The organism is Pleionea sp. WD8-19, from assembly GCF_055326765.1.
Window position 1 is genome coordinate 302,569 of the sequence record NZ_JBUZOU010000004.1, and the last position, 57,671, is coordinate 360,239.

Consider the following 57,671-nt stretch of genomic DNA (forward strand, 5'->3'; position numbering starts at 1 on the left):
GCCGTTTCTTCCGCCGTTTCTTCCGCCGTTTCTTCCGCCGTTTCTTCCGCCGTTTCTTCCGCCGTTTCTTCCGCCGTTTCTTCCGCCGTTTCTTCCGCCGTTTCTTCCGCCGTTTCTTCCGCCAATTTCTCGGCAGAATCAGTTGCTGCATCTACTGAGTGACTTTCATTTGCTTCGATTGGTGTAGCTGAAAATTTTGCTTGGACATGTTCATTGCTCGAAGCATAATCGCTTGTTTCTGTTTCTGTTTCTGTTTCTGTTTCTGTTTTTGCTTCTCCGATCTCTAGTGCGGCAGGTGCGTTGTTAGTTTCGGGAGCATCATAGTCTGTTTGCTCTGGTTCTATTGGAAGCGCTTCGGGTGGTTCATCAGGCAGTTCCGGTGGTGCCTGTTCCGGTATTTCTTCGGGTGTTTGCTGAGGAGTCTCTTCGGGAGCGGTTTCCGGTATTTCTTCAGGAGTGTGTGCTTCTAAATCGTTAATGAATGAATCATTTAGGTCTTCAGCTTCGAGAGGCGCTTTATCGAGTTCTATGTCATTGAATTCTTTATCGTCATGCTCATCGACTTCGGAAAGTGATTCTGATTTTGAATCTTGCTGCGACTCAGTCACTAGTGTTTCATTGTCTTCTACGTCTTCTACGTCTTCTACGTCTTCTACGTCTTCTACGTCTTCTACGTCTTCTACGTCTTCTACGTCTTCTACGTCTTCTACGTCTTCTGCGTCTTCTGCGTCTTCTGCGTCTTCAACCGATTCTTCTATCACATTTTCAGTTGCAACAGATTCTTCTTCTACAGGCTGCTCCGTAGGAGTCGGTTGTTCCGTTTTAATCGTTGGTGAAATCTGCTGTGGTTCCTCAAATCCGGCTCTGGTTGCTTCTAAAATCAGGCTGGTTTTTAACGACGGAGTCGCACTTTCTGTGGCTGTGTTTTCAGGTATAGGCTCAATGAAATCCTCGGACTCAATTGGATCGTCAAGCTCGGCCTGATTGTTGACTTCGACGGTTGTATTTATTGGTTGATCGTCTTCTGGCTTCGATGGTACTTCTTCAAGCGCGATCACTGCCTCATGCGAGCTCTCGTTAAGCTTTTGCTGAGCCGAAGGTTTGGGTTGAGGTTTTTTCAGGCTTCGTTTGCCTGTTTTAATAATGCGCATAATATCCAGCTTTGTTATCTACACTATGATTCTTAGGGAAAAAATCTACTATTGTCAAGTAGTTACGGATAAATGGCTTGCTAATTAGAGTATTTGCGACCGAGAGCAAACCGGGTGTGAGATTAAGTGAGATAGTTACCGATTTTTACCGTGGCAACCGGTCGTACATCTTTAAAATGCATTACAATGATGTTTTTTGCAACACGACTACCTTCATCTTTTTTCGGAGGCTGATGCCTATGCCCAACCCAGAATTAATCAAACAACTGGCGGATACTTTTGGTGAGAAAATTCCTTTCAATAAACTGTTGGGGTTGAAGTTTACCGAGCTGAATCGTGACTGTTGTAAAGTGTCGTTTAATAATAAGCCGGAACTGGTAGGCAATTATATTCAAGGTATTTTGCATGGCGGTGTGATTGCCAGTGCTATTGATGTTGCCGGTGGGACGATGGCTGCCATCGGGTTAATGGCAAAAAATCCTGAGTCTCATCCTCAAGAGTTATTGGACAAACTTTCCAGACTGGGCACTATTGATATTCGTATCGATTATGTACGACCTGGTCGAGGCGAAGCTTTTGAAGCATCTGCGCGAATTTTACGCACGGGCAATAAGGTTGCCGTAGTTCGGATGGAGTTGCATAACGAGCAGAAAACCTTGATTGCGCTGGGTACGGGTACCTATTTGATCGGGTAGTATTTTTCATTTTAAACGGTTTCAAAAATCTCTTTTAATTATGACACAACAACGTGAAGGTTATAGTGCAGCGATCGCTGCCTATATTTTGTGGGGTTTAATCCCAATATATTTCAAACTTTTATCACATGTTGGTGCGATGGAAATTTTGATGCACCGGATTGCTTGGTGTGTTCCCACCGTATTATTAATCATGTGGTTTATGAAGCAGCCTGTAGCAATAAATGCGATTTGGCAAAACCAGCGATTACGCTGGGCGCTGGTTGGCAGTACGCTTTTGGTTTCGAACAACTGGTTTCTTTTTACTTGGGCGGTAGTTAATGATCGTGTGTTGGATACCAGCCTCGGTTACTTTATCAATCCATTGTTGTCGGTGTTACTCGGTGTGTTGATTTTGAAAGAGCGTATGTCGGCGATGCAATGGATTGCCATTGGTATCACAGCGCTGGGAGTGTTTAATCAAATACTTTTGTTGGGTGAGGTACCCTGGTTAAGTTTGGCATTGGCGTTGACTTTTGGGCTTTATGGATTGATCCGTAAGCAAACACCTGTGGATTCTATGAACGGTATGTTGATGGAAACTTTGATTGCTTTTCCCGTTGCTTTCGGATTTATTGTTTACTGGATATGGGTAGGGCAGGCTTCATTTTTGAATGACGGTTTAGCGACGGATCTTACTTTAGCGGCCGGAGGTTTAGTAACTTCGGTTCCGCTGATCTTGTTTGCTATCGGTGCACGTCGCTTACCTTTATATGCGATTGGTTTTTTGCAATTCATTGCACCGACGTTGACGTTTTTGTTGGCCGTGCTGGTGTATCACGAGCCTTTTGGTTGGCAAAAAGCCATAACTTTTGGGTTAATTTGGTTAGCGTTGGCGATTTACTTATTGGATTCGATGTTGCGGCGTTTTCGTAAACAAATGGGTTTATCAGGTTAAAGAGTGTAAACCGGGATTCCATTGGGATGAATCCCGGCTTTTATGATCGCGTTTACTGTTCGTGTTTGTACTAAAAGCTGTAGCGCACTCCCACCATAAAACTTTTGCCTGCGCGCGGTGCTAGATCTTTCAGGAAGGATGCATGATCGCGTGCTTCTTCATCCAGTAAGTTTTTCCCGCGCAGAAATATCAAGGCGTCACTGTGTTCGCTGTTTAAGCGGTAAGCCAACTCAAGATTTAGCATATCAAATCCTTCCGTGGGCAATTCACCCTGACCAATATGTGTTTGTTCATTGTAATGTGTCCAGCTTAAATCAGCGCTGATTTCCGAGCGGTCAAAACGCAGACTCAGGCCGTACTTTAACGGCGGAATTCGAGGAACGTAGGAGCCGTTTGACAGTTCGGCTTCGATAAAATCGGCCAACACGCCCAGTTCCAAATCGTAATCCTGGCTATCAAGCAAAGGCCAATGCAGTTGGATCTCAATACCGCGAATATCGGCATTGTCTTGTCGATAAGTGATTACTGGTATCGCTTCTTCAATCACTTGAAGTTGCCCTTGCAGATCGATCAGAGTTCCTGTGTTTTCGGTAACCGCACCATAAATAAAGTCGTGGAAGCGATTCCAGTAGCCATTGATTTCTCCACGCAGATGACCGTTGCCAAAACGAAATGAAACATCCAGGTTATGAGAGACTTCTTTATCCAGATTAGGGTTGCCGACTTCGAAGGTTTGCGTCGCGGCGTGTTCACCAAAAGAATAAAGTTCTTCTACGCTGGGCATGCGCTCAGCGTGTGAAAAGTTGATAGCAAATTTTTCGGTTTCAGTGAGATCTATGACTGAGCCAATCGATAAACTTAAGAGGCTTTCGCTACGCTTACCAAAACCTTCGACGCGCATAGTGTGGTGTTCCAATCGAGTTCCGAGTTCCAGTTTAAGTTGGTTAAAGCGTTTTTCTTCAACCATGAACAAGGCCGCACTATCAACATCGGACTGAGGTACGAAAGCTTCCTCTCCAATGGCTGAAAAGTCGCGTTGATTGTATTGTAAGCCGATGATCCCGTTCCACTGGTCAAAGCTTTCGTGTTTCAAATAACTGCGTACTTCTATTGCCTGATTATCAAACAGGGTACCCACTTCATCACCTTCCAACTCGCGATGCTGATAGTCGGTATTGGACAAGCCAATAAACCATTCGTCGATATTACGAAAAGGCTGAGTTAGGCCCGCCTGTAAATCGAATCGAGTCTGCTCAAGATCGATAAAAACACCAGCGTCGTGGTGCTCATCTTGTTCCTCTTCATGCGCTTCTTCTTCGTGATGGTGACCAGGGACTCCATACCGTTTTTCGACTCGATTGGCGGCGAGGCCGAAATAACCCCAGTCTCCATTCCAGGTTGCTCCCAGAGTGCCGCCCTGACTTTCCGAGTGACTGTTCTCTAGCAGGCCAGTGACTTCTTCATCTTCTTCATGTTCATCGTGCTCTTCTGCTTCGTGTAGGAAGTGGGATTCGGCCGCTCCGGGAATTTCGAGATCATCGGTTTGGCTATCAAATACGTTGAGATGCCAGGCGAAATTAGCAGTACCGCCATCGAGTACCCCTACCCAGGATTGCTCTCCTGTTGCTGCGTCGCCCAACCGAAGTTCTAAACCGCCGCTGGTTTCCAGTGCGCCATTTGGATTGAATCGTTTATCGGTGACGTTGACCACACCTCCGATGGCACCACTGCCATAAAGTAAGGTGGCCGGGCCTTTCAAAACTTCTATTTGCTCAGCCAGTAAGGGTTCAATCGATACATCGTGATCGACGCTGGTGGTGGAAGCATCCTGAACGGTCATCTGGTTGTTGGTCATTAATACTCGACCACCAGATAACCCTCGTATAACTGGCCTGGCAACGGCAGGACCAAATGAAGACATACTCATGCCCGGCTCAAGTTCCAAAATATCGCCAAGCGTTGATGCGCGTTTTAGTGTCAGCTCTTCACCGGATAAGACGATTGCTGGTGCCGCCATATCCAGTTTGGTGTGCTCTAATGGATTCGCTGTGATGACGATTTTTCTTTCGTGGTTGACATCAAGATGGATGATATTCAGTGAGCCGTCATTGGTAACTTCTATGCGTTGATGAAAGTGGCCCGAGTTACCGGCTTCGATATCCAGTGTGTAAGCACCCTGATCGAGTTGTAGCTGAAAACGCCCAGAGCTATCGGTACGAGCGGTTGTATTCGTTTCGCGAACTTTGATCAGTGTGTTGGTTAGTGGTTGATTATCGTGCCCGACCAGTTTCGCTGAGTATTGCGCGGCCCAGCCTTGGCCGATAAGTAAAGTGCCGATAACGGCCGCCATATGTTTTGCTTTCATGGTAAATCCTGCTTATTGAACGAGTCGGATGCCGCTTGCAATGCGGTTCCGAAGTTAAATCGGCATGACAATCGTTACTCTTGTCATACAAGTCGTTGGTGAAGTAAGGGTTTTACGCAGAAAGAACCGGTGGACCTCGACTGAGAGGTCGAGCAAATCGCTGAGTTGAAAGAATGGATGAGACAGCGACAAAGCGATGGGGAATGAGCTGTGTTGCACAAGGAAACTTGGATGCTGGGGCAGTTGCAATGGGATCGGTTGTATTACTGTGACTGCTACACCACTCACAAACGGTATCTATCGTATGGTCCGTTGAGTAGACATGATCAATCACCGCAAGTTGAGCGATGGCCCAACTAGCAATGAATAACCCTGTAAACAAGGACTTACGATTAAGTTTCATAGAAATTAATCAATGATTATCAGTCGACGCATATTTTGTCATCGCAAAGGCAATAGTTCAATCAAAGTTAATTGCGAAAGTGTGAGCAGATTTTGCTAACGCAATTTTTATGAAAAGTGACTATTATTGAAACAAGGGTTCTGTTAAAAGTAAGGCACGAACTCTGAAAAATAATGAATCAGCAGTAATAAAAACACCAAAGCGTTGGGGTTTCTTGATGTTAGCGATTCCTGTGATTGAAGTGCAATCCGGGCGCTGTGTTCATACCCAAACTGAAGCGGCCAAACACAAAGTGGTAATGGATGATCCTGTGGATGTCTTTGCTCAGTTGGTCGAACAAGGCGCCAGTCAAATCCAGCTGGTTGATGTTGATGCAATTCGCAATCGACAACCTGAGCATTTGTCTTTGGTTAGTAACTTGAAAAAGCAATTTAGTAACATAAAAATCCAAATTTCAGGCGGTGTGTGTTGTTCGGAAGATATACAGATATGGCTCGACACTGGGGCTGACTGGGTTACGGTTGGTGGACGTATGCTACGCCAACAGGACAAAGTCGAGTTAATTCTGGTGGAAATGGGCGAAAATATTATAGTTGGCATGGATGTACGAGCTACGTTGTGGCAAAACGGTTATTGCCCTGCACCGGAAATGAATTTTGAACAGTGGATAGAAGCTCTGGAAGATGAAGGTGTTGCCGCATTGATGTTTACGGAAATTCCAGAAACCGGTCACGTTAATGGGCATAACCTGATGGCAGCGGCAGAGCTGGCGGCGAAAATTAATTTACCGGTGATCGCTCACGGTGGCGTGATTTCACGGCATGATTTGTTGAGTTTATCGGCCCCTAACTTTAATCGGTTGTACGGTGTGACAATGGGAAAACCATTGTTTGATGGTGCTTTCAGTTATACCGAAGCCATGTCCATGTTGAACTAACGTTCTCTGATTTGGAATAAGAAGTTTTGGACGCTATAGCGGATGAAACATTCATCCGCTTTATTTAACCAACGGTTTATATCTCGAGTTGGCGTTTAATCAACCGAATTAAAATATTTACCAAGAATGCGGCAGTGACTTATTGATTACAATATAGCCATCGTCCATGGTGATGTAATTACCTGTACGCAAGTCTTTTAAAATTCGAGCCACCATTTCGCGTGACGCACCCACTCGGCTGGCAATATTTTGTTGTGTCAGTTTTTCCGGAATCATCCACTTGCCATCCACTTCTTCTGCCATATTCAAAAAAGTGACGACAATTCGACGATACACGTCCATTAGACCCAGCCGACGAATGGTTTCGGTAGCTTCACGCAGTCGTGTTACCAGGTTGTGCATCATTTTCATGGAAAATTGAGGGTACTTCATCATTAACGCTTGAAAGTCCTGTTCGTTAAGGATTCCAAGGCGCGTATCATCCATGGTAATGACGGATGCTGTACGTGGTATGCCTTCAATTAAGCCTAATTCACCAAAAAATTGACCTTTTTCGTGAATATTTACCACTATCTCTTTGCCAGAATCATCATCAAGGTATACTTTGACGCGTCCTTCCAAGATAAAATACATACTGTGAGACGGATCGCCTTCGACCACTATCTGTGTTTTCTTGGGAAACTGTCGATAGTGCAGTTTTTGGCTGATGTCGCGTACGATATCAGGGTCCAAGTCGTTGAAGATTGGAAATTCGATTAATTCCATAAAATATCTGCTCTGATTTCGACTGGCTATTAACATGCTCACACTTGCGACCTTTTGCTCAACAACGAATGACTATAGGAGACTATCAGTCAGTCTTCAGCGCAAGTGTGAATAGTACCAATTGTTACAGATCCAAAATTATTAGTATAGATTGATTATTGTATTATCAACTTGGTTCCAGGGCATACACTTAAACCTGAGAACAGTTTTGACTTGTTGCGCTCACTCTCGCATTATTGCGAGGAAATCTGTGTAGTGATTACACGACAAACCTATCCCTGACTGGATGTTTGAATAGAAGTATAGCCTTTTTATGGCGATTAGATTATTTATTATACTGATTTTTTTATATTGCGGAATCGCACTTGCCGGTAGCAGCAGCTATCGACAAGGTGGTACTTCAATATACTTTACTCAGCTTGGGCATTTAAAACACCAAGCGGAGTTGGGTGATCCTAATGCCCAATTTTTATTAGGTAATCTCTATCTTGCCCCTCCAGAAGACACTTCCATTCGGCAAAACCTGGCTAAAGCCGTGGATTATTATTTCCAAGCTGCGGTTCGCAATCATGCTGGGGCTCAATACAATCTTGGTGTGCTTTATTATCGTGGTAGCGGTGTCGAAGAAAGCAAGATGATGGCTTCTGTTTGGTTTACCATCGCTGCAGAAAATACCAGTCCGGTTGCAAAAAGTGTCAAACGAAATGCGCAAAATTCATTGCAGAATTTACAAGCATTACTTAGTGAGCAGGATGTTCAACAGGCGAAAGACTGGATCGTCGAATATCGCAAAATTATTAAAGATAAAAATTATCGACTGGCTAAACTTCCTGAGTTGGGTTGAAAGCACTAAGCACTAAGCACTAAGTGATAAGTGATAAGTGATAAGTGATAAGAAAATTAGAAATAAAGTTGCCTCGCAGGTTCGCTGAAAACATCCTTTGTTAGAACTTAGAACTTAGAACTTAGAACTTAGAACTTAGAACTTAGAACTTAGAACTTAGAACTTAGAACTTAGAACTTAGAACTTAGAACTTAGAACATCACAAAAGCCGATAAATTTTATGGCTGTGGTTAAATCCTTTAAATTGCACGTCATCAAATTCTTTAAAATCGTATTCTACTTCTGTTTGTGCAAAGATGGGGTAACTGACCATGACTTCTCCAGGGCTACATAAAGACTGAATACGTGCTGCAAGATTGACACCACTACCAACCGCACGAAACACAATCATTTCCTGTGAACCGAAGTTGCCCAATGTAACATAAGATTGATGAATACCTATTCGCAAACTCAAGTTTTGTTCTAACCCTGTAGCACGCCATTTTTCAGACAGTTTTACAATGATCTGCTGCATTTCTTTCGCCAGATGTACGGCGCGTAACGCTTGCGATTCTTTATCGAGATGTTCCAGCGCGCCAAATAAAATCACCAAACCATCGCCAAGCACTTCGTTTAACAGTCCGTGATGCTCGGCAACAATTCGACTCATTTGAGACAAAAATTCATTGAGTACGTCGGTAACGGCTTCTGGTTCGAAACGATCAGAGAACTCCGTAAAGCCGACTAAGTCAGCAAACAGTACGGTAATGCAGCGACGTTCCGGTTGAATATCGTTTACTTCTTCTCCCTCGAGAATTTTTTCCACTAATGGACGGGGGAAGTATCGGCTCAAATGATCACACGTTTGTTCCATAGCGCGCAATTGTGCGCGTTCCTGTTGTGAACGGTAAACTTCGCGAAGCATCAATAAATTGGAAACTCGGGCCATCAGTACTTTGCGATCAACAGGCTTGCTGACATAGTCGTTGGCGCCAACGGCAAGCCCTGTATCAATGTCTTCGGGTTGATTTTTGGCTGAAAGCAGTAAAATGGGCAGTTCTAATAGACTGTACTTTTCTCGAATTTTTTCAGACACCTCAAAGCCCGACATTTTGGGCATCATTATGTCAAGAATGATTAAGTCGAAGCTTTGTTCTGCAAGAATATCCAGTGCTTGAATACCGTCTACTGCTTCGCTGACGCGATAATTGCGCATTAATAAAAAGTCGTTTAACACTTGGCGGTTTAAGGCGTCGTCATCAACAACGAGTATATGGGGACGATCGTGTGCCAATGAGAGTTTTTGCTTTTCTGGTTTCTTGTTTACGGCCAACTTTGGAGCAACCGGTTTCGGCTCGTCCAGGATCACTTGCTCATTGAGCAGTTGGCCATCGCCTGCAACCGGTAAGGTAAAGTAAAAGCAGGAACCGCTACCGGGTGACGAATCCAACCAGATGGATCCACCGTGTAACTCGATCAATTGTCGTGTAACAGCAAGACCTAGTCCGGTTCCACTTTTCAGATTTTTGCCGCTGGCTTCGAGTTGTTCGAAGGGTTGAAAAATAACTTTTTGTTTGTTTTGTGGGATCCCTACCCCGCTGTCTTTAACACAAATTTCGATATGATTTTCGACGACTCGTGCGGTTAACTCGACGAATCCTTGTTCGGTGTATTTAATCGCATTACCGAGTAGGTTATACAAAATTTGGCGCAGTCGATTTTCGTCGGCAAGAAGGGGCGGCAAAAATTGTGGCAGTGAATTAGTGATTTGTAATTGTTTTTCTTCTGCCAATGGCTTCAACAAGTTAATTACTACTTTAGCGGCGACTCGTAAGTCTACGGTGCCCTTATTCAACAGTAAACCGTGATGACGTAACTTTTTAAAGTCGAGAATTTCATTGACTTGATGCGCCAGTCGTTTACCGCTGTCGATGATTAAATTTAAATGATTTTGTGCTTTGTCGTTTAAGGGGCCGGCAATTCCTTCGCGCAATGATTCTGCGATTCCGATAATGCCATTCAGCGGTGTACGCAGTTCGTGCGAAGTGTTCGCTAGAAATTCATCTTTTAATTTATCGATGCGGCGCAGGTGTTCGTTCAATTCCTGTTGTTCGCGAAGTTTTTTAGCGTGGTTGTGAATATACCATCCAAAAATGGAAAGCACGGCCAATAGGTAAAGCGTATAAGCCCACCAGGTTGCCCATACTGGAGGGTGAATGGTGAGCAAGAGTTCTTGTTGTTGATCGAACCAAATACCGTCACTGTTGGTCGATTTTAATTGGAATCGATAATCACCTGAACTCAAGTTCCCGTATTGCACTTCATTTTTACCGGTGATGGTTCGCCATTCTTTATCATAAGGTAGTAAGCGATAAGCGTAAGAAACGCGCTGTGGAATTTGCAAGTCGAGCGCACTGAACTTGATACTGAAATTATTCTGATAATGTGCGAGTTCCAGTTTTTTTAAGGGGTGCCAGTTGTGATTGTTAAAGTAGGGCTCACCATTAATTTGCAATTGCGTCACTACTGGTTTGGGTTGATATTGACTGGCCGTAATGCCTTTAGGGTTGATTACGGCAACGCCTGATACGCTACCAAAATAGAGTAAACCATTAACGGCCTTTAAAACCGCGTTGCCATTAAATTCATCGGCAGGTAAGCCATCAACGCTGGTAAAGTTTCGAAACTCACTATTGGCTGGATCAAACCGACTCAAGCCACGGTTAGTGCTGAGCCAAAGATGACCGGAATCGTCGCTGGTAATTCCGTAAATGGAGTTATTTGGCAAACCATCGGATTCATAAAACGAGTGAAATTTAAATTCGCCTTTGATGCGGTTTTGTTGTTTAAGCAAATTGAGACCGTTGTAAGTCCCTATCCACAAATTGCCTTGATCGTCCTGATAAATGGAACGCACCGTGTTATCACTCAGCGAAAGCGACTGCTCCGGATTATTCTTAAAATTAATGGTTTGACGAAATTCAGGATCGTAACGTTGCAAACCGCTGTCCCAAGTACCAAACCACATGATGCCTTGATCGTCTTGGAACATCGTATAAACGGCAGAGGTGCCTAGTTGACCAACGTTGGCATTACGAAAGTCTTCAATGATGTTGCCACTCAGATGATCGATTCGTACCAATCCTTCATCGGTAGCGACCCAAATATTATTCATGCGATCGCGTTTCAGTAATCGTATTCGACTGTTGCTGAAGTTGCCGTGTGAAAATCGATCGCGGTTAATGGTTTTGACATGCATGGGTGATTTTTCAGGATTAAATCGAGCCACCTGCCCTTGTTGATTACCAAACCATACATTGCCCTGCTCATCCAGCGTTAACGTGGTGATCCGATTGCTGACTTGACGCCCTTCTTGATCAAAAAAATGGGTAAAATGTTGATAACGACGTGTTTGTGGATCGTAGCGATCAATACCGTTCAATGTGGCAAACCAGATAAAACCTTGTTTGTCTTGTTCTATATTCCAGACGAAATTATGCGACAATGAATCGGAATTGAACGGTGAATGTTGAAGCCGAGAAAAATTTTGAAAATAAGGACTGGTTTTATTTAAACCTCCACCAGCGGTTCCTATCCAGATCTGGCCACTGTCGTCTTCCAGTAGCGTCCAGATATCGTTAATGGACAAGCTATGGATGTCCGCTGAATTTTTCTGGAAGTTTATAAAGTCGTTACTGGCGCGTGGTTTTAAATTCAACCCTCCGAGTTCTGTACCAATCCATAAATTACCAAGCGAGTCACGTAGTATGGCTTTGACGTTATTTGAGCTCAGTGATCGAATATCCGATGTGTTGTGTGAAAACTGACTGAAGTTTCGGCCGTCTTTGGGGAGATGATATAAGCCATCGAGTTGTGTGCCTACCCAAAGCGAATGATCTTCATCCAGATAAAGCGCGTTAATGCGTCCGGGTGCGTCGACAGAGTCGTAGCGAAAAAATATTTGTTGCTCGGTATCAAACCAGCTCAACATATTGGTGGTAGCCACGTATAAGTTGGCTTTGCCATCGCTGACGATTGACGTGACATTGCCTTCTGGAATCGACTGCTGATCGAGTGGATTATTAAAAAAGTGAAAAAACTCGTTGCGTTCAGGAATATAAAGATTAAGTCCGTTGTAAGTACCGATCCACAAATGTTGATTGTTATCCAGATAAAGCGCAGTGATGTGGTTGTGGCTGATGCTATTGAAATTGTTAGGTGAAGCTATGAATCGTGTGAAGTGACCACTTTCCGGGTTTAACTTATTCAGTCCATTTTGCGCCGTTCCAACCCAGATATTACCCGCGTTATCTTCCAATAGTGCGGTGATCACATTGCTGGAAATGGAGTTGGGATCTCGTGAATCATTTTTAAACGATGTAAATTCATAACCGTCGTAGCGGTGCAGTCCATCGTGAGTACCTATCCACAAAAAGCCATGTTGATCTTGCAGCATCGCTGATATTGTATTTTGCGGTAATCCTTCGGCGCTGGTGATGTGGTTAAAACTGAGTTGTTCTGTGCCGCTGTTGGCTGCGCTGTTCTGCACAATCAAGCCGCAAACCAGTACGAGTCCAAACAGTGTTCGGATCAGTGGTTTGTTGAACGGATTGGTGAGGAAAAATCTGTAATTCATGCACAGAGGTTACGTTATTCTATTTTGGTTGATTGGTGAATGGTTAAAGTTATGACTAAAATTATGCTATTACGAGTGAATTAGGTTTATTAATTGCCTAGTCAACCAACAGTTAATAAATACGCTCTAACCAAATCATCATTGTGATCATAGTTTAACTGATTCTATTCACAATGAAACGGCAATTTTACTGCACCGGAGAATGTTATGGCGCAAATGCCACAGGCATCAATGGATGAACGATCGTTAGATGATGTTCCCAATGTTCCTGACCGACACCAACCTGTCGGTTTTTTATTAAGACTGGCAAAAGCGTTACATACTTATGGTGTACCTGCGTATGAGTTAGAAACCACATTGACCGCCTGTGCAGCTAAGCTGGGTTTTGGTTTGCAATGTTTGTCGCAGCCTACCAGCATTATGCTGACATTAATGCGTGAAAAAGATATTCAAACCTTTGTTATCCGGGTAGCACCTGGAGAAATTCACTTGGAAAAGCTAAGACGGGTCAGTGAAATTGCACATCAAGTCATGCGTGGTGAAATGACAACAGCCCGAGGCGCTGATGCACTAAAGCAGGTCAATAATGCGAAACCCCAATACGCAAAGTGGCTGGTGGTGTTGGGTTTTGCGTTGGTATCTGCAGCCGTTTGTCGATTATTTGGTGGCGGCGTGAATGAGCTCATTGGCTCGTTAACCGCTGGTACGGCACTGGGATTATTAACTTTGGTTTCACTGCACCATTCTTTGTTAGCGCATTTATTACCGGCTACGGCTGCCATGGTGTCAACTCTGGTTGCTTACGCGACAGCGCACTTTCTGCCCGGCACAGAAGTTTATATTTCCATTGTTTCTGGTTTGATTATTTTGCTGCCCGGATTAACGCTTACGATTGCTATGGCTGAGCTGGCAACTCAAAACCTGATGTCGGGCACGGCTCGCTTGTTTGGAGCCGGTACGGTATTTATTCTGATGGCGTTTGGCATGGTGATTGGTAATCATTTGGCGGGTATCCTTTCGCTCACGTCTGGTATCGAGCACAAGTTGATTCACCCTTTACCCGTATGGAGTGACTGGGTAGCTGTGATTATTGGTTCTTCGGCCTTGGTGATCTTATTTCAAGCGCGTGTGAAAGATACCGGTTGGGTGATATTGGGTGGCTTGGTCGCTTATGCTTCTGTGAAATACGCGTCGCTCTATTTCAATAATGCAATGACTGCATTTTCCGGTGCCATTGCGGTAGGCGTTTGCGCGAATCTGGTGTCGCGCTTTACCGGTGTTCCCGGTGCGACTTTAGTGGTGCCTGGCTTTATTATTCTGGTTCCTGGCTCAGTCGGTTTTAAAAGCTTAACGGCTTTGGTGGAGCACGATGTTGTAAGAGGTCTTGATACCGCATTTAATATGAGCTTGGTCGGTATTTCGTTGGTGGCAGGCTTATTAATTTCGTCTTTAGTGACTTTGCCGAAAGCAAAAACCTTGCATGAACTGGAAACGGATTTATAAGGGGTGAATATTGAAGCTCTATCTTGTGTTTTTGATATTGGTGACTGTGCTGCTGGGCACATGGCTCTATCTTGATCATCAAAATGAAGAACGAGTGTATCGTTTTTGCGATCGATGGAGTCGAAGCAATCTTATAGAGCCTATAGAAAAAGCGGTAAGTGATGCCGGCTTAACGTTATTAGCATCGGATCACGATGGTGTGCTTTTCATTGCGTATCAACCAACTATTCCACTGTTAAATCAATACATTTGTCGGATTGAGCATTCCGATGGTCGAGTCTTGGAACTTGGTGTTGAAAAACGTTGAACTGTTTTTATTCAAGATAAAATAAGTCGGAGATTAAAACCGATAAATGTATGATTTTTTGGCTCTCATTGAAGCGCCTTCTAGGCATGATGACTAAAAAATTCGTGTTCGAACTCAAAATTATACATTCACCGGCTTTTTAGCTATTAAGCACTTATTTGGAATTCGGATAATGTATTTAAGTATTAACGACTCGATTCGCTGGAAAAGAAAGTTGTTGATACAAATATGCTTTAAAATCTGGCTCATAATTCTGATCGTCAATAGCCAGTTTCATACACTTTAACCAAGCATCACGTTCCTTTTCGCTGATGGATAAGTGTGCATGAGCCCTCGGTATGCTTATAGGACCGTACTTTTCTCTATAAAGAGCTGGACCGCCCATCCAACCACATAAAAAGCGAAACAATTTATCGCGTGAAGTGTTCAATTCTTTCGGATGCATGTCTAAAATTTTTTTTGCTTCGGAACGTTGCTCCATGTAATCGTAAAAATCGTTAACAAGCTTTTTAACGCCGCTTTCTCCACCGGCGGCTTTGTAGGAAGCGTCAAGTGTGCCGTAAGGATGTTGTGAGGTCATAGTTCATATTTTTTATGTGAAGTTCTGCGATCTTGGCATATTGGAAGTGAATAATCGAACGGATTTTTTAAAGAAAGGACTTGCAACATTCAATTTTCGAGCGTGGGAAGATTGAAATTTATACGATTTATTTTAGGCAATAAAAAAAGCCCGAGCGTTAACTCAGGCTTTTCAAATAATTCAATGGTGGCCCGGGGCAGAATTGAACTGCCGACACAAGGATTTTCAGTCCTCTGCTCTACCAACTGAGCTACCAGGCCAGACTGTAAACAGTCGCTTTAACGCACGCCAGCGGGGCCGTTCGTCAAAGAGCGCGTATTAAACCGATTTAGCGCTTTGAAGTCAAGCCTTCTATTCACTATTTTTTGGTGGCACGTAACCTTCGGGCATTTCGTAATCACCACCGAACAAAAACTTCTCCATTTCACCTGCAAGGTATTGTCGTGTTTCTGGCTCAATAACATTCAATCGCTTTTCATTAATTAACATGGTTTGATGTTTTAGCCACATTTGCCAGGCTTCAACGGAAATTTCGTTGTATATTTTTTGTCCTAGTTCACCAGGGTACGTGGGGGCATTGAGCCCTGGTAACTCTTTGTTCAGTTTTTGGCAAAACACGGTTCGTGTCATGGTTGCTCCTGCAGTTGTAATAACAGTTTTAATACCGGGCTGGGTAAACCCAGTTGATCCAGTTGATGGAGATCCTGCCACTTTAACCGATCCGAGTCCATGGCTTGAGTCGGTAGGCGTTTCAAGTCCAATAAGATGGGCTCAATTTGCAAATGAAAATGGCTAAAGGTATGACGAAAAGCGGGCAGTTCGTCTGCACCTTCTAATGAAATGGCGCTGGGTAGTAAAATGTCCAGCTCCGCTTGAGTTTTTGCATTGGGCAAACACCAGAGTCCACCCCAGATCCCTTTAGCGGGTCGCTTTTCAAGTAACACTTTGTTGCGGTGGCGAATAATGGCGAATCGCGCGTTGCGTTCCGGTTTGGTGGTTTTTGGCTTAGGGTTGGGGTATTGGTGTTGTGTGCCCGCAGCAAAAGCCTGGCAGTGATTCATCACTGGGCATAGCTGACAATCTGGATTGCGACGACTGCACAAAGTGGCACCAAGATCCATCATTGCCTGATTATACTGATCAGCGTTTTTTTGGGGAGTTAACCGATCGGCCAATTGCCATAGTTTTTTATGAACTTTGCTTTGCCCTGGCCAGCCTTTAAGGGCGTAAAAACGGCACAAAACACGTTTTACATTACCATCGAGAATGGTGGCTGGCCTTCCAGTTGAAAGGGAAATAATAGCGCCTGCTGTGGAACGGCCTATGCCCGGCAGCTCTTCTAATTCATCGACAGTGTTCGGCCACCTACCCTGATGGGTATTGATGAGCGTTTGCGCGCATTTATGGAGATTTCGAGCGCGTGAATAGTAACCCAGACCTGTCCAGAGTGAGAGCACTTCATCTATCGAAGCTTTGGCCAACGCTTTAAGGTCGGGAAATCGTTGCATGAACCTCTGGTAGTAAGGGATCACTGTAGCAACCTGTGTTTGTTGCAGCATAACTTCCGATACCCACACCCGATAGTGGTTTTTGTTTTCTTGCCAAGGCAGATCTTTGCGACCACGCTCACGATAAAACTTCAGAATGGCTTTCTGAAAAGCTTTGGGATCCAATCGACCGTTCCACTGATTAATTTGAAGCGCAGTGTACAGAAATTTGAATGAGTAATTAACCCTGAATCGTGTTTTAGCCAGGTAGTAGTGGGTGCATCATGGGAACCACAAATGAAAGCACTAACCACATCAGCAATACCAGTGGCCCACCAATGCGCATAAAGTCGGAGAACTGGTATCCGCCGGCGTTCATTACTAACAGGTTGGTTTTATAGGCGACGGGCGTGGCATAACTCATGTTGGCGCCAAAAAGGACTGCAATGACAAAGGGTTCGGGTGACAGCTGCAGCTGGTTGGCAATGGAAATTGCGATAGGGGTGCCGATGACAGCAGCAGCGTTGTTGGAAACAACATTGGTCAAGATCGCAAGCATCAGCATTAATCCGGACAAAATCACAACCGGTGGCGCACCCGACATAATGGCTACAAATGACTCTGCCAAATAATCTGCGCCGCCCGTTTTCAGTAAAGCCTCTCCGAGTGCCAGTGAAGCCACAACGATCAGTACCACTTGGGTTGAAAGTGCCAATGAAGCATCGCGCCAGTCCATGCAACGAGTGATCAACATTAAGCTGACGCCACACAAAGCGCTGACCGCAATAGGCAATATGCCAACACCTGCCAAAATAATAATGCTCGCCATAATGGCCAGCGCAATAGGCGCCTTTTCGGAGTGCGGTAAATCTGTTGTGGCATCCAGCACCAACAGGTCGCCTCGTTTTTTCATTTGTGCGATGTTTTCTCGCGGCCCCTGAACCAGCAATACATCACCCACAAACAAGGAAACATTCCCCAGCTTTCGATACAGATCAATGGCCTTTCCGCCTCGGTGTAAGGCAATAGCCACGAGTTTGTATTGATCAATAAAGCGAACGTTTTTTAACGTTGAACCAGCTAAGGGGGAGCCGGGAACGACAACCACTTCTGCCAACTGTTGATCTTCAGCCGTGAGCGGATGTTCTTCATCAACGGCTTGCTTTCCAATAAACAGGCGTGCTCCGATGGCTTTTTCATAATCTTTTAGATTTTCCGGAGTGTCGGAAACTCGAAGTCGATCACCGGCTTTAAGGACCACATCGGGCATTGGCATGATGCGCGAGTCGTTCTCTTCACCTCGTTGAATGCGTTCGACTTTCAGGCCTCCGCCAGTGTGAGCAATCACTTCTGACAGCGTTTTACCAGCAGCGTAGCCATCTTCCCGAATGGTTAGGTGCGCGGTGAACAAACGAGGGGAGCTGTCTGACATGGACGACTTGCGTTCCGGCATGATACGTGGCGCAATCAGCCATAAATAGGCAATGGCAACAGCACCGGCAATGGCCGCGGTTGGTAAAAAGTCGAACATTTCCAACCGTCGCATACCCATGTCTGCGGCTACCGATACCACCAATAGGTTGGTTGAGGTACCAATAGTGGTCGACATACCACCAACCAGGGTTGCAAGACCCATGGGCATTAACACTGCCGACGCAGAAGTATTGGTTCGTAGCGAAACGCTGATTAAAATCGGCAACAGTAAAACAACAATTGGTGTATTGTTCATAAACGCACTTAAAATGGCACCAATCACTAGGGTCAATAGCAGAGATATTGCGGGAGAGCTTTTCCATAACTTTGCTAATATGCGGCCAATAGGCTCCAGTGCACCAGTACGCACCAATCCTTGCCCCGCCATCATTAATGCACATACCGAGACCAAAGCCTCGTGACCGAAACCAGAGAAAAAAGCGGTAGCGTGTAATGTTTTTCCACTTTCGAGATCTATCACATAGGGAAACACTTCAAAGCCAACGATCAACACCAGCAATACCGCTAAACAACTGGTTTCCAGCGGTATATCATCGCGCCGAAACAAATAAAGAGCGAATACAGTTAAAAGTAAAACGCTCAGCGCATGGTTATTTGGAATAGGGGGAAGATCTAACATGAAGTGTTTTTTCGAATTGTTCGCAATTGTGCACTTGAAGTCAGAGTACCTTCAATTGCACGATTTGAAAATGCCATTTTTGTAAGAATAACGGGGATTGACTGATTCGCAAGTGAAGAGAGCATATAACTTTTGTGATTTGAGATGCCGAGCAGTTAACACGCACTAAAATATCCCTAAATAAGATGGCTTTTGCTAAAATTGCGGCGCTAATGTTTTGTAAGGTCTGAAATTATGTCCGAATCGCAACCGCCTAAATTTATGCGTCGTATTCGTAGCTTTGTACTGCGTGAAGGAAGAATGACCAAAGGTCAACAACGCGCAATGGATGAGTTATTCCCTCAACTGGGTATCGAGTATTCGCAACAGACGATAGATTTTCAGCAAGTGTTTGGTAATGACCAGCCAGTGATTCTTGAAATTGGCTTTGGTATGGGGCGTTCTCTGGCGGAACAGGCCAGTAAACATCCAGAGCGAAATTATCTGGGGATAGAAGTGCATCGTCCCGGTGTCGGTGCTTGTCTGTTATTGGCTGAAGAGCACAACTTAAAAAATTTGCGTGTTATTAACCATGATGCGATTGAAATCATCGAGCATATGATCGCTAATGACTCATTAAGTGGTGTGCAAATTTATTTCCCTGATCCTTGGCACAAAACGCGTCATCATAAACGGCGCATTGTGCAAACACACTTTGTTGATCGACTGCAACAAAAGTTAATGCCAAGTGGCTTTTTGCATATGGCTACTGACTGGGAAAATTATGCGGAATACATGTTAAACGTGATGAATCAGGTCGATGGTTGGAAAAACCTATCGGAAACAAACGATTTTATTCCAAGGCCGGACGATCGACCTTTAACTAAATTTGAAAATCGAGGCCATAAGCTTGGTCACGGTGTTTGGGATTTAATGTTTATTAAACAATAAATAAGGGAAATTTGGATTCATGAGTGAGCCACGTTATATCGCCGGTAATGATACATTAAAATTACGGTTTGCTACATTTGATGACGCGGAGTTTATTTTTCGTTTAGTCAATGATCCCGACTGGATCCGTTTTATTGGTGACAAACAAATTCATAATGTAGACGATGCACAACAGTATATTCAAAGCCGCCTGTTAGACAGTTACCAGAACAACGGTTTTGGACTTTATGTGATCGAATCTATGCAAGGTAATGCCGTTGGATTGTGTGGTTTGGTCAAGCGCGATGGATTGGAAGCCGTTGATGTGGGGTATGCTCTATCGGCGGATGCTCGCGGTTTAGGTTATGCGCGCCAGGCGGTGCAGTTGACGTTGCAACATGCGGTTAATGATTTGGGTATTGATTTGGTATTGGCGATCACCAATCCTGAAAATGCAGCTTCTATTCGACTCTTGGAAAAAGTGGGGTTTGAGTTTATTGAATCAAGGGTAATGCCTGGTGAGGATTTTGAGGTTTGTGTTTTTCGTTGTGTTTTAAATTAAGCTTTTTATTTATTAAAAGCTTTTCGCACCGCTATGCTGTGTGCGAGTTACTTTTGCCAAACGTTGCAAAAGTAACCAAAAGAGCTTTACACTAGCCGCTGTGGCACTTGCTCCGAATATTCTGACATTTTAATATATTCCTGAAATATTTGTTTTTGCTGTTGAATGCTGTCGCAAGTGATCAAACTGGGTATCGTGGACTTTTCAAACTCAGAGTCTTCTGGATGCTTAGGTTTAACAAACAATAAAAATGGAGTCTTAGCCAGTAGCGATAGCAATCTTCAAGCAATTCTAAGGCCTCAGGATTTTTAATGTATTTCGATCGACTTAGATCTCTTGCCACAGCGGCTAGCGTCTGGGCATTTTTGCCTACTTTTTTTGCTCTTGAAAAAAGTGGGTCGCCGGGCAGGGCGAAACCAGAGCTATCCGACAATTAAATATTCAAACTGGGTTTGGATACCTATTAATAGTTTAAAAAATCACTCAATCTCCCGAACCGGAATAACCTCCCCCACGTCAATATTCTCCGGCATAAAAATCTCCAACAAATCATTCAAAAAACGATGCCCGGTTTGAGTAACACGAATACGATTATCCGACAAATCGAGCAATTCTTTTTGATGCGCTTCTTGCAATTGCGGAGTAATTACCGAAAGCGCCAAACCGGTCCGTTCAAAAAAAAGTCGCTGTGGAATAGCAGAGGTTAACCGCAATGTATTCATCATAAATTCAAGTGGCAATTCTTTAAGTGATATAGCTTTCGAGTTTTGCGTGAAAGGTTTGTTGTTATCCAAATAATCTTTCGGACTACGAAATTGGCTGTAACGAAGTATGCGGTTTTCAGCAGGAAGAGTGAGTTTGCCGTGTGCCCCGGCGCCTATCGCCAGGTAATCACCAAACGTCCAGTAGTTTAAGTTGTGCTGGCTCTGCACATGGCTGGATTTAGCAAAAGCAGACACTTCGTATTTGTTAAAACCGTTGGTCGTTAACAGTGCTTCACCGTGTTCCTGAATATCCACCAGAATTTCTTCTTCCGGTAATCTCGGCGGATGCTGATAAAATAGCGTATTTGGTTCCAGAGTTAGTTGGTACCAGGATAAATGACTTACACCACTGTCGATGCCTTGTTTTAGATCATCTGCTGCGTTTTGCAAAGATTGATTTGGCAACCCGTGCATTAAGTCAATATTAATTTTTTCAAAGCCGGCCTCTTGAGCGAACCGAATGGCTTTATTGGCTTCGCGGCTATTATGAATACGACCCAATGCATGCAGGTGTTGATCATTAAAGCTTTGCACACCGATCGACAAACGATTGACACCAGCGGTGAAAAAGCCGTTGAATTTATTCGCTTCTGCTGTGCCAGGGTTGGCTTCTAATGTAATTTCTATTTCACCTTGAAAAGGGATTAATGCTCGAATTTGACTGAGCAGGTTTTCGATTGCTGCAGCTGAAAACAAACTTGGCGTTCCACCTCCAATAAATATACTGGTCAGTCGGCGACCCCAAATCATAGGCAACTGCTGCGTTAAATCGGCGATTAGGGCATCGACATAAAGTTGCTCCGGCAACTCTTGGGATGCGGTGTGAGAATTGAAGTCGCAGTAAGGGCACTTACGTACACACCAAGGGATATGGACGTAGAGCGACAATGGAGGCAAGGTTGTCAATGATTGCATGGTTGCCTCATCGAGTCGAAATAGGTCTTAAGCTGAGCTAAAGCTTTACCTCGGTGACTGATCGCGTGTTTTTGCTCGGTACTCAAGCGGGCGGCGCTGGTTTGGTACTCGGGACACCAGAACAAGGGATCGTATCCGAAGCCTCCTTCACCATCGGGCTCCGTTAAGATTTTTCCTTCCCAGCTGCCCTGGCAGATCACAGGGGTGGGATCGAGGTGATGACGCATAAATACGATCACACATTGGTAGCGCGCACTACGAGCGTTTGCTGCTACTTTCTCCATTTGTTGCAGCAACTTTTCATTATTGGATTGATCAGTTGCTGCTTCACCGGAAAAGCGAGCTGAAAAAATTCCCGGTTTGCCATTTAACGCGTCTACTTCGATACCTGAGTCGTCCGATATAGCAGGTAAACCGCTTTTTTGAGCGGCATGCCTTGCTTTCTTGATCGCATTTTCGACAAAGCTCAAACCATCTTCTACGGCATCTTCAATGCCCAGTTCTTTTTGTGGCACGATTTCACAATGAAAGGACGCTAGAATTTCCTGGAGCTCGGCAACTTTTTTACGATTACCACTGGCGAGAACAATTTTCGACATGAGATTTTCAACGATTAAGCGGGGAGTTGTTTAAATGGATATTGTAAAGGATTACGGGTAAAAACCGGAACTGCGATTATTACCCGATTCGGAAGCAGTCGATTACTTTGTGTTTATTGCGGACTGTAAACGGTTTGGCGAAATTCCAGATCGTAGCTTTTGGGCTGCCCAGAAGGTTTCACTTTCAGTTTAAACGTGAGTTTTTCTTCGTTATAGAAGCGAAAATTTGCCAGATAATAAACCGCGTGTTCTTCTTTTATTTCTTTAAAAGCGAGATCTTTATTTTGTCCCGCAAGGTTGTATGCATTACCACTGACATTAGCTGTAACAGCGTGGCCGAGTTTGTTATCCATCACAGTAATGTTCAACAATGCCAGTGATTTGGAGCGGCTCAGGCCATAAGCCCGAGCGGTTTCTGGCTTTAAAAAGTCGCTATTAAAAACACTGTAGTGGATCGTGTAATGATCAACGTTTTTTAAATTATCTTCGGCGCGGGTAACCAGACAGAAAATAAGCGCCAGAAGCAGCACAAGATATCCAGGCCTCACGATCATGTTTGTCTCCCTGATAGTAAAGTGAGGTGCTGTGGTAAACAGCACCGTAAGAACGAGTATTGGAAAGTATAGATCTGGATCGAATAATTAGCGACGAACGCTGGCTAAACTGACAACATTGTTTGTTTCACGCTTTGGAGCGACTTTATGCAGCTTTTCCAGCGTCTGGGTGGCATTGTGCAGTTCGGTATCCAACTCAAACACTAGGGTTTTAAGTGCTTTCAAGCGACCTTCTACGGTCGCTTCGTTATGTTGCACCGCCAATAATTGTTGATGATTTTCATCCAGCACGTGGCGTAATGAGTTGACTTGTTGAACCAGCGGCAAAATGACTTCGCGAGACCATTGCCGTAGTTCGCCGCGTAAGTATTTAAAGAACATGGCGATCTGATTGACCGTGGTGGTGAAAAAGCGTTTTACTGCAACGCTCTGCTCCGTCAGGGTTAAAGCCAGGTTACGATTAAGCTGACTTGACTCATCAATTAACTGTTGTAACTGACGACGGTAGATTTTACCTTTCAAGTAGCGAGGTTCGAGCAATTCGATGCCAAAGTCGTGCGAAAACTTGGTGTACATGGACTCGGCCATTTTGTTGCTAAGCTCTGCTTCGCGACAAAACTCGTTCATCAAAGCTTCAATGGCCTGGAAAAAGCGCTTGGTTGTACGCATCATGCCAACGCTGGTACGGCTTTCGACCATTTCGTGCAAAGTACGTTGGATCACATCGTCCAGTGCTTCTCGACTGATGCTATGCATTAACACTTCGGTTTGACGCTCCAGCAATCGCTGACTGGGCTTCAAAGCAATATGACGCTTTTTAAACTCAGCTTGTGCTTGGCGGCTTTGTTCAACCAAGCGGTGCAGCTCAGTTTCGGTATTACCGCGCATACCCTCGATTTCAACCGTTTGCTTTTCCAGCTGCTCTTTGCGTGAACGCAAAATTTGTTGCGAGTCTTCAATCATGCGTGTGGATTGTGCAATCACGTTGTCCCACATCACACTTTCTTTGTTGCCAAGTATGGTTTCTGACAAGACCGACTCGATGTCGGTAATTTGACTTTTTAAGATCAGCGCTTTGTCGTCTTTTACACGGCCAAGTAATGCTTTTTGTGCCGATACAGGCAAAATATCTGACTCAGGGATTTTGAGGTGACGCGCGGTCTGACGGATCACGCGATTGATGGCTTTTTCGGTTTTTTTGCGGCCACTGAGTTCGTCCCAGAGCACGTCAATTTTATTCAACACCGCATAAAGCCCCAGGTTTGGCCGGTTTTTCAGTTGTTCGATGTGCTCTTCCCAAATCTGTAAGTCACTGGCCGTAACGCCGGCATCCGCAGCTAACACGAATACCACGGCTTGTGCTTGCGGTAACAGGTGATAAGTCAGTTCGGGTTCGCTACCCAATGCATTGAGCCCAGGCGTATCGATAATGCGTAAACCCTGTTGTAGCAACGGATGAGGAAAACTGACCATGGCATGTCGCCAGGCCGGAATTTCAACTTTTTCTGGATTGCTTTCGTCTTCGTCAAGCATGGTGGCATCAAAGCCAAGCTCCAGTGCTTCCAAACGGGAAACGGATTTGGTTTGGGTGATGCTTTGCATCGCTTGAGCCATTTCTTCCGGAGCGTCTGTGATTAATGGAATTTCTACCCAATGATTGGACAAATTGCGGTATTCCGACATAGGCGTGTCTTGCAACCGTGTTTCAATGGGTAGTAGGCGTAAATAAGACGTTTGATTGTTTTGGTCGAAAAATAACTCGGTCGGACACATGGTCGTGCGACCCGCTTGAGACGGTAAAATGCGTTGACCGTATTCGGAAAAGAAAATGGCATTAATCAGCTCGGTTTTACCGCGAGAAAACTCACCAGCAAAGGCAATGGTTAGGTATTCGCTGTTCAATGTATCCAGCATGTGCTTGATGCGAGTGTCGTTATCATCGTCGCATAACTGGTTGCGGCGTAACCACAAACGAAAACTTTTGAGTTCTTTTGCAATGGATTTTTTCCAATGCTCGAACTTGCCGATTGACTCAGTAAACTGACTTGACCCCATAAAAAAACCGCCTAAAGCAATGCATCTGCTGAACAAATATTGAACAGCTATTCTAGCAGATAAAATGAGTGAAAACGTGACTTTGCATACATTTTGTCAGATTCTGCGCGAATATAAAGTGCAAATTACCGTTAGCCGAGTGCGAACACCAAAGGATAGACGTAATAGCTGATCAGACTCTTGGTGAAATACAATGCTAAGAACATCAATATCGGCGATAAATCCAAGCCACCCATGGGCGGTAACAGTCGTTGAAACGGACGAAATAAAGGGTCGGTAAGTTGTGCAATGACCATCACCATGGGGTTATAACCACCAGGACTGATCCAGCTCATGATCACACGAATAAACGCCAGAAAAATGTACAAACCCAGAGTTAGAGAAATAAGTTCGACACCCGCGAAGACCACCAAGGTGATCATTTTGGCTGAGCCTACCAGCCCGAGTGAAGAGAGCGTTAGCCATTTTCCCAGGTTAATAATGTAAGCGAGCAGTAACGAGGCAACATCCAGACCGGCGAACCCAGGTATGAGTTTACGCAGTGGGATCAGCGGAGGATTCGTTGCTTTGACCACAAATTGAGAAATCGGGTTGTAAAAGTCAGCTCGAACAGCCTGTAGGAAAAAGCGCAGTAATACAACGTACAGGTAAAGCTCAAACAGTTGAGTCAGTAAAAAGGCGAAAGGGTTATTCATAATTTTGATTTTTGTCGGTTAATGGTTTGAATTATATGGGTTTATTGTAAAGTCTAAAGGAATTCTTTGGAAAAAACTGTTAAATCTCAAGTCAGCGGTGTTTTGCCAATTCTTTGCCGCGCACAATGGCAGCTTTGACCGCACGTTCAATCACATCGCCAATAGCGTCGTTTTCGAAACTTTGCAAAGCCGCGGCCGTCGTACCGTTTGGTGAAGTGACTTGTTGGCGTCTGTCACTGATCGCGACTTCCGGATGCTTTGCAATTAATGTCGCCGCTCCTAATGCGCTTTGTACCACTAAAGCTCTTGCCGTTTCGGTTGGCATACCTTGCTTACACCCAGCATCAATCAAAGCTTCCATAAAGCGAAAAAAATAAGCTGGCGAGCTACCAGCCAATGCGGTGACGACATCCATGAGCGCCTCGTCTTCTAGCCACTGATATTGACCGATGGCGCCGAAAATATAATCCACCTCAGCTAAAAAGTTTTGCCGCACGTGTAGCTCGGCATAGACACCCGTCGCCGCACAGAGCTCGATGGCCGGTGTGTTGGGCATGGTGCGGATCACCGGTAATTGATTTCCACACAGTTCTTCTAGGTTTGCAACGGTTAACCCTGCAGCGACTGAAATGGCGCATCTGGGATGGGTTAACACTAAATTTTGCAATGCTTCTCCCATTTTTTGAGGTTTAACTGCTAGAACCAGCAAGTCGGATGCATCGGCAACTTCTTGATTGAGCTGTGTGATCCTGATTTGTGTTTCTTGTGATAGTGCTTTCAGTTTGCCCAAATTTGGGTTAGAAACCATGATGTTTTGCGCAGGGTGTCCTCGCTTCAATAACCCGCGAATAATGGCGGAAGCCATATTTCCAGCACCAATAAAACCAATGACCGCGTTTTGTATAGAAGGTGATGAGGTATTGGATGACATAGTCGTTAATCCTTAATCATTTGTTTCCAGTTGGCTGGACGTTCACCGAACAGCGCCGTACCAATTCGAACCATGGTGCTGCCAGCGGTAATAGCTGACCGCATATCGCCGGACATCCCCATTGATAAGGTATCGAGATGAGGAAAGCTCGCTTTAGCTTGAGTAAAAAGGTCGGCTATTTGCTCAAATTGTTGGCGTTGTTTATTGGTATCTGTTTGTGGTGGTGGAATGCTCATCAGGCCCCGTAATGCTAAGCGGGGTAGCTCATCAACCAATGCCAATAGATCCATTAGCTGGTCACTGTGTATACCTTGCTTGCTCGACTCGCCAAACACGTTAAGTTGCAGAGTCACATTTAAAGGTGGCAAATGTTCGGGTCGTTGCTCGTTTAAACGTCGCGCAACCTTTTCACGATCAATGCTTTGCACCCATTGAAAGTTCGCTGCAATGTCGCGTGTTTTGTTGCTCTGAATAGGGCCGATAAAATGCCACTCGATATCCAGCGCTGCTAAAGCACTGATTTTGGGTAAGGCTTCGGTCAGATAGTTTTCACCGAACAGTTTTTGACCGGCATTAAAAGCTTGCTCTATGTGATTGATTTTCTGAGCTTTACTCACAGCTAACAATGTGACAGAGTTAATAGCTCGATGGGCGTTATGCGTGGCATCGTCTATTTGCTGTTTTATGCGGTACAGGTTTTGTTGAATCGACATAAACTCCTAACTTTTTCAGTGGTAAATGAGAGGTAGAAACCGGCTCAGCAGTCTAAACTGTAAAAGTACTTATTATCTACTCGAATAAACTGGAACTGAACACTTCCGGGGTCAATAACAATGGATATCACAGAATTACTGGCGTTTAGCGTTAAAAATAAAGCATCGGATCTCCATCTTTCGGCCGGGTTACCACCGATGATCCGGGTTGATGGTGACGTACGACGTATTAACGTACCACCGTTGGATCACAAAACCGTACACAGTTTGGTGTACGACATTATGAACGACAAGCAGCGAAAAGATTTCGAAGAATTTCTGGAGACAGACTTCTCTTTTGAGTTGCCGGGTATTGCTCGTTTTCGTGTGAACGCTTTTAATCATAATCGCGGTGCTGGAGCAGTGTTCCGGACCATTCCTTCGCAGGTGTTAACCTTAGAAGAACTGGGCGCACCATCGGTTTTTAAAGATATTTGTATGCATCCGCGCGGGCTGGTATTGGTCACGGGGCCGACCGGCTCCGGTAAAAGTACTACGCTGGCGGCTATGATTGATTACATTAACGACAATGATTACGGTCATATTTTAACGGTGGAAGATCCCATCGAGTTTGTGCACGAAAGTAAACGTTGTTTGATCAACCAACGTGAAGTGCACAGAGATACCTTGGGATTCAACGAAGCTTTACGCTCGGCGCTGCGGGAAGACCCCGATATTATACTGGTGGGTGAGATGCGTGATTTGGAAACCATTCGCTTGGCACTCACCGCCGCTGAAACCGGTCACTTGGTGTTTGGTACTTTGCATACCTCTTCCGCTGCAAAAACCATCGACCGTATTGTTGATGTTTTCCCTGCTGCTGAAAAAGACATGGTACGTTCGATGCTCTCGGAATCGTTAATGGCGGTTATCTCACAAACACTGTTGAAAAAAGTAGGCGGTGGTCGAGTGGCGGCGCATGAAATTATGGTCGGTACACCGGCGATTCGTAATCTGATCCGGGAAGATAAAATTGCCCAGATGTATTCAGCGATCCAGACCGGAGCGCAGCATGGTATGCAAACACTCGATCAATGTTTGAAAGATCTTTTGGCGAAAGGGTTGATAACTCGACAAGATGCTCGTGAAAAAGCCAAAACCAAAGAAGATTTTTAGTTAGGAATTAACGGATGGATTTTGAAGCGTTATTAAAATTGATGGTACAGAAAAAGGCATCGGACCTTTTTATCACCGCGGGCGTTCCACCTTCAATTAAGATCAACGGTAAGATCATGCCGGTGACACAGCGATCGCTTAACGGCGAAAAAGCGCGTGAGGTGGTGCTGTCGGTGATGAACGAAGAGCAGCGACGTGAGTTTGCGCGTGGACACGAGTGCAACTTTGCCATCAGTGCGTCTGGCATAGGTCGTTTTCGTGTCAGTGCGTTTCAGCAACGCAATGAAGTGGGTATGGTGTTGCGGCGTATCGAAACGACTATTCCGACATTGGACGAATTACGCCTGCCAACGGTATTGAAAAAGCTGTCGCTTACAAAACGTGGCCTGATCATTTTTGTGGGTGCGACAGGCACTGGTAAATCCACTTCATTGGCCGCAATGATTGGTTATCGCAATCACACGACAACGGGCCACATCATTACCATCGAAGATCCTATCGAATTTGTTCACCAACACGGTAAATGCATTATCACTCAACGCGAAGTGGGCTTGGATACCGACTCTTTTGAAACCGCGTTGAAAAACACTTTGCGACAGGCTCCTGATGTGATCCTCATTGGTGAAGTGCGGACTTCAGAAACGATGGATTATGCGGTTGCTTTTGCGGAAACAGGACACTTGTGTATGTGTACCTTGCATGCCAACAACGCAAACCAGGCTTTGGATCGTATCATTCACTTTTTTCCAGAAGAGAAACGGCATCAGTTATTGCTCGATTTATCGCTCAATCTGCGAGCTGTAGTTGCTCAACAGTTGATTCCAACACCAGATGGTAAAGGGCGACGCGCTGCAGTGGAAATTCTGATCAACACACCACTGGTGGCCGATCACATTCGTAAAGGTGAAATGCACTTGATTAAGGATTTGATGGCCAAATCGACCGAACACGGTATGCAAACGTTTGATCAGGCGTTGTTTCGACTGTATAAATCGGGTGAAATTACCTATGAAGATGCATTGCATCATGCCGACTCACCTAACGATCTGCGTTTGATGATTAAACTCGACAGCTCTGAAAAAGATCCTGAGTTGCAGTTGGGTGCTAATGCCGGTGGTATGACACTTGAAGATGCTGAGGATAATCCTTTTTGATTAAAGCACTAAGCACTAAGCACTAAGCACTAAGAACTTAGAACTTAGAACTTAGAACTTACCCTTGCTGCGCAAACCAAGACTCCAATATCAAAACGGCCGACAGGTTATCGACAGCACTTTTCTGTAGAGCCCGATAGCCTCCTTCTTCAAAGAGTTGAGAGCGCGCTTCAACGGTCGTTAAACGCTCATCCATCATTTCAACGGGAAGTGCAAATCGTCCTTGCAGCCGTTTAGCAAATTTTCGAGCACGTAGAGTAAGTTGCTGCTCGCTACCGTCCATGTTAAGCGGGCAACCAACAATCAGAGCGTCCGGTCGCCACTCTTGTAGCATACGCTCAACCTGTTGCCAGTCGGGTTGACCATTTTTTGCTTTGAGTGCTTTCAGTGGGCTGGCGGTTTGAGTCACTGCTTGGCCATAGGCAACACCAATGGACTTGTCACCAAAATCAAACGCCAGCAATCGTTGGTAAGCAATTCGCGACATGACGTTTTAAAATTAGGCGTGGCCAGAGAGCGATGAGATCTGAGAGATATCAACACCAAGTAACAGTGCTGCTTTATGCCAACGCTCGCCGACTTCGGTTTGGAAGAGTATTTCTGCCGAAGCTGGTGTGCTGAGCCAAGCATTTTCAGCGAGTTCCATTTCCAACTGTCCTGGTCCCCACCCAGCATAGCCTAATGCGACAACGGCATCGTTCAGCTGTTTCTGCTTCGGTAAAGCGCGAAGAATATCTTGCGACGTCGTAATGGTAATTTGATCACTGACTTCGAGGCTCGATTGCCAGCGAGTAGAGCTGCGATGGATGACAAACCCACGGTCGGTTTGTACTGGGCCTCCCGCCAATACTGGTCTTTCCACAAAATCGGGATCGACAGCAATTTCCAGATGATCAAGCAGTTCCGAGGTTTTTACTTCAGTAGGATGATTAATGACGATGCCCATTGCGCCTTCTTCATTGTGCTCGCACAGCAAAGTCACACTTCGAAAAAAGTTGGGATCCGCCAAGCTGGGCATGGCGATAAGAAAATGATTCTTCAGACTGGTAAATTCTTTCATACCCTAATTGTTGGGCTGAAAGTCGAAAAAAACAAGCAATTCATTTTTTATTGTGTAGAAACACGATCACCAGGTTGAAATTGCCATAAGCGAACAATTTCAAGTACATCGGTATCTTTACGCAATATCTCATCGAAAGGCGCAAAAGGCGCAGCCTGACGCACGATGCGCAACGCAGCATCATCAAGTATTTTATGGCCGGAGCTGCTCATGATGCTTAAGTCACGAATGGTTCCATCCGCATTGACCGCAACCTTTACAATTAATTCGCCATAAAGTTTTTTTTGTTTTGCCAATGTTGGGTAGTTGCGATTACCCACTTCTTCGATACGCCGTCGCCAAGTATCCAGATAGAGAGCATCGCTGGCGCGATGGATCGCAGCCGACACTTGTCGTTTCCGTAAGTTTTTCGAAGCCAGCTGTTGTTGGTCGGACAGCTGCGCGTTGAGTCCGGCCAGCTGGTAGCTTTTTTGCAGGAGCGTTGCTGTATCCAACAAGGGTTGCTGTTGCTGTTCTGGGGCTTCGATTTGATCCTGCAAAAAGACTTTGTTCTGGCTATTACCTGTCAGCAAATCGGGGTTGGGTTGTGGTTGTTTCACCACGGCAGATTGGACCGAAGACAGTGAAGCTTGTTTTGCCGGATCCGGAATTTGTGCCAGCTCAGTCGTAGTGGGCGTTTGCAATAACTCCTTATCGCCACCACCTTGCTGATTGTCCTGGCCAATAAAGTCTGCTTTTTCTGGTTTTTCGAGTGCATGATACTGTGCCAGTACCACTTGCATTACTGGAGAAACTGGTTGGCTCTTTTTCTCCGGCAAGGTAAACGCAATGCCGAGAAACAGCAATGCGTGAAAAGCGATGGCCAGAATTGCTGCGAAGGTCAGTCGATCCGACTCTCGAATGGTTGGGGCCTGCTCATTTAAAACGCCGTTTTCTATCATAATGTTGGTTTATTGCTGTGGGCTGATTTTTTGTTCCAATGCATCCCATAGTTTACCAGCAATTCCCGTATTAAAAGCAGCATCTATTTCACGAATACAGGTTGGACTGGTGACATTGATTTCTGTCAGGTAGCCGCCAATGATATCCAAACCCACGAAATAAAGTCCGCGCTTTACCAGCTCTGGTCCTACTTTTTGCGCTATTTCGAGCTCGCGCTCGGTTAACGGTTGTGCAACACCGCGACCCCCAGCGGCGAGATTTCCGCGTGTTTCTCCGGCTGTAGGGATACGAGCTAAGGCGTAGGGAATAGCGTCACCATTAACCATGAGTACGCGTTTATCACCCTCTCTGATTTCGGGGATAAAACGTTGTGCCATAGCGAGCTGTTGCCCATGGTTGGTCAAGGTCTCGATGATCACATTGGTGTTGGCATCTTGCTGATTTACACGAAAAATAGAAGCTCCACCCATGCCATCAAGCGGTTTTAAGATGACATCCTGATGCTGGTTGATAAAATCTTTAATTAAGTGCTTGTTGGTTGAAACCAGTGTTGGTGGGCAACAATCGGGAAACCAGGCGGTAAATAACTTTTCATTACAGTCTCGCAAACTGGATGGCTTATTCACAACCAAGCATCCGTCAATTTCTGCGCGCTCTAGGATATAAGTTGCGTAAACATAATTCATGTCAAAAGGCGGATCTTTACGCATTAAAACGATATCGAGATCGGCGAGATCCATTTCTTCCGCATCGCCAAGTTCAAACCAGCTTTCAGGATCATCAAAAACCGTTAAAGGTTGGCAAATTGCGAAGGGTTTCCCATCTCGCAGCAATAGGTTTTCTATTTCAATATAAAATATGGGATGATTACGCGCTTTTGCCTCCAGAAGCATGGCAAAAGTGCTATCTTTTTTAATATTGATTGTGGATATTGGATCCATGACAACGCCAACGGAGATAGTCATAATTCTTTCTCGAAATACCTCTGATTAAATGTTTAGTTTTCATACAACCCGTGGGCGTATGGATGGCCTGCGCCGAAAACAATGACAAACGTCTGTTTCGGTGATTGTTTTGCCACTTACTTTACAGTGATCGGTGGTTTTCACAAAGAATTACAAACTTCAATGTACGTAACTGGGTAAATTCATCGCTGGGTTGAAACTCTTTGTGAGTTGCTAAGTTTAACTGTTTCGGTATCAACAGTGTCGCGGTAAAATGAAGTGTCATCTAAGCCAATGATTTTTACGTGAAAACTTGTTATTGCAGGAAGGCTGATTAAAAATGCTTGTATGTGTTGCATTTTTGTCCGACTTTCTCGCCAACAAAATATAGTGATTTTACTTTAGCTTTGTTAGCTAACTTATTCTATATTAAGTAAAATCAAAGTGGATCAATGGATGCACTTATGGTAAAAACATTGCCACAGTGGGTGAACTATTGGTTATACATCTCAATTAATGATATAAGTGGGTGCCAAAATGCTTGTACCCGATGAGGGTGTGTGAATGGAGAATTCCTTCGAAGGCTTAAAGGCAATGGTGATCGACGACAGTAAAACGATTCGTCGAACCGCCGAAACATTGCTCAAAAAAGTAGGTTGTGAGGTTGTGACTGCAACCGACGGTTTTGATGCTTTGGCTAAAATTGCAGATCACAAGCCTGACATCATATTTGTCGACATTATGATGCCGCGTCTCGATGGTTATCAAACCTGTGCGCTAATTAAAAACAATAAGGCGTTTCAATCAACGCCCGTCATCATGTTATCCAGTAAAGATGGCTTATTTGACAAAGCAAAAGGGCGAATTGTTGGTTCGGATCAATATCTGACCAAGCCTTTTAGTCGAGATGAGTTGCTCAATGCAATTCGATCTCATGTTAGCAATACCAAACAAACGGCTTAAGGGCCGTTTTGTTCCTATATTCCTGAAGTAAAGAGGGGGTTTTTACATGGCACGCGTATTGATCGTAGACGACTCGCCTACAGAAACGCATGTTTTGAGCAGTATTCTGGACAAACATGGTCATGAAGTGCTCACCGCAGAAAACGGTGAAGCAGGTATCGAAGTAGCCAAAGCTGAAAAGCCAGATTTGGTATTAATGGATGTCGTTATGCCTGGGCTGAACGGGTTTCAGGCCACGCGTCATTTGAAGAAAGATCCGGAAACGTCCAATATTCCAGTGATCATCGTTACGACAAAAGATCAGGAAACGGACAAAATTTGGGGTATGCGACAAGGCGCCAAAGATTACTTGACCAAACCGGTTCAGGAAAGCAGTTTGATGAAAGTCATTAATTCGGTGCTTGAGGGCTAACAGGATTTTAGTTGATCGTTCCAGGAGAGGCGGAATAACACAATGGTAGACAGCGCGACCAATCCCGCATTTGAAATCCTCGCTGATATCGAGCGGCGCAGCTACAGCAGTGCTTCGGCTGTTCCACGTTCCGAACAATCGGGTCGGTTTTGGACCGGCATTGGCTTTCGCCTGAACGATCAACGTTACGTCGCGCCATTGAAAGAAGTCGCAGAAATTTTACAAATGCCCAGTTTCACCAAGGTGCCGGGGGCTCGAGCCTGGGTGAAAGGCATCGCCAATATCCGCGGTACTTTGCTACCGATCATGGATCTGCACGGTTATTTAGGCCGTAAAGCACCAGCAACCATGCGAAGACAGCGGGTACTGGTGATCGATCACAATGGTATTAATAGTGGCATTGTGGTAGATGAAGTGCTGGGGTTACAGCATTTTGAGGATGTTGAACGTATTAATGAAGTGAATGATGATGAGGCCATTATGCCGTATTTGTCAGGTCGCTTTAACCGTGGCGAAGAAGAGTGGAAAGTGTTCAGCCCTTATGCCTTGGCTGAAAATCCTGCGTTTATGCAGGTCGCACTTTGACGTTGACTTATTATCTGCCGTTGGCAGCAAGTGTCGAAATATTTATAAAGAACGTAGTTGGGAAATAAACTATGAATGCACCGGTAAAAGATAAAAGCACACAAGATGGGGGGAGCTCAACACGCGTCGTTATCTGGCTCCTGGGTTTGTTTCTGATAGTCACCATTGTGAACCTATATAATGGCTGGCGTACAGGGCGTAACGTACAAAGTTGGTCTGAAAAAGCGGAAGATTTGCGGGTTATATCACAGCAAATCTCAAAAAACGCATCGGAAGCTTCGCAGGGTACTGAAACCGCTTTTGATGAGTTAAAGCTATCGGTGGATCGCTTCAACTTACTGGTCAGTAATCTGTCAGACTCACAGGGTTCTAACCCGATGACGAAGATTGATCCGACTCCGGATTATATTCGTAGCAAAGAGTTTTCTGCACTGCGGGATACTTGGGGTGAAGTTGGTAAAGACGCCCAAGTCATATTGGAGAGTGTTGATACAGTAACCGGTCTGTATCAGACGCAATCGGAAATCTCGGCAACCATTCCTCAAATCCAGTTCTTATACAACACCGTAAACGACATATTACTCGATGCTGGTGCATCCGGTGAGCAAACCTATTATTCGACACGACAGATGCTGTTTGCAGAACGGATCAACCGAAGTTTCCAGAAGGTATTGCAAGGTGGTGACGACGCCGCAGCCTCAGCAGAAAACTTTGGTCAGGATGTGGAAACGTTCGGCAGTGTGCTTGAAGGCATGTTAAATGGTGATGCCATGCTCGGTATTCAGCGTGTTAACAATGCCGAGGCAAGAGCCAACCTGGAAGAAGTGTCGGTGTTGTTCCAGGCCGTAAAAGATCAAGTGGACTACGTTATCCGCAGCACCGACGCCTTATTTAAAGTACAACAGGCGTCAAAGCGCATTTTCGACCGCTCCAACAAGCTTCTCTCGCAATCGAAAGAATTGGCCGATGCTTATCGTCTGCATGGTAACCGACTCGATTGGATGAGTGGCCACTACTGGTTCTCTATTGCTGGTGGTACGATGGTACTTATCTTCTTGTTTTTATTGGGTATTCAAATCCGTAGCGCGGATAAAAAACGGGAAGGCATTGTGCGAGTTCAAGCCGAACGTGAGCGCGAACAGAACGAACGTAACCAGCAGGCAATCATTCGATTGCTGGATGAAATGGAAGGTCTTGCAGACGGTGACTTAACCGCTAATGCAACGGTAACTGAAGACTTTACGGGTGCCATCGCCGACGCGATGAACTACACCATTGACCAACTGCGGTCATTGGTATCGACCATCAATGAGTCGGTTTCTCGATTGTCTTCCGCAACCGAAGAAACACAAGGGATCTCGAACGAGCTGGCTCAGGCATCTAAAAACCAGGCTCAGGAAATCACCGGAGCTTCAGCCGCGATTAATGAGATGGCTGTGTCCATCGAGCAGGTATCTGCCAACGCCGCCGAATCCTCTCAGGTTGCGGAAAAGTCGGTGGATATCGCAAAAAAAGGTGCCGAAGTGGTACGTAATACCATCCGCGGGATGGACACGATACGCGAACAAATACAGGAAACCTCGAAACGGATCAAACGACTGGGTGAGTCATCCCAAGAAATCGGCGATATCGTATCGCTGATCAACGACATCTCCGATCAAACGAACATACTGGCACTTAACGCGGCCATTCAAGCATCGATGGCGGGTGAAGCCGGTCGTGGTTTCGCGGTAGTTGCCGATGAGGTACAGCGACTCGCGGAACGATCGGGTAATGCGACCAAGCAGATTGAAGCCCTGGTAAAAACCATCCAGACCGATACCAACGAAGCGGTTATTTCGATGGAAGCCTCAACCGCCGAGGTGGTACGCGGAGCTCGTCTGGCTCAGGATGCGGGTGTAGCTCTGGAAGAAATCGAGCGGGTATCGTCGAATCTTGCTGAATTGATTCAGAACATATCCAATGCGGCACGCCAACAGGCGGCGTCTGCAGGTCACGTATCCAATACGATGAACGTCATTCAAGAAATCACCAACCAGACTTTACAAGGTACGCTCAATACAGCCAGCAGCATCGGTAAACTGGCTGAACTGGCCGACGAATTAAGTGGCTCGGTTGCTGGTTTCAAACTACCGAACTACTAAGGTTAGGTGACGGCCTTGAAAATGGCTGCATATGAAACTTTGCCAGAAATGAACAGCGAAGAGTTTAAACGCTGGCAATCCTTGCTGGAAGAACGCACCGGTGTTTGGTTATCAGAAAACCGAAAATCATTTTTGATGACCAACCTAGCACAGCGCATGCGTGAGCGTGGTTTCGACAGCTACAACAGCTATTTTGAAAGTCTCGATTCAGGTTTAAGTTCCGCTGTTGAGTGGGCCAACCTTGTCGATTTGCTTACCGTACACGAAACGCGTTTTTTTCGTGATAACGCGTCGATGGAGTTGGTTCGTAATCACATATACAAACTGCTTCAGCGTTCTGCGGAAGAAAAGACCGACAAACCTTTCAGTGCTCAGGTCTGGAGTGTTGGTTGTTCAACCGGAGAAGAAGTTTACAGCCTTGCCATGTTATTGAGTGAGCTCGATACCTCAGAACTTCAGCGAGCTCAACGTAATTTTTATTTTGGGTTGACCGGAGTTGACATCAGCTTTCCTGCGTTGGCACAGGCAAGAGAAGGCATTTATCACAAGCGTAAACTGATCAACATTTCCTCTGATTTGTTGGACAAGTATTTTGAAAGCTTGCCCGATGATCATTTTCAGGTGAAGAACCTGCTCAGACATCGCACCTGTTTTGTTCAGGCCAATGTCAAGGAATTGGAGTCGCAACCCAAGCAATTGTACGACGTGATTTATTGCCAAAATGTTTTAATTTATTTCCAAAATGCGCGACGCGAACAAATAGTGAAAGAGTTTGTGAGTCGACTTGCACCAGGTGGACTGTTGGTATTAGGCCCCGGCGAACTGAATAACCTATCGCATCCGCTGATTGAGAAAGTTTCCACCCGGCACTGCCAAGCGTATTTGCGTGCAGGTGGTTAAGAAGAAGTGGCTCATAAATTGAAGAGTCTTATGGAGCAGGCATGGCCGATACGAATGAACAGTTAGCACTCAGTTGGGTCCGTAAAGAGATCAATAAGTCGCTCGACCAGGCTCGTCAGGGACTTGAGGCCTTCGCAGAAAATGAAAGCGATGTGACTCAAATTCGTTTTTGCATCAGTTGTTTGCATCAAGTACGCGGTACGTTGCAAATGCTGGAGTTTTTTGGTGCAGCTTTATTTGCAGAAGAAATGGAGCATTTGGCACAAGCGATTGCCGAAGGTCGATTTGTGGCAAAGGAAAAAGCACTGGAAGTGTTAATGGCCAGTATGCTGCAACTACCGGCTTACTTAGATCGTGTTCAAGAAGGTCGTCGCGACTTACCCGTAATTTTATTGCCGTTACTGAATGAGTTGCGTGGTTCGCGAGGTGCGGCTCCCGTTTCAGAAAGCGCTATTTTTGCACCTCAACTTTCCGGAGTGGAACCCCCTAAATCAGAAGCCGGTGCTAAACCACTTGATCCGGGTTCTTTTTCTGATCTGTCGAAAAAATTTCGCATGCACTATCAAAAAGGGCTGCTCGGTGTAATGCGCAGCCAGAATGTCAAAGAAGGCATTCAACGCATGCACAAAGTGTTGGAAAAACTGGAAGAAATCACATCCGGTTATTCGGTAGCGCACCTGTGGTGGGTGGCGGACGGCTTTCTGTTTTCCATCATCGAAAAAGGTTTGTACAAGGATCCGGCGGTACACGCGCTGCTTGGCAAAGTCGATCGCCAAATTAAACGTTTAGCCGATGCGGGAGTTGAAGCATTAAACGATGCTATTCCCGATGACCTACTGAAAAACCTGCTGTATTACGTTGCAAAATCCGATTCGAAAAATGAAAAAGTCATTCGGCTTAAAGAGCGATTCAATCTTGCTGCAAGTTTACCCACTGAAGTCGAAGTTGAAGAAGAAAGACGAAAAATGCAAGGCCCGGATGCTGGGGCAATTGAAACCGTCGTTGGAGCCATCAACGATGATTTGATCAACGTTAAAGACACGCTCGACCTTTTTGTACGTGGTGGCGATAAAAGTGTTGGTAAAATCCAGTCTCTTATACCCAACCTGAAAAAAATTACCGATACGTTAGGCATTCTGGGACTGGGAATTCCACGAGATGTGATTAAACAGCAAATTACAACCTTGAGTAAAGTGGTTGAATCGGGTGATGAAATTACCGACGCACTCGTAATGGATGTAGCAGGTGCACTTTTGTTTGTCGAAGCCAATCTCGCCAATGTGAAGCCACAAGATGTGGGAGCTTCCGAAGAAAGCACGCCTGAAGAGCTTGCCGCTAAACAAGATCAAGTGGCTGCAGAAGCCCAGTTAGACGATGCTCGATTGCAACTTCTGAAAGCAAGTCGTGGCAATTTACAAAAAGCAAAAGAAAAGATTGTCGATTTTATAGCATCGTCATTTGATTTTTCTTTAATTACCGATGTGCCGATTCTGCTGACTGAAATTCAAGGTGGTTTGCAAATCGTTGGTTTTGAAGACGCCTCAAGTCTATTACATAAAGCGCAAGATTTTGTCGAACGTAAACTGCTGGCGGCTCGGATGCAACCTCAAGAAGAAGTGATGGATGCACTTGCAGATATTATCACTTCAGTCGAGTACTGCCTTGAAAACTATGGTGAAATCGGATCACGTGCCTTTGATTCTGTGTTACAGGCTGCGAAAGAGAGTCAAGCGATACTAGAGCAGGAACTGTCAAAACCGGATCCAGTCACTCAGAAAGAAGAAGCGACGGAAACGCTGATCGAACGTTTTGAGCAACAAGAGCAAATTGCTTCGGAGACAGAAAAGTCCGTCGACGATGCCAAGCCACAACCTGTTGACCATGAAACGGCAAAACCTGTTGCAACGGCTGAGCCTTCGCCTCCTGTGGAGTCCAAACCGGTGCAACCTCCGGAAACCAAAGCTTACGATGAAAGCCTAATCGATGACGATGTACTGGAAATTTTTCTCGAAGAAGCTGAAGAAGAGCTTGCCAGTATTAATGAGCTTTATCCGCGATTAATTGAAAACCCGCAGGATGAAGAATCACTGACCACAGTACGCCGTTCTTTCCATACTTTAAAAGGCAGTGGCCGGTTGGTTGGTGCCAGTTTGGCAGGAGAGCTGGCTTGGTCCATCGAAAATATGTTGAATCGGGTAATCGACGATACCATTAAGCTCGATCAAAAAGTGTTTGCGGTGATCAAAGATGCCATCGATTTTATGCCAAAGTTGATCGATGCGTTTTCTAAGAATCAACTCCCCAGCGAGTCACCCGATGAAATAATGGCGCGTGCGCATGCTTACGCCAAGGGTGAAGATTATCAGAGAGTCGAGCCTGTTGCAGTCGAGCCAAAAACGACAGAACCAGAAGTTGTAGCGTCTGAAGAAGTCGAATCGAATTTAGTGGACTCAACCCCAGATGAGCTGGAGCCAATCGCTGAAGCCGATTCTACAGCAGCTCAAGCCAACTTGTCTGAATTAGAAATAGATGAACCCTTGCTGACTGAGCAAGAGTTGGTACCTGAAGTTGAAGAAGAACCCATCGCCAAACGTGATGAGTCACTATCTTTCGAGTCGCCTGAGCTGTCCGATAAAGAGTTGGCCGAGTTTGACGTTGCTCTTGAACAAGATGAACCCGAAGAAAGCATAGAAATTGAACTACCGTCAGAAGATGATTCCATACCCGAGCTTGAAGAGATTGAAGCCAGTGAAAGTTTTGAGCCTATAGGCGTAGATGATGTACTTGAAATCAGCGAAAGCCTCGACGAAGAAGAAGTACCAACCCTTGATTTCAGTGAGGAAGTAGAAAGTGAAGGTTCGCAAGAGCTTGAAGAGTATGCTCTGGATGAAGTGGCGAAAACTGAACCCGCAGACACTGAAACTTCAGCACAGGAAATTGCAGTCAGTTCTGAACTGGACCCCGTGTTACTCGAAATTTTCGTTAATGAAGCCGAAAGTCATATCGAAGCGATTAATTTATGTATTGCATCTTGGGCGTATGCGAGTCAGGTAAAAGCGAGCGACGATTTGCTTAGAGCCATGCACACACTCAAAGGCAGTGCTCATATGGCCGAGGTGCCCGAAATTGCCGATGTTGCAGGTCCACTTGAGACTTTAGTTAAAGAGTACAAGCAACGTGAAGTTAATTTAAGCGAAGAATTTAAGCAAGGGCTTGAGCAGGCGAAAGAGTATTTACAACGTTGTTTACAAGCCTTAAAAAATAAGCGCCATTATCTAAGTGATGTAAAACAACAGTTAATTGACTTGTTTACTGAACAGCGACAACAGTTAATCCGGCTCAGTGGAGACAGTGAAGTCAAAGCCATTGACTCGGTGCAAAGAGATCCGGAGTTACTGGGTATCTTTTTGGCTGAAGGTATGGATATCGTTTCCGAAGCTCAGGAGTTGCTGCGACAGTGGCAACATAAAGGTTCATTGGAAGCGCAACATAACTTACAAGCCGAAATGCACACCTTAAAGCGTGGCGCTAACATGGCGATGCTACCGGAAGTGGAAGCCTTGGCAACGGCACTGGAATCGTTTGTCTCCAAGCCCGATCAACTCACCATGGATGAAGAGTTTTATCAGTTGGGTACTCGCGCGCTCGATTGTGTATTGGAATTGCTTAACAGTGCCGCTGTAGAACACGCGTTACCGGATCCTACCAGCCTTATTGACTCTCTAAAAGATTGGCACAGTAAGCCGGTGGTGGTACCTCAGGTTGAAAAAGTCGAGTCACATAGGGAAGGTGTCAGTGAAACCATTTTACCTGAAGACGTTCATGAAGCAGAAGACGAAATTGATGAAGAGCTGCTGGAGTTCTTCCTAGAGGAAGCCGAAGAACTGATCGAAGAAATTGAGGAAAACTTCGAGAAATGGAAAGCTAATCCGCAAGATTTACTGCCCGTGAACAACTTACAGCGTAACCTGCATACCTTTAAAGGCAGCGCTCGCATGGCAGGTGTGATGAGCGGTGGTAACTTGGCCCATGCATTGGAAGATCTTTACGAAGCTCTCGGCAGTGGTCACATTGAAGTTGCTGATCACCATTTTGTTTTGTCTTATCAAATTCTTGACCACTTCCGCAGCATGCTTGAACAATTGCGAGATCACGGTCAATATCAGATCGATGAGTCACTTATTGAAAAAGTGCGCGATGCCATTGCTGGTAAATCGATGGCTGCGGAAGAAGCCGCGCCTGAAGCGACACGTGAATCAATCAGTGACGAAATAGTAGATACCGCGCCGGAAACTCAAGTTGAGCCGGAAGACGCTCTTGAGGTTGTTCCAGCAGAAGAAGTCAAAGCGCCGGTCCAACAAATAGAGCTCGATGAAGACGGCGAAGAAGTTTTAGAAATCTACCTCGAAGAAGCCGCTGAAATTTTGCAAAGCATGGATGAAGCTTTACAGCAATGGAGTAAGGAACCAGCTAATAGTGAATCCATTGAAACGCTGCAGCGCAGTCTGCACACGTTAAAAGGTGGTGCACGACTTTCAGACCTTACCGCATTAGGTGATATTACCCACGAGTTGGAAACCTATTTTGAGCAGGTGGCTGCAGCAAAAATTAATGTGACGGATGATCAGGTCCGTTTTGTTATGCGGGGCTACGACGTAGTGCACTCAATGATCGATGAAGTGGGTGCATCTCGTATGCTGACTACGCCAGTCAGTTACATGGCTGACTTGAAGCGCGTGATTAAAGGTGAGCAACCGGCAGCGCAAGAAGCGGTTAAACCTACTGCAAAGCCAAAATCAGAGCTTGTAGAAAAGCCAAAAGAAGCCGCAAAGGTTGTGCCTCTGACAAAGAAAAAGTCAGCGGCAAAAGAAGCGCCTCAAGCGGCAGAAGCACGTCGACCCAGACAGCAAGAGTTGGTGCGTATTGCGGCCGATCAGTTGGAAGATTTGGTAAACCTTACCGGGGAAACATCGATTTTCCGAGCGCGCTTAGAACAACAGGTATCGGTGTTGCGCTACAACCTCGATGAAATGTCACAAGCACTAGATCGACTTCGGGATCAGCTACGAAACCTTGAAATTGAAACCGATGCGCAAATTGAATATCGTCGGGAAATCGCTGGGGTTGACTACGAAGAGTTTGATCCGCTGGAGTTTGACCGCTATACCCGACAGCAGGAATTAACAAGGATTATTGGTGAGTCTACCGCTGACTTATCGAGTTTAAAAGAGTCGTTGGACAACCTCGCTTCCGACTCTGAAACCCTGCTCTTGCAGCAAGGTCGGGTGAATACCGAAATGCAGGAACGATTGATGCGTACCCGCATGGTGCCTTTTGAAAGCCTGGTTCCACGCTTGCGTCGAATCGTGCGTCAAATCGGAAACGAGCTGGGTAAAGCGGTAGACTTAGCTATCGTGGCTGAAGGCGAGATGGACCGGACTGTATTGGAGCGAATGATCGCCCCTATTGAACACATGTTGCGTAATGCAATGGATCACGGTATTGAAAGTGTCGAAGATCGTAAAGCAGCCGGTAAATCAGAAACCGGGAAAGTCCGTATTCGTTTATACCGCGAAGGTTCAGAGATCTTTATCGAAATTCAGGATGATGGCCGCGGCCTCAATATGGATGCGATACGTAAAAAAGCGTTAGAGCGCGGCTTGATCACTGAACAATCTGAACTCAGTAACCACGAATTGCAACAAATGATTTTTGAAGCTGGCTTTTCCACCGCACAAAAAGTGACTCAGATCTCTGGGCGTGGTGTGGGTATGGACGTGGTTAGCAGTGAAATAAAACAATTGGGCGGAGTGGTCGAAATTCACTCCGAACAGGGCAAAGGCGCTACCTTTACCGTCAAGTTACCCTTCACTGTTTCGGTAAATCAGGCACTTATGATTTCCGTTGGTGACGATATTTATGCAGTTCCCCTGACCAACATCGAAGGTATCGTTCGGGTCAGTCCGTTCGAAATTCAAGAGTATTACGACAATCCGGAAGCACGGTTTGAATACGCTGGGATGGCTTACCACATGCGGTACATGGGTAATCTGTTGGATCACAATGTACGCGCTGATCTGGAAGGCGTAACCAAACCACTGCCGGTGTTGTTACTACACGGTGCTGAACATCCTACCGCCGTGCAGGTAGACGAACTGATGGGTAGCCGTGAGATTGTTGTGAAGTCCGTTGGACAGCAGCTCAGTTTGCTGAGTGGCTTATCAGGTGCCACTATACTGGGAGACGGTCGCGTGGTACTGATTCTCGATGTACCGGCGCTGACACGTCGAGCCGATGCCGTCATTGAAGCAGACTTCACGGTGGAAGAAGAGGTTCAGGAAGATAAAGTACCGAAAGTAATGGTGGTCGACGATTCCATCACGGTGCGAAAAGTTACCCAGCGATTGCTACAGCGTCACGATTACGAAGTCATCTTAGCGAAAGACGGTGTTGATGCACTTAGTGTATTGCACGATAACAAACCCGACGTCATGTTACTCGACATCGAAATGCCGCGTATGGACGGTTTTGAACTGGCCACTATCATTCGCCACGATGAGCAGCTTAAAGAGTTACCGATCATTATGATCACTTCACGTACGGGTGAAAAACACCGTGAGCGAGCCGAGTCAATTGGAGTTAACCGTTATATGGGTAAACCGTATAACGAAGTGGATTTATTACAAACAATCGAGTCATTGTTACCTGGTAGACAGTAATGAGCAGTAAGGAAACACTTTCGATTGGACTGATATCTTCTGGCGGTGATGAAACAGCGCAGTATGTTGGTCTGTTAGAACAGCACGGCGTTACCATCGCCAAGCAAGTTGCGCCCGATGCAATAGAAGCCGAGCATATTGCCAATAATCAGCTACATGTTTGGCTGTTGGATATCGATGAAGATCACTGGACTGAACAGCTCGATGATCTGTTGGACCAATCAACCGTTCCTGTTTTTTTCCACGAACGCGGTTCGTTAACCAAGCAGAGTCATCCCGATTACTGGGTCGAAAAACAAATCGAACGTTTGTATGAAATGGCGGGTCTTGAGCGGGTTCAGGAATCGGAACCGGATGCCAAAACTAGCGCAGCAAACAGTGAGCTTCATGCTGACGAAATGACGGTTTCTGATGAAGCTGAAGATTCCGTTTCACGTTTGGAGCAGGCTACTGAAGAACTTTCAAGCACCTTACAGCAATTGGCGAGTGACGAAGAAGTCCAAATCGAGCCTATCGAAGAAGTCGCTCAAGCGTTGTCGGAAGAGGATACCGATTTAGCCGATCGAGAAAAGATCGATGAAGACTTTGAGCTTTCTGACTTAGAGGTGTCCTCACTGGAGGAGCCGGATGTTGAAAGTTCAGCGATAGACAAAGATCCGTCGCATGAACCCGCTTTAGAAGACTCTTTAACCGAAGCACCTGCTGCTCATGAGACTGCTGAAGAACCTGAAATTCATACTGAACCAGAAACCATCAGCCTTGACGATGAATTGCAGGATTTTGAAGCTGAAATTGACAGCTTTTTAACCGACAGTAGTGAAATTCAAGTCGATGATTTTTCTGAGTTGGGTGAAACCGAATTTTCCGAAAGCAAGCCCGATGACGTTGCATCGCTAATCCCGGAACTTGAAAAAGGTGCCGAGTTAAAAGCAAAGAGCCAACCCGAAACGGACAAAGGCGAGCCTCTTGATTTCGATTTTGGCGAAGATATTTACGACAAGCCACTCGGGTTCGAAGACGATGCGATTGAATTCACGGATCAGAAACCGGAACAAGCGGCGAAAGCAGAAGACGCTTTACATGAAGATCTTGAACCAACTTCAGATACGGGCTCCGAACTTGAAGAAGAGATACAATTCTCACTTCCGGCAGACAATGCTGCCGACGAAAGTGAAGCGTCCGATGATTTTAGCTTAGAGTTGGATACGGAATTTGCTGGTTCAGCAGAAAAAGACAACATTAACTTGGAGCTGGAATTATCCATTCCGGAAGAAACAAGCGAACAGTCGCTGGTCGATGTTGAAAATAAACAATCAGACGAAGCAATCGCTAAAGACGAAACACCCGAGCATGAGCAATGGACGCTAATAGACGATGAAAGTGAGGAAGAGCGTCGTGAGGATGTTGACGACGGTTTGACTGTTGACTCTGAAAGCATCGACGAATTGGATGATGACCTCACAATTGATGAGTCGCTTTTGCAAGCTCTGGAAGATCAATCTGAAGCTTTTGAACCGGAAGTCCAGCGTTCGGAAAACATCGATTCTGACATTGAGTCCGATGACATGGCTGTTACCGAGCGAGAAAACTTTCAATTCGATATTGATCAGCCCGACGAAATCGTTGATGCATTTGAAGGCGAGCTTTCGGCACCGAAACCTGACTTTCGTGAACAATATCCTGGCGATAGTGATGACCGTTTAGAGTCTGAAAACCTCGATGAATTGTTGGCACCTTTGGAAGATGAAACCCTCAATGAACTCGAACAGCCCGAGGTTGCGGAAGAACTCATTGCGATTCCCCCGGTAACGCTAGAAGAAAACACTGCGTCAATCGAAAGTGACGACGAAGCAGAAGTCGAGTTCGATGTGCCTTTACTCGACGATACTGCAACGGATATGCAGTTCGAAGCCATGGAGCCAGAACCGCCGACTTCGCCAGAGCCGCCAGAATGTAATTTATGGGTATTAGGTGCATCACTGGGTGGCCCGGCGGCAGTAAAGCGTTTTTTACAAAGCTTACCCACCGATTTGGACGCAACCTTTATACTGGCGCAGCACATTGACGATAACTTTTTACCGGTGCTGTGCAATATTTTGGACACTCAAACACCGTTTCGAGCCGCTATCGTTGATAAACCCATGACGCTTGAACGTGGGCGCATTTATATCGCTCCCATCAAGCGTAAAATCATTTTCAGTCAGACAGGTCAAGTTCATCCTACCGACGAGCCCTGGACGCCCCCATATTCGCCGTGTATTGATGATGTGATCCTGTCAGCGGCCGAGGTGTATAAACATCATTGCAGTGTGGTGATTTTCAGTGGTATGGGAAATGATGGTTGCCATGGTGTTGAGCAAATGCGCGAGCAACAGATAAGGGTGTGGGCTCAATCTCCAGATTCCTGTGCGAACAGCAGCATGCCAGACTCACTCATTGAAAAAAATCTGACCGACTTTGTGGGCAGTCCTGAAGAGATCGCAGCGGAACTGGCACAACAGTTAAGTCCAGCCTGAGCAAACAACGCCTGATATAATGTGTCGCCTGAAAACGGCAACGAGGAGAAAACCGTGGAAAACAGTGTGAAAGAAGTTTACAGCCTGATGATCCCGATCATCGACGAAAGTATCCTGTTGCCCAACGCGACGGTCGCCGAAATTGTTCCGTTTGGCGATGTTACTCACTCAGATAAAGGACCCAGTTGGTATGTCGGTACTGTACACTGGCACGGAATGGACGTACCCATGATCTCGCTCGATATTCTCAATGGAGGTGAAGATCCGCAAGCGAACAAACGATCGCGCGTTGCAGTGGTTAGCACACTGAACAACAACGAAGACATGCCCTACATCGCCATCATCGTACAGGGCATTCCACGCCTAACTCACGTCACAGAACCTTCGGTTTCACTGGTTGAAGATGAGCCGCTGCGCACTGCAGACAAAGCCAAAATTAAAATCGGCTCGATTCAGGCAACCATTCCCGATATTGATAAACTGGAACAACTGATCCGAGACGTTTAAAAACAGTTACGAGTGCCGAGTTCCGAGTTTAAAACCGTCAGTTTCACTTGACGGGAGACAACAAAAAAACATCATTTTTTCGCAACTCGCTAAGAAACAGAAGAAACCACTTCTTTACGCCATTTAATCGAACAGCCAATCGAAGGGTGCTGACGTCTTGGGCCCTGCCCGGTCAATGCGATCTGATGCATAGCATCAACCAGTTCTCTCGGTGGTACAGCCTTGGATTTATTCATACCGCTGGCGTCAAGTCGTCCTCGATATTGCAATTCCATCAGCGCATTAAACCCGAAAAAATCCGGAGTGCAAACGGCGCCGTACGCACGAGCAACTTTCTGCTCGTCATCCAGCAGGTACGGAAAGTTAAACTTGTATTGCTTAGCAATGGCTTTCATATAGGGAAAAGCATCTTCCGGGTAACTGGAAGGATCATTGGAATTAATGGCAACCACGCCAATGCCCATGCGCTGCAACTCTTCGCAATCTTTTATTAAACGGCTGCGGATCGCTTTCACATAGGGGCAATGGTTGCAAATAAACATAACCAGCAGACCCATGGCTCCTCGGCAACGTTGCAAGTTCCAGTATTGGCCATCAACCCCTAGCAGGTTGAAGCTGGAAGCATGTCGGCCAAAGTCACAGACAGGTGTCTGTAATTCTGCCATTGCAGGCTCCTTTTGGTGGATAGTCAAAAAGTTGCCGAATTCTAGCGGCAAACTTACAAATATATAAGACTTGTATAGTCTTAAAACTGAGATAAAAACGGACAAACTCCGAATCTGTTTAAAGCTTAAGCAATGATCCTCAATTTGCCAAAAAAGTAACCCCCGTTCTTAAGGACAGCTTCTTATTCTGGCGGAGGACTCTCTTACGGTGTTGTGGTATGGTAGCTGTCGTTTTTTGAGCAAAACTTAGTGAAAACTTTTGCAGAAACCAGTAAAATTGCGCGCATTTAGCAGTCTAGCAGTCTAATGTGGCTTGGGAATAGCGCATTTATCTGGACTAACGTTTTGATTTCGTTCCTTTTTCAAGGACGAGGCAACAGAGGAAAACTGATTAATGGCAGAGTACAGTATTTTTACTTCGGAGTCCGTATCCGAAGGTCATCCCGATAAAATGGCGGATCAAATTTCCGATGCTATTCTGGATGCCATCATTGCTGATGATCCTAACGCCCGTGTTGCGGTAGAAACCATGGTAAAAACCGGAATGGCCGTTGTCGCCGGTGAAGTGCGCACTTCAACTTATGTCGACCTAGAAGATGTGGTGCGCGATGTGATTCTCGACATCGGTTACGACAGTTCTAATGTGGGTTTCGATGGTGCCAGCTGCGCCGTTTTAAATGCAATTGGTAAACAGTCTGCCGACATCGCCATGGGCGTAGACGAAGCCGATAATAAAGATTTGGGCGCTGGCGATCAGGGATTAATGTTCGGTTACGCTACCAACGAGACGCCGGTACTCATGCCTGCGGCGATTCACTATTCTCATCGCTTGGTTGAGCGCCAAGCCAAATTACGTAAAAACGGCGTGTTGCCTTGGTTACGTCCAGATGCCAAATCTCAAGTTACGCTTCGGTATGAATCTGGCCAACCGGTTGCGGTTGATGCCGTCGTATTATCCACACAACATGATCCAGAAATTTCGCAATCTGACATTCGCGAAGCGGTGATGGAGCACATTGTTCGCCCGGTATTGCCAGAAGAGTGGTTACACACCGATACCCAGTACCACATCAACCCTACCGGTCAGTTTATTATTGGTGGTCCGGTTGGCGACTGTGGATTAACCGGCCGAAAAATCATTGTGGATACCTACGGCGGTGCTGCTCGTCATGGTGGCGGTGCCTTTTCGGGTAAAGATCCTTCTAAAGTCGATCGCTCGGCGGCTTATGCCGGTCGGTATGTTGCGAAAAACATTGTTGCGGCTGGATTGGCAGCTCGTTGCGAAATTCAGGTGTCTTATGCTATTGGTGTAGCCGAGCCCACGTCAATATCCATTAATACGTTTGGCACGCATCAAATCGATGAAAGCAAAATTGCTGAGTTGGTTCGCGAACATTTCGATTTACGCCCGCAGGGTATTATCGATATGTTGGATTTGCGTCGCCCCATTTACCGTAAAACTGCCGCTTACGGTCACTTTGGTCGTGAAGACGCCGATTTTACCTGGGAAAAAACCGACAAAGCAGAAGCATTACGTAAAGCTGCTGGTTTATAATTCCGTCTTTCATTTCCAAAACCCGGCTGAGGGGCGCTGCAGCGGAGCTTTTCATTTTTCCAAAATGAAAGTCTGTCACGCTCAGTCGGGCTTTTCAACTTGCAAGGGCGCCCATTCATTAAATGAATGGAGAGCAAACCATGTCTGAGTTCAAAGACTTTTACGTCAAAGATATGTCCCTGGCCGATTGGGGCCGCAAAGAAATTCGCATTGCCGAAACCGAAATGCCGGGCTTAATGGCCATGCGTGAAGAGTTTGGCGAAAAGCAGCCGCTAAAAGGTGCACGCATTGCGGGTTCATTGCATATGACCATACAAACTGCGGTGCTGATTGAAACACTTACGGCTTTGGGAGCGGATGTACGCTGGGCCAGCTGTAATATTTATTCAACACAAGATCATGCCGCTGCTGCAATTGCTGCGGCCGAAATCCCTGTTTTTGCTTACAAAGGCGAAACTTTAGAAGAGTATTGGGATTACACCCATCGCATTCTGGATTGGGGAAATGGCGAAACAGCCAACATGATTTTAGACGATGGTGGCGACGCCACACTCGCAGTTGTTTTGGGTCGTAAAGCGGCCAAAGATATTTCGGTACTCAATAACCCTGGCAGCGAAGAAGAAGAATATCTGTTTGCGGCTATCAAAAAGAAACTGGCCGAAGATCCCGAGTTTTACGAGCGCGCTGCACACAACATTCAAGGTGTTACCGAAGAAACCACCACCGGTGTGAATCGTTTGTATCAAATGCAAAAAGAAGGTGGTTTACCTTTCCCGGCTATCAACGTGAACGATTCGGTGACCAAGTCTAAATTTGATAATCTTTACGGTTGCCGTGAATCTCTACTCGATGGGATCAAACGTGCGACGGATGTCATGATTGCGGGCAAAATTGCTCTTGTTGCAGGTTATGGTGATGTGGGTAAAGGTTGTGCGCAAAGTTTACGTGGCCAAGGCGCTACGGTTTACGTGACTGAAATTGATCCCATCTGTGCACTTCAAGCCGCAATGGAAGGTTTCCGTGTAATCACCATGGAAGAAGCCGCTCCCATGGCTGATATTTTTGTCACTACTACCGGTAACTTTAATGTGATTACTCACGACCATATGGCAGCAATGAAAGACCAAGCCATTGTTTGTAACATTGGTCATTTCGATAACGAAATCGAAGTTGCGTCACTGAAAAAATACGAGTGGGAAAACATTAAGCCACAAGTGGATCATGTGATCTTCCCCGATGGTAAACGCATCATTTTATTGGCCGAAGGTCGACTGGTGAATTTAGGTTGTGCAACTGGCCACCCAAGTTTTGTTATGTCCAACTCTTTCACTAACCAAACGTTGGCACAAGTCGAACTTTGGGCAAATGGTGACAACTACGAAAAGCAAGTGTACGTGTTACCTAAACATTTGGATGAAAAAGTTGCGCGTTTGCATTTGCAAAAAATCGGTGCCAACTTAACCGAGTTGACTCAAGAGCAAGCGGATTATATTGGTGTTGCGGTAAATGGTCCGTATAAACCGGATCATTATCGTTATTAATCAATTTTTTAATTTTAGCAATAAAAAACCGGCGACTATTCGCCGGTTTTTTGTTGTAGCAGCTTTAATGTTTCTAATAAGAATTTATTATTAAAAGCTTATATAAACCAATTGTTGCTGTGCAAAAATACCATTGTTCTGCTTTTTTACCTCTGTATAATTCCGCGCCTATTTATTTTGTTATCAAATTTTTTGGACGCTGTTCAATTTTTAGAGGAAGCTATGTGTAGTTTGCTACGTGCCTTAATTGTTCCCTTTCTATTTTCACTTAATGTTTTTGCAGCAGAAGAGCCCGCACCAGAAACGGAGTCGGATCCCGACTTTTACAGTATGCCTGGCGTTAATTCTGCGAGAGCTTATGACTCTTCAGAGAATGTTATGGTTGATGCTTTCGGTGGTACATTGGGTGTGCATTACACCGATATGGTCGTGCCGGGTATCGGGCCAGATATTGCGATAACTCGCAGCTTTAATTCGGCGGAAGATATTTATAATCGTGAAAATTTTGGTACTCAAACTGTCGGTGCACTATGGAGCATGCACTTTGGTAAACTAAGCGGTACCAACTATGGATATCAGTGTATCGGTACACGTCCTTCCTTAACTTACAATACAGTGTTTGTTACGCCGGATGGCAGTAACCAGACCATACTTCACCGACCTACAATTTATGTTGATAAAAATAATAACAATACGTTTGACCAAGACATTGACTATAAGCCTAAATTTATTACTTCATCTTTATGGCGAGTCACTTGTGAAGATGGGCTTTTGAAGCTAACGGATACCCAAGGCCTTAGCTACTTTGTTGGTGGTTACGAATACGACTGGCATGTTGTTCGAGTCGAAGATAAGTACGGAAATTATCTATCCGTTAATTACAGTGGCAGTGCTTCTAATTTGTCTTTACGCCTGTCATCAATTGAGGCCTCCGATGGTCGTAGAGTCGACTTTACTTATCAGGAAAGCGGTGCGCTCAAAACCATTTCTAATGGCGAAACTATTGTTGAGTATGAAGTTACAGGCGCTGGAATAGGGCAACGTTTAATTTCTGTAACTCGCCCTGATGGAGGAAAAACCGGATATACGTATTACGAAGATGGTGACAAAAAAGCCTTTATTGAAAGCATTACCTCACCACACCAAGTGGTTACAACCTTTCAATACGACACTATTGTATTTATGGAAAAAGACTATCCGATAGTGACAGAAAAATGTATCGATGCGCTTTGCTGGAATTACACTTATTCACGATCAGAAGCTGAAGATGATATCAATGGTGAATTTGATCAAACAGTTATTTCAGGCCCAGATGGCATAAAGACTTATACGCACTTTGGCGCGCAAAAGCGACTTAGATCAATGTATATGGATGGTGTTTGGTCCATTGGTTTGCTCGCACACTTTAAGCACGAAAAAGACGGCGTTACTTTGTTGGAATACAGTCAGCAATGGTATGCAACAACCGTTTCGGATATGTCACGTAAATACAGCACTAATGGAATTCGCACATTGGTTGATGTGGATTATCTCGTTCCACACCTTAAGTCCAAAACTATTATTCAGGATGGTTCTACTTTCAGTTATGAAGTGTTGGCTGCATCTCCTGGTGGCTTCCCCGTTTTAGTAAAAGAGAGCGGAACACAAACGCTGTACAAAAAAACACCCCGCTTTGCAATGGGTGGTGAAAGCGGTCTTTGGATGTTGGGAATGTCTGGTGAATACTTCATTGGGAATACCGAAGATAATTTGAAGAAAGTATCGGAATCTGAATTTAACATTTTGGGCGATCCTACTTCTGTTGTAGATAAGGGTGTAAAAGTTGATTATACCTATCATTCCGATGGTACTTTGGAAAAGCAAATTGATGGTGTCGGCAATGAAACAAAATTCAGTGACTATCATCGTGGTGTACCACGTCGAGTGGATTATCCAGATGGTACCTTCATAACCCGAGAAGTCGATAACTATGGTCGGATAACCAAAGAAGTCAATCAAAAAGGTGTTGAAACCAGTTATCGATATGACGATATGAATCGAGTGACGTTTGTGGATTCACCTTTAAGTGAAGATGTCTCAATTGCTTATAGTGAGTTTGGTCGTCAGGTTCGATACACAAAAGGTGATTTGCAGCAAACCAATTTGTTTAATAAATATGGGAATCTAACTTCAAAAACAACTGAAGATACAGTATCAGGAAAGTCGTTTAGCCAATCTTTTGGGTACGATGAATTGCATCGTCTCACTTTCCAGTCGTTTGTTAATGATTCGACAAAAGGCACACGCTTTTTCTACGATGGGTTAAATCGTGTGATTAATCGAGTCACTACTGGCAGCGGTTCCATCCGAACGGAATATATTTCTGGTTCAGAAACACAAGTCACAGATGCTGAAAATAATACAACACGTTACGTTTACGATACGACATCGCCTTCTTCAAAATATTTGCGTACGATCCACGCGCCAGAGAATGTGAGTATTGAAATTACCCGAAATGAAATGGGACAACCGCTTACGATCATGCAGAACGGTGTAAAACGAGAATATGGTTACAACAGCTATTGGAACCTTAATTTTTATAAAGAGCCAGAATCAGTAGGACACCTAACGTACAGTTACGATGCAGCGGGAAGAAAAACACAAGAATGGCATGTTATTGGTGAAAGTAAATACATGACCAATTACTACTACGATAAATTAGGGCGCGTTAAATCAATTGAGTATCCGACCTATTATCACCTGAACGATTATGGTTATGTTTACGGCATTCCTCCAGATTGTATGAGTGGTGCGATGTTGACTTGCAACAACTCCGCGTTTCAATTGAAAGATGCATTGAACTATGATGTTGTCGGTAACGTGGTTGAAGCAAAGCGTACTTTGAAAACGCTGTATACCGATGTAAGTTCATCGAATAATACCTATCAAAATGAGAAAAACAGTCGATGGGCGTTCGTATACGATAATGAAAATCGAATGACATCGGAAACATTGTTTCATGATAATCGACCGTTCAAATTTGAATATCAATTTAATACGTTAAATCATTTAACTCAAATGACTTACCCCACCGGGTTAGTCGTTGACTTTGCTCCGGATGTATTTGGTCGAGCTTCAAAGGTGGGTAATTTTATTAACAGCGTGACTTACTTTGATTCGGGCGCGATTGAGAGCATGACATATGCCAACGGACAAGTTACAAACTTTACACTCAACGAACGATTATTACCCGAGACGATGGTTGTTGGTGATGGAATATTGGATCTAATTGATTACACCTATGACTATGATTTTAATGGCAACATTACTTCCATTGCCGATGCAATCGACTCAACTAAAAGTCATTTCATGACTTACGATGGACTGGACCGTTTAACCGCTGCGCAAGGCGTTTGGGGGCAAGGGCATTACAATTACGATACGCTCGGTAATATTCAAGATAAAACTATAGGTGGTAAACAATATTTATACAGTTACAACGACCGGAATCATCTTGAAACCTTTGACGGTAAAACATTTATTTACGATGTAAAGGGACGGATCACAAACGACCAATCCAATCAGTATTTTTATGATTTTGCCAACAATATGGTTCGTGCTGTGCGTAGTTCAGACAATAAAGAATTCGTTTACGAATACGACGTTAATAATCGAATGTTAACTAAGACGTCCGACAATGAAAGTGAGCGATTTGTTTATACCAGTGTCGGTAAGTTGATGTACGAAGAACAAAAGCAAGGTGATTTAAAGCGTTCGCACATTTTCCTCGGCAGTAAGCTGGTGGCTTATCACGATGAAGAAATAGAATGCACCGATGATCTCGATAACGACGGTATGGGTCATTGCTTTGAGCGTGAAAATGGATTCGACCCATACGACGCCAGCGACGCCAGTGGCGATCTGGATGGTGACGGACTAACCAACCTCGAAGAGTTCAATGCCGGTACTCAAGCCAACAATGCCGACACCGATGGTGATGGCATGCGCGATGATTACGAAGTGCAGTATGGTCTGGATGCAATAAAGGATGACGCCAACGGAGACATCGATAACGACGGCTTTACCAATTTGCAAGAGTTTCAATTAGGTACCGATCCAAGCACATTTAATGCGTTGTCAGCACCGGCTCAGTTTGCGGCTAATGTGATAGATGGTCAGGTTGTTGTAACCTGGAATGAAGCATCTTATATCAATAGCTACGATCTTTACTGGAGTTTCCAATCCTTTACGGACGTGTCACAAGCCACGCGCATAGCTAATGTAGAATCACCCTATATTCACACGGGGCTGAACATCAATGATCGCATTTATTATCGATTAGTTGCGAAAAATCAAAGCCAGACTTCTGCGCCAACCGAAGAGCGTCAAGTGGTGATTGCCGATAATCAATGGCGATTCGTGGCCAATGTGGATTACTCCGCACATTCTGTCGGTATGGATTTAGCGGGTAATGTTCACGTTCTGAAATACAAACGAGCTAATCAGCCTGTAAAAGTTAGCAGTTGGAACGCTGTTAACAAAACTTTAACCGATCACAACTTGTTTACTTTTTCGCCCTATCGCATGAGGTTGGAAGTGGCCGAAAACGGTTGGGCAATGGTATTAGCAACAGATTCAACGAACCGCAAAGTTTGGACTTCGATATTTAATCCACAAACTCAGCAGTGGACAACAGAGCAATTAAAAATTGCAGAAAGTGGGCACGTACCACAAACCGGTATTGGCGTTGCTTCATCCAGTAATGGTCGATTTGTGGTGACCTGGACGGAAGAACGTTTCAATAATTACAACCGCTGGTTTGCAACCTGGGATCAACAAGTCGGTTGGTCTGCACCAACGCAAGCAGCGCATTTAACGCAAGGGCATGAATTATTTAATGCGAGCAGTGATCGCGATCATGCCATCGCAATCAATGAAAGTGGTGATGTGGCGTTACTCTGGACTTTGTACCAACTGGACGCACAAAACAATCACGTTGCTTCGCGCGTACAATTATTGACGGTTTCTGCAACGGGACAAAAAAGTTGGCACGAATTGGGTACCTCCGATAGCTCATCGCTTTACGCTTTAGCTTTTAACAACAATAGTGAAGGTATTGCGGTATGGGAAAATACGAACAGCTCAGAACGCATTTATCAAAGTCAACGGTTTAACGCACAGGGATTACAAGGTGTAACCCAAAACGTTCACACGGTAAATGAAGCAGGCGGTCTGTTGAAAGTGGCACTGGCCAACGATTTAACAGCTACTTTAATCACCGAGCACAACGATCAATTGCAAATGGCACAATTGACCGCTAACAGTGATTGGTCTGCTCCGGTACAGTCGGCTATTGATGCATCGAGTTACCAGAGCAGCTTACAACGACTGACGACGGGCAGTTTACGCGCCATTGTTCAGGACTTGGAATATCGTCACCATTCAGTGCGTATTGACTTTAACGGCTTAAATGAAATTGAAGTGGTGCCGTCTACTTCCAATAGCACAACCCTTTCGCCTTTTACCGCCAGTGGGCAATTGGCAAGAGTGGATGCCAGCCTGAATAATCAAGATTGGCCTTTGTGGGTTTATGATTCAACACCATTGGCAGAAAACCAACTGCCCATAGCGAATGCCGGAAACGATATAGAGTTGATCGAAGGGCAGTCGACGCTTTCATTAAATGCCAGCTTATCAAACGATAGCGATGGTGTGATTGTTGGTTATCAATGGCGTCAGGTGTCTGGCCCCAATGTTTCCATTCAAAATGCCAGTGGCAGCAATGCACAGGTGAATGTTGCAGCGTTCGACAAAGCGACTTTGGTGTTTGAACTAACGGTAACCGACGATCGGGCTGGTACAGCGACTGATGAAGTAACGGTTACTATTGATAATCCATTCGCCGCACCGGAGGCTAACGCAGGACCGGATCAACGTGTGGATGAGGGTGTGATTGTTCAGTTAACGGCGGCGGCTTCAACGGCAGCAGCGCAAAACCCAATTTATGAATACGAGTGGACGCAACTGCGAGGACCAACGGTAGAGCTGAACGATCGCTTTGCGATGGAGCCTCAGTTTACCGCACCGGATGTCACAGGAACTACCGTGCTCGAGTTTCGTGTTACGGTTAGAACGGAACGCGATGATGCCGAGTCGGACATTGTTTCGATTACTGTGGTGGACAATCAAGCGCCGGTCGCCAATGCCGGGGATGATCAAATCGTTAACAGTGGCGATCGTGTGGTGCTCGATTTCCGCAACTCTTACGATCCGGATGGCGGTTCTGTTTCCATGAACATCGGTATTGTGTCGGGTGGCTATGTTGAGCTCGAACAAGGCAGTCAGTCCGGCACGCTAGAGTTCACTGCACCGGAAGTGAGTAACGATACCGTTTACACGTTCCGCTTAACGGTCACCGATGATGAAGGGGATTCTGCAACCGACGATGTGGCCATTACCGTACGTGCGCCGGCGGTTGCCGAAAAGCCAACGGCGCATGCGGGCAACAACCAAAGTGTCGATGAAAATACA

The 57,671-nt window shown here is 45.3% G+C and carries 41 protein-coding genes, 1 tRNA gene, 1 pseudogene and 1 riboswitch (1 of these 44 running past the window's edge); of the genes and pseudogenes, 21 read left to right on the forward strand and 22 right to left on the reverse strand.

Translation table 11 applies throughout. The features are described from left to right. Positions 1-1,151, reverse strand: a pseudogene (locus ACTUJY_RS07220) (hypothetical protein); the annotation flags it as partial. 239 nt (positions 1,152-1,390) lie between these two features. Between ACTUJY_RS07220 and ACTUJY_RS07225 the strand changes: the two are divergent. Next, complete coding sequence (locus ACTUJY_RS07225; RefSeq protein WP_463615396.1) at positions 1,391-1,846, forward strand: thioesterase family protein; 456 nt, start codon at positions 1,391-1,393, stop codon at positions 1,844-1,846. 40 nt (positions 1,847-1,886) lie between these two features. Then, a complete protein-coding gene (gene rarD, locus ACTUJY_RS07230; protein ID WP_463615397.1) occupies positions 1,887-2,783 on the forward strand; it encodes an EamA family transporter RarD in 897 nt (298 codons plus the stop codon). Positions 2,784-2,853: 70 nt separating this feature from the next. Here the strand turns inward: rarD and ACTUJY_RS07235 are convergent, their stop codons facing one another. Both ACTUJY_RS07235 and ACTUJY_RS07240 read right to left on the reverse strand, forming a co-directional pair. Beyond that, positions 2,854-5,148 (reverse strand): TonB-dependent receptor, encoded by a 2,295-nt coding sequence (locus ACTUJY_RS07235; protein WP_463615398.1) that lies wholly within the window; start codon positions 5,146-5,148, stop codon positions 2,854-2,856. A 112-nt stretch (positions 5,149-5,260) separates the two neighbouring features. Then, positions 5,261-5,551, reverse strand: a complete 291-nt coding sequence (locus ACTUJY_RS07240) for a hypothetical protein (RefSeq protein WP_463615399.1) — start codon at positions 5,549-5,551, stop codon at positions 5,261-5,263. Positions 5,552-5,768: 217 nt separating this feature from the next. On the opposite strand from ACTUJY_RS07240, the gene ACTUJY_RS07245 reads away from it, so the two are divergent. Next, positions 5,769-6,488: a HisA/HisF-related TIM barrel protein gene (locus ACTUJY_RS07245; protein ID WP_463615400.1), complete on the forward strand. Its 720-nt coding sequence runs from the start codon at positions 5,769-5,771 to the stop codon at positions 6,486-6,488. A gap of 117 nt (positions 6,489-6,605) precedes the next feature. Here the strand turns inward: ACTUJY_RS07245 and ACTUJY_RS07250 are convergent, their stop codons facing one another. Continuing rightward, positions 6,606-7,253 carry a Crp/Fnr family transcriptional regulator gene (locus tag ACTUJY_RS07250; protein WP_463615401.1) on the reverse strand — a complete coding sequence of 216 codons (648 nt, stop codon included), beginning with the start codon at positions 7,251-7,253 and terminating at the stop codon, positions 6,606-6,608. A 313-nt stretch (positions 7,254-7,566) separates the two neighbouring features. Between ACTUJY_RS07250 and ACTUJY_RS07255 the strand changes: the two genes are divergently transcribed. Then, entirely contained in the window at positions 7,567-8,097 is a 531-nt protein-coding gene (locus ACTUJY_RS07255; RefSeq protein WP_463615402.1) for a tetratricopeptide repeat protein, read from the forward strand. 199 nt (positions 8,098-8,296) lie between these two features. Here the strand turns inward: ACTUJY_RS07255 and ACTUJY_RS07260 are convergent, their stop codons facing one another. Further along, complete coding sequence (locus ACTUJY_RS07260) at positions 8,297-12,712, reverse strand: two-component regulator propeller domain-containing protein (protein ID WP_463615403.1); 4,416 nt, start codon at positions 12,710-12,712, stop codon at positions 8,297-8,299. A 207-nt stretch (positions 12,713-12,919) separates the two neighbouring features. On the opposite strand from ACTUJY_RS07260, the gene ACTUJY_RS07265 reads away from it, so the two are divergent. Continuing rightward, positions 12,920-14,215, forward strand: a complete 1,296-nt coding sequence (locus ACTUJY_RS07265; protein ID WP_463615404.1) for a threonine/serine exporter family protein — start codon at positions 12,920-12,922, stop codon at positions 14,213-14,215. 10 nt (positions 14,216-14,225) lie between these two features. Next, positions 14,226-14,522: a hypothetical protein gene (locus tag ACTUJY_RS07270; RefSeq protein WP_463615405.1), complete on the forward strand. Its 297-nt coding sequence runs from the start codon at positions 14,226-14,228 to the stop codon at positions 14,520-14,522. A gap of 178 nt (positions 14,523-14,700) precedes the next feature. Here the strand turns inward: ACTUJY_RS07270 and ACTUJY_RS07275 are convergent, their stop codons facing one another. From ACTUJY_RS07275 to ACTUJY_RS07295, 5 genes are all read right to left on the reverse strand, one after another. Next, positions 14,701-15,102, reverse strand: coding sequence for a group II truncated hemoglobin (locus ACTUJY_RS07275; protein ID WP_463615406.1), 402 nt, complete (start codon positions 15,100-15,102; stop codon positions 14,701-14,703). Positions 15,103-15,286: 184 nt separating this feature from the next. Next, a tRNA-Phe gene (locus tag ACTUJY_RS07280) sits at positions 15,287-15,362 on the reverse strand. A gap of 91 nt (positions 15,363-15,453) precedes the next feature. Next, the gene (locus tag ACTUJY_RS07285; protein WP_463615407.1) at positions 15,454-15,732 is read right to left on the reverse strand and encodes an oxidative damage protection protein; all 279 of its coding nucleotides are present in this window, start codon (positions 15,730-15,732) and stop codon (positions 15,454-15,456) included. Beyond that, positions 15,729-16,775: an A/G-specific adenine glycosylase gene (mutY, locus tag ACTUJY_RS07290; RefSeq protein WP_463615408.1), complete on the reverse strand. Its 1,047-nt coding sequence runs from the start codon at positions 16,773-16,775 to the stop codon at positions 15,729-15,731. Before mutY ends, ACTUJY_RS07285 begins: the two co-directional genes overlap by 4 nt. Positions 16,776-16,848: 73 nt before the next feature. Beyond that, positions 16,849-18,702, reverse strand: a complete 1,854-nt coding sequence (locus ACTUJY_RS07295) for an SLC13 family permease (protein WP_463615409.1) — start codon at positions 18,700-18,702, stop codon at positions 16,849-16,851. Positions 18,703-18,936: 234 nt separating this feature from the next. Here ACTUJY_RS07295 and trmB point away from each other — a divergent pair, with 234 nt between their 5' ends. Together trmB and ACTUJY_RS07305 are read left to right on the forward strand one after the other, a co-directional pair. Beyond that, positions 18,937-19,632 (forward strand): tRNA (guanosine(46)-N7)-methyltransferase TrmB, encoded by a 696-nt coding sequence (trmB, locus tag ACTUJY_RS07300; protein WP_463615410.1) that lies wholly within the window; start codon positions 18,937-18,939, stop codon positions 19,630-19,632. A gap of 19 nt (positions 19,633-19,651) precedes the next feature. Then, a complete protein-coding gene (locus tag ACTUJY_RS07305; RefSeq protein ID WP_463615411.1) occupies positions 19,652-20,173 on the forward strand; it encodes a GNAT family N-acetyltransferase in 522 nt (173 codons plus the stop codon). Between the two features lie 479 nt (positions 20,174-20,652). Here ACTUJY_RS07305 and hemW read toward each other — a convergent pair whose 3' ends face one another. The 7 genes from hemW to ACTUJY_RS07340 all read right to left on the reverse strand — a co-directional run bounded on the left by hemW (position 20,653) and on the right by ACTUJY_RS07340 (position 27,399). Next, a complete protein-coding gene (gene hemW, locus ACTUJY_RS07310; RefSeq protein WP_463615412.1) occupies positions 20,653-21,852 on the reverse strand; it encodes a radical SAM family heme chaperone HemW in 1,200 nt (399 codons plus the stop codon). Further along, positions 21,840-22,451, reverse strand: a complete 612-nt coding sequence (rdgB, locus tag ACTUJY_RS07315) for an RdgB/HAM1 family non-canonical purine NTP pyrophosphatase (RefSeq protein ID WP_463615413.1) — start codon at positions 22,449-22,451, stop codon at positions 21,840-21,842. Before rdgB ends, hemW begins: the two co-directional genes overlap by 13 nt. 113 nt (positions 22,452-22,564) lie before the next feature. Continuing rightward, on the reverse strand, positions 22,565-23,005 hold the full coding sequence (locus tag ACTUJY_RS07320; RefSeq protein WP_463615414.1) for a DUF4426 domain-containing protein: 441 nt from the start codon (positions 23,003-23,005) through the stop codon (positions 22,565-22,567). Positions 23,006-23,092: 87 nt separating this feature from the next. Beyond that, entirely contained in the window at positions 23,093-25,060 is a 1,968-nt protein-coding gene (locus ACTUJY_RS07325; RefSeq protein ID WP_463615415.1) for a dynamin family protein, read from the reverse strand. A 131-nt stretch (positions 25,061-25,191) separates the two neighbouring features. Then, complete coding sequence (locus ACTUJY_RS07330; protein WP_463615416.1) at positions 25,192-25,755, reverse strand: YggT family protein; 564 nt, start codon at positions 25,753-25,755, stop codon at positions 25,192-25,194. Positions 25,756-25,846: 91 nt separating this feature from the next. Further along, entirely contained in the window at positions 25,847-26,686 is an 840-nt protein-coding gene (proC, locus tag ACTUJY_RS07335) for a pyrroline-5-carboxylate reductase (RefSeq protein ID WP_463615417.1), read from the reverse strand. Positions 26,687-26,691: 5 nt separating this feature from the next. Next, positions 26,692-27,399 carry a YggS family pyridoxal phosphate-dependent enzyme gene (locus ACTUJY_RS07340; protein WP_463615418.1) on the reverse strand — a complete coding sequence of 236 codons (708 nt, stop codon included), beginning with the start codon at positions 27,397-27,399 and terminating at the stop codon, positions 26,692-26,694. Between the two features lie 120 nt (positions 27,400-27,519). On the opposite strand from ACTUJY_RS07340, the gene ACTUJY_RS07345 reads away from it, so the two are divergent. Further along, entirely contained in the window at positions 27,520-28,554 is a 1,035-nt protein-coding gene (locus tag ACTUJY_RS07345; protein WP_463615419.1) for a type IV pilus twitching motility protein PilT, read from the forward strand. 14 nt (positions 28,555-28,568) lie between these two features. Next, the gene (locus tag ACTUJY_RS07350) at positions 28,569-29,708 is read left to right on the forward strand and encodes a PilT/PilU family type 4a pilus ATPase (RefSeq protein WP_463615420.1); all 1,140 of its coding nucleotides are present in this window, start codon (positions 28,569-28,571) and stop codon (positions 29,706-29,708) included. A gap of 58 nt (positions 29,709-29,766) precedes the next feature. Here ACTUJY_RS07350 and ruvX read toward each other — a convergent pair whose 3' ends face one another. From ruvX to gshB, 4 genes are read right to left on the reverse strand one after another with little or no spacing between them, the layout of a single operon-like run. Continuing rightward, a complete protein-coding gene (ruvX, locus tag ACTUJY_RS07355) occupies positions 29,767-30,195 on the reverse strand; it encodes a Holliday junction resolvase RuvX (RefSeq protein WP_463615421.1) in 429 nt (142 codons plus the stop codon). Positions 30,196-30,207: 12 nt separating this feature from the next. Continuing rightward, positions 30,208-30,768, reverse strand: a complete 561-nt coding sequence (locus tag ACTUJY_RS07360) for a YqgE/AlgH family protein (RefSeq protein WP_463615422.1) — start codon at positions 30,766-30,768, stop codon at positions 30,208-30,210. A gap of 47 nt (positions 30,769-30,815) precedes the next feature. Beyond that, positions 30,816-31,709, reverse strand: a complete 894-nt coding sequence (locus tag ACTUJY_RS07365) for an energy transducer TonB (RefSeq protein ID WP_463615423.1) — start codon at positions 31,707-31,709, stop codon at positions 30,816-30,818. 9 nt (positions 31,710-31,718) lie between these two features. After that, a complete protein-coding gene (gshB, locus tag ACTUJY_RS07370) occupies positions 31,719-32,675 on the reverse strand; it encodes a glutathione synthase (RefSeq protein WP_463615424.1) in 957 nt (318 codons plus the stop codon). Between the two features lie 543 nt (positions 32,676-33,218). Between gshB and pilG the strand changes: the two genes are divergently transcribed. From pilG to ACTUJY_RS07410, 8 genes are all read left to right on the forward strand, one after another. After that, complete coding sequence (gene pilG / locus ACTUJY_RS07375; RefSeq protein WP_463615425.1) at positions 33,219-33,617, forward strand: twitching motility response regulator PilG; 399 nt, start codon at positions 33,219-33,221, stop codon at positions 33,615-33,617. A 46-nt stretch (positions 33,618-33,663) separates the two neighbouring features. Then, the gene (gene pilH / locus ACTUJY_RS07380) at positions 33,664-34,029 is read left to right on the forward strand and encodes a twitching motility response regulator PilH (RefSeq protein WP_463615426.1); all 366 of its coding nucleotides are present in this window, start codon (positions 33,664-33,666) and stop codon (positions 34,027-34,029) included. Between the two features lie 42 nt (positions 34,030-34,071). Further along, positions 34,072-34,614 carry a chemotaxis protein CheW gene (locus tag ACTUJY_RS07385; protein WP_463615427.1) on the forward strand — a complete coding sequence of 181 codons (543 nt, stop codon included), beginning with the start codon at positions 34,072-34,074 and terminating at the stop codon, positions 34,612-34,614. 71 nt (positions 34,615-34,685) lie between these two features. Beyond that, positions 34,686-36,758 (forward strand): methyl-accepting chemotaxis protein, encoded by a 2,073-nt coding sequence (locus tag ACTUJY_RS07390; protein ID WP_463615428.1) that lies wholly within the window; start codon positions 34,686-34,688, stop codon positions 36,756-36,758. Between the two features lie 21 nt (positions 36,759-36,779). Further along, positions 36,780-37,658 carry a CheR family methyltransferase gene (locus ACTUJY_RS07395; RefSeq protein ID WP_463615429.1) on the forward strand — a complete coding sequence of 293 codons (879 nt, stop codon included), beginning with the start codon at positions 36,780-36,782 and terminating at the stop codon, positions 37,656-37,658. A gap of 41 nt (positions 37,659-37,699) precedes the next feature. Then, positions 37,700-44,377: a hybrid sensor histidine kinase/response regulator gene (locus ACTUJY_RS07400; RefSeq protein WP_463615430.1), complete on the forward strand. Its 6,678-nt coding sequence runs from the start codon at positions 37,700-37,702 to the stop codon at positions 44,375-44,377. Beyond that, positions 44,377-46,893: a chemotaxis protein CheB gene (locus tag ACTUJY_RS07405; protein ID WP_463615431.1), complete on the forward strand. Its 2,517-nt coding sequence runs from the start codon at positions 44,377-44,379 to the stop codon at positions 46,891-46,893. Before ACTUJY_RS07400 ends, ACTUJY_RS07405 begins: the two co-directional genes overlap by 1 nt. A gap of 54 nt (positions 46,894-46,947) precedes the next feature. After that, a complete protein-coding gene (locus tag ACTUJY_RS07410; RefSeq protein WP_463615432.1) occupies positions 46,948-47,400 on the forward strand; it encodes a chemotaxis protein CheW in 453 nt (150 codons plus the stop codon). An 89-nt stretch (positions 47,401-47,489) separates the two neighbouring features. Here ACTUJY_RS07410 and ACTUJY_RS07415 read toward each other — a convergent pair whose 3' ends face one another. Continuing rightward, entirely contained in the window at positions 47,490-48,065 is a 576-nt protein-coding gene (locus ACTUJY_RS07415) for a thioredoxin family protein (RefSeq protein WP_463615433.1), read from the reverse strand. Between the two features lie 394 nt (positions 48,066-48,459). On the opposite strand from ACTUJY_RS07415, the gene metK reads away from it, so the two are divergent. From metK to ACTUJY_RS07430, 3 genes are all read left to right on the forward strand, one after another. Then, positions 48,460-49,620 (forward strand): methionine adenosyltransferase, encoded by a 1,161-nt coding sequence (gene metK, locus ACTUJY_RS07420; RefSeq protein WP_463615434.1) that lies wholly within the window; start codon positions 48,460-48,462, stop codon positions 49,618-49,620. A 22-nt stretch (positions 49,621-49,642) separates the two neighbouring features. Then, a riboswitch (S-adenosyl-L-homocysteine riboswitch) is annotated at positions 49,643-49,740 on the forward strand. A 20-nt stretch (positions 49,741-49,760) separates the two neighbouring features. Further along, entirely contained in the window at positions 49,761-51,161 is a 1,401-nt protein-coding gene (gene ahcY / locus ACTUJY_RS07425; protein ID WP_463615435.1) for an adenosylhomocysteinase, read from the forward strand. A gap of 222 nt (positions 51,162-51,383) precedes the next feature. Beyond that, a protein-coding gene (locus ACTUJY_RS07430; RefSeq protein ID WP_463615436.1) for a PKD domain-containing protein crosses the window boundary here: on the forward strand, positions 51,384-57,671 show its 5' portion. 858 nt of this gene lie beyond the right edge of the window; only the first 6,288 of its 7,146 coding nucleotides appear in the window; it begins with the start codon at positions 51,384-51,386; its stop codon lies beyond the right edge, outside the window.

Coding starts and splice junctions, on each gene's coding strand:
- rarD (WP_463615397.1), top strand. CDS start 1,887: ATGACACAACAACGTGAAGGTTATAGTGCAGCGATCGCTGCCTATATT.
- ACTUJY_RS07240 (WP_463615399.1), bottom strand. CDS start 5,551: ATGAAACTTAATCGTAAGTCCTTGTTTACAGGGTTATTCATTGCTAGT.
- ACTUJY_RS07415 (WP_463615433.1), bottom strand. CDS start 48,065: ATGGCAGAATTACAGACACCTGTCTGTGACTTTGGCCGACATGCTTCC.
- hemW (WP_463615412.1), bottom strand. CDS start 21,852: ATGCAATCATTGACAACCTTGCCTCCATTGTCGCTCTACGTCCATATC.
- pilG (WP_463615425.1), top strand. CDS start 33,219: ATGGAGAATTCCTTCGAAGGCTTAAAGGCAATGGTGATCGACGACAGT.
- ACTUJY_RS07245 (WP_463615400.1), top strand. CDS start 5,769: ATGTTAGCGATTCCTGTGATTGAAGTGCAATCCGGGCGCTGTGTTCAT.
- ACTUJY_RS07305 (WP_463615411.1), top strand. CDS start 19,652: ATGAGTGAGCCACGTTATATCGCCGGTAATGATACATTAAAATTACGG.
- trmB (WP_463615410.1), top strand. CDS start 18,937: ATGTCCGAATCGCAACCGCCTAAATTTATGCGTCGTATTCGTAGCTTT.
- pilH (WP_463615426.1), top strand. CDS start 33,664: ATGGCACGCGTATTGATCGTAGACGACTCGCCTACAGAAACGCATGTT.
- ACTUJY_RS07265 (WP_463615404.1), top strand. CDS start 12,920: ATGGCGCAAATGCCACAGGCATCAATGGATGAACGATCGTTAGATGAT.
- ACTUJY_RS07330 (WP_463615416.1), bottom strand. CDS start 25,755: ATGAATAACCCTTTCGCCTTTTTACTGACTCAACTGTTTGAGCTTTAC.
- ACTUJY_RS07360 (WP_463615422.1), bottom strand. CDS start 30,768: ATGAAAGAATTTACCAGTCTGAAGAATCATTTTCTTATCGCCATGCCC.
- ACTUJY_RS07250 (WP_463615401.1), bottom strand. CDS start 7,253: ATGGAATTAATCGAATTTCCAATCTTCAACGACTTGGACCCTGATATC.
- ACTUJY_RS07395 (WP_463615429.1), top strand. CDS start 36,780: ATGGCTGCATATGAAACTTTGCCAGAAATGAACAGCGAAGAGTTTAAA.
- ACTUJY_RS07345 (WP_463615419.1), top strand. CDS start 27,520: ATGGATATCACAGAATTACTGGCGTTTAGCGTTAAAAATAAAGCATCG.
- ACTUJY_RS07295 (WP_463615409.1), bottom strand. CDS start 18,702: ATGTTAGATCTTCCCCCTATTCCAAATAACCATGCGCTGAGCGTTTTA.
- ACTUJY_RS07235 (WP_463615398.1), bottom strand. CDS start 5,148: ATGAAAGCAAAACATATGGCGGCCGTTATCGGCACTTTACTTATCGGC.
- gshB (WP_463615424.1), bottom strand. CDS start 32,675: ATGACTATCTCCGTTGGCGTTGTCATGGATCCAATATCCACAATCAAT.
- rdgB (WP_463615413.1), bottom strand. CDS start 22,451: ATGTCGAAAATTGTTCTCGCCAGTGGTAATCGTAAAAAAGTTGCCGAG.
- ACTUJY_RS07275 (WP_463615406.1), bottom strand. CDS start 15,102: ATGACCTCACAACATCCTTACGGCACACTTGACGCTTCCTACAAAGCC.
- ahcY (WP_463615435.1), top strand. CDS start 49,761: ATGTCTGAGTTCAAAGACTTTTACGTCAAAGATATGTCCCTGGCCGAT.
- ACTUJY_RS07390 (WP_463615428.1), top strand. CDS start 34,686: ATGAATGCACCGGTAAAAGATAAAAGCACACAAGATGGGGGGAGCTCA.
- ACTUJY_RS07320 (WP_463615414.1), bottom strand. CDS start 23,005: ATGATCGTGAGGCCTGGATATCTTGTGCTGCTTCTGGCGCTTATTTTC.
- ACTUJY_RS07225 (WP_463615396.1), top strand. CDS start 1,391: ATGCCCAACCCAGAATTAATCAAACAACTGGCGGATACTTTTGGTGAG.
- ACTUJY_RS07260 (WP_463615403.1), bottom strand. CDS start 12,712: ATGAATTACAGATTTTTCCTCACCAATCCGTTCAACAAACCACTGATC.
- ACTUJY_RS07405 (WP_463615431.1), top strand. CDS start 44,377: ATGAGCAGTAAGGAAACACTTTCGATTGGACTGATATCTTCTGGCGGT.
- ACTUJY_RS07255 (WP_463615402.1), top strand. CDS start 7,567: ATGGCGATTAGATTATTTATTATACTGATTTTTTTATATTGCGGAATC.
- ruvX (WP_463615421.1), bottom strand. CDS start 30,195: ATGTCGCGAATTGCTTACCAACGATTGCTGGCGTTTGATTTTGGTGAC.
- ACTUJY_RS07385 (WP_463615427.1), top strand. CDS start 34,072: ATGGTAGACAGCGCGACCAATCCCGCATTTGAAATCCTCGCTGATATC.
- ACTUJY_RS07285 (WP_463615407.1), bottom strand. CDS start 15,732: ATGACACGAACCGTGTTTTGCCAAAAACTGAACAAAGAGTTACCAGGG.
- proC (WP_463615417.1), bottom strand. CDS start 26,686: ATGTCATCCAATACCTCATCACCTTCTATACAAAACGCGGTCATTGGT.
- ACTUJY_RS07350 (WP_463615420.1), top strand. CDS start 28,569: ATGGATTTTGAAGCGTTATTAAAATTGATGGTACAGAAAAAGGCATCG.
- metK (WP_463615434.1), top strand. CDS start 48,460: ATGGCAGAGTACAGTATTTTTACTTCGGAGTCCGTATCCGAAGGTCAT.
- ACTUJY_RS07400 (WP_463615430.1), top strand. CDS start 37,700: ATGGCCGATACGAATGAACAGTTAGCACTCAGTTGGGTCCGTAAAGAG.
- ACTUJY_RS07325 (WP_463615415.1), bottom strand. CDS start 25,060: ATGGGGTCAAGTCAGTTTACTGAGTCAATCGGCAAGTTCGAGCATTGG.
- ACTUJY_RS07340 (WP_463615418.1), bottom strand. CDS start 27,399: ATGTCGATTCAACAAAACCTGTACCGCATAAAACAGCAAATAGACGAT.
- ACTUJY_RS07365 (WP_463615423.1), bottom strand. CDS start 31,709: ATGATAGAAAACGGCGTTTTAAATGAGCAGGCCCCAACCATTCGAGAG.